The sequence below is a fragment of the Planococcus sp. TJ-201 genome (assembly GCF_058268495.1).
In genome coordinates this window covers 346,030-403,700 of sequence record NZ_JBZDOG010000004.1, presented here as the reverse complement: position 1 = coordinate 403,700, position 57,671 = coordinate 346,030, and the positions used below count along the sequence as shown (strand labels likewise).

The following is a 57,671-nucleotide window of genomic DNA, read 5'->3' as shown; positions in this document are numbered from 1 at the left end:
TGGGGAACTAACCAACGCCAACGTTTCACCGGTTTCCGGATCCACTGCAGCACTCGTCCCCGCTTCGCCTTCCATCGAATCGAAAGTTGATTTCTGCAACTCTGCGTCAATGGTCAGAACAATTGTTTCTCCATTTTCAGCAGCGGTTTCAGCAACCATTACCTCTTCTGCGTTGTCGCCTTGTTTTTGAATAAGAATTTTCATGCCTTTCTTGCCGTGAAGGCGATCTTCGAGTGTTTGCTCAAGACCTCTTCTGCCGATTGAATCGGTCGAAGTATAGCCCTGATCCTGGAGTTCTTCCAGTTTTTCAGCTGTGATTGGCCCGATATAGCCGCTCAAATGGCCCAATGCTTCTCCGTATGGATATTCGCGCATGGCAGTTTCCTGATAAGTGGCGCCTGGGATCGCCTCTACTTTTTCCAATAGCTCCGCATCATTTTTGGCAGCCTTGGAAATGGGTACAAACTGATCCTCCTGAACCCAGCTTTGCCCTAGTTTTTCATCGATAGCAGCCACTGAAAGTCCGAGAACTTCTGCCAGTTCCTCTTTAGCGGATGCTTCAGTGAAGTTTTCCGGTACCACACCGATATTATAGCCTGTCCCGTTAATGGCAATTGGCTGTTCGTTGCGGTCCAAAATTTCACCGCGCTCTGCATCAGTTGTGGTGACACGGACTTCGTCACCCGTTTCCAGCTGTTCGAAAATAAAAGAAGGGTCCCATTCCACAAACCAATCTTCCGTGTCTTCCTGCGTTTCAAACAGCAAAGTCATCGTCTTTTCAAACTCGACCGGTCCGGCCATCGTATCCATCTTTATCTGGACTGGAAAATCTGCCGGATTTTCGGTATCCCATTCAGTATCTTCCGCAGGCTCTGTATAAGTCACTTCGACATTTTCAATCGCCAAGTCCTCATACAGCTTTTGCTGCCGTTCAACAAAGTCTTCCGGAGCATACGCTTCTTTTGTACCTTGATTTAAATAAACACTGTACATCTCTGAAAACTCTCCAGTGTTCCATTGTTCTATGTACGCTTGCAGCCGCTCTTCAGGTGAAGCCTGTTGCTGGCATCCCGCCAACAACACCAGAAAAACTAATGCCAAGACGATTGTTATTTTTTTCGCCATCCCATAACCCCCAATTGTTTTCTTTATTTTACCAATAAATACCGTGAAGTTGAAAGGATAACAGTTTCTTTCTGGAATAGCAGTGAAAAAGACCATATTCCTTTTTATAAAAGTCACTAGGTTAGACAATGCCCCATTCAAAACATCCGCAATTTCCAGTTTTAATATGGTAAACTGATAAACAAACGACAGGAGGGTGAATATGGTTAAAATTACATTTTCAGAATCTATTGGTGCAGTACTAACACTTGAAAAAAGAACACAATTAAAAGAAATTCACGAAAATCTTTACAGCAAAAAAGGAAAAGGCTCTGAGTTTCTTGGATGGTTGGATTGGCCAAGTACACTTGATGAAGAGTTTATGAAAAAAGTTGAAAAAACGGCGGCACAAATCCGTAATACGGCGGATGTTTTGGTCGTTATCGGCATCGGTGGATCATATCTGGGTTCTAAGGCCGTACTATCAGCATTAGACCCATACTTCAGCAAAGAATCAGGCCTTGAAGTTGTTTTTGCAGGCCATCAAGTCAGCGGCGAATATTTGAAGCAGCTGCTTGCCCATCTTGACGGCAAGCGTGTCGTGGTCAATGTCATTTCCAAATCAGGAAAAACGACTGAGCCAGCCATTGCTTTCCGTTTCTTGAAAGATTATATGGAGAAACGCTATGGCCAGGAAGCAGCCGAGCGAATCATTGTCACGACAGACGCTGAAAAAGGTGCCTTGCTGACGCTTGCCGAAGCCAATGGCTACCAGCGCTTTGTCGTTCCTGAAGATGTAGGCGGCCGCTATTCCGTTTTTACTGCTGTTGGCCTCGTGCCAATTGCAGCGGCGGGCTACTCCATTCGCGACTTACTTGCAGGAGCCTTGAATGCAGAAGAACTATACAACAACACCGACGCGGATGAAAATCCAGCATTGCAATACGCTGCAGTCCGCCACCAGCTTTATGTAGAAGGCTATACAACTGAAGTGATGGCGACGTTTGAACCAAAACTTTCATTTGTTCAGGAATGGTGGAAGCAATTGTTTGGCGAAAGCGAAGGAAAAGAAGGCAAAGGCATCTTCCCAGCTTCTGTTTCCTTCACAACCGACCTTCATTCCATGGGGCAGTATATTCAAGACGGCAAACGGAACTTGTTTGAAACCTTCCTATTGGTCCAAGAAGCGAAAGAAGATTTATCAATTTTCGAAGCCGAAAACGATGGCGACGAATTGAATTACATGGCTGGCTTGTCGTTGCAGGAATTTAACCATGTTGCCTATAAAGGTACATCGAGCGCTCATTTAGATGGCGGCGTACCTCAGCTCAGCTTGACAATTCCAAAAATCGACGAATACAATATGGGCCACTTGCTGTATTTCTACATGCTCGCATGCGCCTACAGTGCTTACCTGCTCGACATCAATCCATTCGATCAGCCAGGTGTTGAAGATTACAAAAACAATATCTTTAAACTGTTAAATAAACCAGGATTCTAAGACATAGAAAAAGCTAGCCTTCCATAGGCTGGCTTTTTCTATGTGGAAGTTTTCTACTCACCCCACTTGTGTTAACTTAAATTAAAAATAAGTTGACTTAAATAGGACCTCTACGTATACTCAAATTATATTGAAAATCAGGAGGATCCCGTATGACAACAACTACTGCCAGATCGACCAATCATTCGCGCACGCTGCAATTGGTGCATATCGCCATGTTCTCTGCTTTAATGGCGATTGGCGCAAACATCTCTTCCTTTCTCATTATTGGCGGTGTGCCAATTACCTTGCAAACCTTTTTTGCAATTTTAGCAGGCATTCTGCTGGGCAGACGGATGGGTTCTGTCTCCATGATTGTGTATGCTTTTATTGGCCTTGCCGGCGTACCAGTTTTCGCGGGATTTTCTGGCGGCATGGATACCGTGATCAGCCCGACTTTCGGATTTATCCTTTCCTTTATCTTTATCGCCTACACTGCCGGATTGATTGTAGAAAAATGGCCAAGCAAAAAAGGCTTTGTCATAGCAGCGCTGGCTGGCACCGCTGTCAACTATTTTATTGGCACCAACTGGATGTATGCAGCTTATAAGCTATGGTTTGCGGCACCTGAAGGCTTTACTTACCAAATGGCTTGGGCCTGGATGGCTGTCCCTCTTCCAAAAGATTTGATCTTGGCAGTACTTGCCGGTTTGTTCGGCTATCGTTTACGCCCGATCATTCAAAAATATCTATAAAAAACCGGATGCCACTGAGGCATCCGGTTTTTTAGGTGTTATTTAGACGGAGCTGATTTCCACTGGTCTTCCAACCAGTTTTCGAAATCTTCGCCTTTATCGCCTTTGTACGTATCATAAATATCCACACGCATTTTTTGCAGCTTTTCTTTGAACTCTTCATAGCTGTGGTCTGCAGGCAAACTCTTTTTGATGCGGACAAGTACTTTGGACGTATCTTTGATCAAATCAAATTTCTTCCGTTCCGGCATATGGACGTTTTCACCGAAGCCTTTTAACTTTGCATAAGCCGCCTCCTGTACTTGATAAACAGGATCGTGATTCATACGGTGCGTCAAAATATCGATTGTTGGTTCGCTCTTCCACTTGCCAAGCTCTTCAACCGCAGCCAAACGCTCTTTCCAGTTTGCTGTCCGGTTCGCCGCTTTTTTCAATTCGTCGTAATTCGGTGGTAAATTGCTGATGTCTTTGTTCGGTTGTTTCAAAAAATTCATTCTCCTTTGTTCATCTCCCTTTGCGGGAAATGGTGTAATGCTCTCCGTTGACGGAACAAGTTGCTACCAGTATACCATCAACTGATGCAAAAGGAAAAAAGTCGATTATTCATACTAAAGCGCAAGGACCTGCGCTTTAATCGCACCGATCAAACGCTCTACTTCCTCTTCTGTGCTGTAAGGTGCAAGCCCTGCCCGCACCCAGCCGCCACTGTCGTTGACGCCAAGCACATCACCAAGCGTAGACGCATAGAAATGTCCTGCAGCAGCAAAGATGCTGTAGTCTTCTGCCAGTACTTTGCAGATTTCTGTCGGTTCAATGCCCTGAACTTGAAATGCGACTGTCGGCGTTTTTGGTACGTCTACCGCAGCCTGCGTAACCGTGACCCCTTCAATAGCTGCCAAGCCTTCGCGCAATCGATTGGCCAAGCTGTTTTCATGGACTTCAATCTGCTCCATGCCGGACAAAATACGTTCTCTGCGAGTTTCACCTTCGCCAAATCCAGCAAAAAACTCAATGGCAGGACGAATGCCTGCAATGCCTTCGTGGTTTTGTGTACCGGTTTCCAGTTTGTCAGGATAATAGGACGGCGACGTAGTCAGCTTGTAAGGCTCCAGATCCTTGAAGACTTTTTCTTTAATAGCCGCAATCCCGATATGCGGGCCAAAAAACTTATAGGCAGAACACAATAAAATATCAATTTGCAACTTGTCCCGGTCAATCGGTAAATGTGGAGCGGCATGGACAGCATCTGCTACCAGCAGCGCACCGACTTTTTTCGCACGCTCCGCAAAAGGCTTAAGGTCAACTATTGTACCGATTGCGTTGGAAGCCATTCCGACAGCGACAATCTTTGTTTTATCGTTGATCAGATTGTCCAGGTCTGTCAGATCCAGAGTTTTTGTTTCCACGTCGACTTTGACCCAACGCACCGTTAAGCCCCGGTCCTCTGCCATCATGATCCATGGATCGACATTGGCGCGGTGGTCCATTTCTGTGACCACAATTTCGTCACCTGTTTTAAAGTTTTTGCCGAGTGCATTGGCGATGGCAATCGTCAAGGTTGTCATGTTGGCACCAAATGCCACTTCTTTTGATTGGACATTTAAAAAGTCTGCCACTGCCAACCTGGCTTCTGAAATGATTTCTTCAGTTTCCCAACTTGACGGGAAAGACCCGTGCAGATTAGCGCCGCCTCTTGCCATATAGGTTGATATGGCTTCGATTGCCGAACGGACAACTTGTGAACCGCCGGGGCCATCAAAATAAGCAACCGGCTTGTCTTTATACGTTCTGGCCAAGGCCGGAAATTGCTCCCGTACTTGGGTGATAGGAAATGTTGTTTGGATGGATTTCATCGATTGCAGCTCCTTTTCGAATGAGGTACTGTTATCGTATTCAATTTTCCCTTGGAATCTCCTTTATTTTTTCAGCGATTTTTAGAATACGATTCATTGCGGCGATAATACGAGCGATTAAGCCTGACATACGATCCACACCAAATGAAATACGAGCCATTCCAGCCGAAACATGATTCTAACAACATTCACCACAAAAAAACGCCGCAAATCGCGGCGCTCTTCTTTATTCGTTTAAACAGCTTTTTGGCAAACCAGAATCTCGCGCAGGAACAACCCTTTTTTCGCGATGCAGCGATCAGTAACGACAAATCCAGCTTCTTCAACCATATGGTCCATTTTCTCGATAGTGACGACCAGCAGTTTTTCCGTAAAGGGATGGGCATCTTTCAAAATCGCCAATTGGTCTGCAGGTGTTGCATGTGTATATAAATTGTACGGCATGTCGATAATGGCCACATCGTACGTTGCTTCGACTTCCGCTATCGGACCCAGCACGACTTCACCTGACAACCCAAAATGGGCAATATTTTCCCGGGACCCGTCGACAACCAGCGGGTTGATGTCGCGCCCGACAATGTCAATGCCCATCGACAGCGCCTCCACCAACACTGTACCGATGCCGCAGCATGGATCAATAGCTTTGACGCCTTCCGGTTGTGGCACCGCGATGTTCGCTACAGCACGTGCAACACGTGTGCTGAGTGCCGTTGAATACTCCCGCGGCTTTTTCATGTGCTTGAACCAGACCGGTTCGCTTTGCGTATAACGCCCAAAATACCAGCGGCCCTCCAAAGGAATCAACCCAAACGTCACATCTGGATGATGGACATCCGCCTCGCCGGTAATGGCTGATCCAATTTGCCGCTCGACGTCTCTTTTCCCTAAATAGTCGACCTGATTTTCGTCAGATAGGCCATTAATTTTTAAAAAAATCACTTTGAACGTTGCATCACCCATATCGACTCCGGCGGACTGCTCCAGGATGTCCTGCAACGTCTCGCCTTCAAAATACAATTCGATTCGTTCCTTGATAAACGGGCTCCGGCTCGGATCAATTTTTACGTTGCTCTTGACAATTTTCCCGCTCGTGTCCGCTCCAAAAAAAGACCGCATTTCCAATTGGCATAATGCTTCTTCATCATTCGTATAGGCGTATGTATAAATATAATCGCCTGTTGCAGTTAATCGATTCAATTCATCCCGTCCTTACCAGCCCTGTTGTTCAGGACAATATCCCTCAAGTATAGCAGAATGCATTAAAAGTTAGTCGACTTGAAGATCATAATTTGCTTCAATAACTTTAATAAGCTCTGTAATCAATGTATTGTACGGCGTCTCGATGCCATGTTGCCTGCCGAGTTTCGCCACAGCTCCATTAATGGCATCAATTTCGGTTTTTCGGTTGTGCAGGACGTCCATCAGCATTGATGACTTATTGGCCCCAATTTCCTCCATGCCCATCTGCAGACATTTTCGGATGATTTCCTCCGCATCAACAGATACGCCTTCTGCACTGGCTACTTGTACAGCCTCCAGAACAACACTCCGCAATAAAGATTTTCCTTCCTCCGTATTTAAAATATCGCCATTTTTCAATCTGGTCAGTGCAGTCAGCGAATTATAGGCAACGTTAACGAATAATTTATTCCAAATGACGGTTTGGACATTTTCTGCCAATTCGGTTTCCAGACCCGAGCGATTCAACAAGGCGATAAATTCCTGGAGCTTTTCTTGTGCCTCCAAGTCTTCAGATCGGCCAATGTAATTCCTGCCCCACCCGCGGTGAAGAATCTGACCGCTGCTTTCCACACTGGCACCGCTTCCCATCGTTCCCGCGACAACCGGATTATTGGGAAAGAGCTCAGCAATTGCTTCCAGATTTCCCAGACCATTCTGCATGGTGACAATCAAGGTTTTCGGTGAAAACGAATCTTTCATAGCTTCCAATACCAATCTGGTGGCATGTGCTTTCACCAGTATCAATACAAGATCATAGGCATCTTTTTTTGAAACTTCCTGCACTACTTTTAACGGTATCGTTGTTTCTTGATCATCGCTTTCAATGATCGTCAATCCGCTCTGATTGATCTTGTCGACATGCAGATTTTTTCGATTATATAGAATAACTTCAGCTTGCTGAGCTTTTAAACGGCCGCCGAACAAACTCCCCATTGCGCCTGCGCCTATAATCAATATATTCATCCAATCCCTCTTTTCAAGTAGCTATCTCAACTGATGATTAGCCTGAATATACCACAAAAAAACCAGCTTCCTCTACAGGACAGCTGGTTTTTCAAAGCTTATTTTTTTGCAGGTTTTCCCGTTTTGCGAATATCTGCGACTACCAGAGCACCTACTAATAAGAGGCCCAGGTAACCGACAACCGGATAGAACCAATTGACGAGAGCCGTAAATCCGAGAAAGCTCAAAAGAAATGCTGCAGCACCAGAAATGATGACAAAAATCCGGAAACGGCCTGTTCCTATTTGCATGAACCGAGCCGAAAACGACAGCAGCAAGCTAACTGCGGTGTTGTAAATCATCGCAAAAATAACAATCGCCATGATGATGCCCAGCACTGGAGAAATGTTGTCTGCAAGAGCAAGCATCGGCAAATCAGAAGACCCGATAACATCCACTTTAGAGAATATCGCCAAATAACTTAATAAAATCAAAACACCGAAACCGAGTCCGCCAATCAGGCCGCCGCGGGCTGCGATTTTCTCATCTTTCTCTGCGCCACCCATCACAAGTGACATCGAAGCGCCAAGTGCGATAGCGAGTGAGACATAATTAACAGCAGATAATAGCCAATTCGGTGTCGAAGACAATTGTTCTCTAGCAACCGGCTCCAGTTCTGCAAAACTTGAATCCATTGTCAACAGGCTGTATACAGTAATTCCAACGACCAATAAAACCAAAAACGGAGTTATACTGCTGATGATGGTAATAACTTTTTTAACATTCAACATAATGGTGAAAATAACGAGGATGATCATGATGCTTCGCCCAAATGCTGGCGCCAAGTCGAATTGCTGAGAGAAAATCGATCCTGCTCCGGCGACCATAACGACCAAAATACCGAACAAAGTTAAGATGAGGGTATAATCGATTATTTTGCCTAGCACCCTTCCGCTTATCGCATACACGGCATCTTCATGCGAAGTTGTTTGCATCCGGCTGCCCAGACGCGTCAATACCATCCCTAAATAACCGAACAACGCGGTTGCAACAAGAACTGCTCCAAATCCCCAGTAGCCAAAGCTTGTAAAATACTGCAGTATTTCTTGTCCAGAAGCAAAACCGGCTCCCACTACAATTCCAATAAATGCACTTGCAATTTTTAAACTTTTTTTCATCATCTCTTCCTTCCGTTTTTTTTGCAGCTTTTTCATCGCCTGCTGAAAAGGGAATTTTCCATTCCCCTATTTTGAACCACCTCTTCTATTACCCGTTGTTGATGCGCATAAACTTAAATGGCTGAAAAACTTTCATCTTTCTTGCTTTTACTCGCTTTTTGGATTATCCTACCTTATTAGCAAACACTTTTAGAGAGGTCGGGATCGTATGGAGCAATTCGATCAATCCCTCGAAGCATTTATGGATAGCGTCGGTTGGTTGGCACCATTTCTGTTTATTTTATTGCATTTAGTGCGGCCGCTTTTGTTTCTGCCGGTTATTGCCGTTTGTGTTGCCGGTGGTTTTCTTTTCGGTTTTTTTGAAGGCGCTCTTTTGTCGTTTATCGGTCTTACTTTAATGAGTTGGGTATCTTATCTGCTGGTCAACAAATTCCCTAAGTTCCAGGCGAAAATGGCACGGTTGAAAGATAAGATTTTTCCCGACCGCACTTTGTCGGTTTCACAGGTGATGATTTTGCGTATCATGCCTTTTGTCCACTTCCATTTACTGTCTTTATACTTAATGGAAATGACCAAAACATTAAAAGAGTACATGGTTATTTCTGCACTGGGATTAATCGCTCCAGCAATTCTTTACACTGCGTTTGGCCGTGCCATCACAGAATTCCCTTGGTACATCACTGTCAGCATGTTTATATTGCTTGCCGTTATCTTCAGCTTCATCGGAAAATGGCAGAATGGCAGACCACAATCCAGTTAAGTTTTATCAGTCAACCGCAGTAAAATAAAAAGCCCAACGTTCTGGTGGTGCACCCCAAAAGTTAGATTTGAACTCTAACTTTTGGGGTGCACCACCTCTATTGGGCTTTTTATTTATCCCCAAAACCTATATTCTCTTTCATTTAGGGTATTACAAAAAGGAGATCATCAAGTAAAAGATTGAAAAGGAGAATATCTATGCCCGTTTTCAAAACCAAAGACATTGAATTATTTTATGAAGATATTGGGGAAGGACGTCCACTTCTTCTGCTCCATGGATTGACCAGCAATTCGGCTATGTTTTATCGTGAAATTGAATTTTTCAAAAAAGAGCGCCGTGTGATTGCACTTGATTCACGCGGCCACGGCAATTCCAGCCGCCTCGATCAGTACACATTGCAGAATCATATAGACGACGCCATCGCCCTTCTTTCCCACTTGGAATTGGATATTGTTGATGTGCTTGGCGTATCCATGGGCAGCTATATCGCACAAGGTGTTGCCATTCAAAAGGCTGACAAAGTCAAAAAACTGATACTGGTTGCTACAAAATCATACGGAGAACAATCCTCCATGGTAGAGCTGTTTGAGCGGTATGCTGATAAGTTTGATGGCTTGAGCCTAATCGACAAATTCAGTGCCTCCTCCAGCTATATTTACCATAACCAAAAACGGATTGACGAATGGCTCAGCAAGACAGCTCAAAACAGTCAGCAATTGAACATGAAAGAACAAGGCGTCGCGGCAGAGGCTTTGGAAAAATTCGATTTCCGCCAGCAGCTTGCTAAGATTACCGCAGAAACATTGGTAATCAGCGGTACATTTGATGGCTTAAATCCTCCAGAAAAAGGGCGGGAAACGGCTGTTTTTATTCCAGACGCTACCTTTATGGAATTTAAACTTTCTGGTCATGCACCCAACGTGGAACAGCCCTTCCTCTTTCTCGGAATCACTGAAAATTTTCTGGAATAGACTTTTTCGAATAAACTGCACCTATTTGAATAACTGAATCGACTACGACAAAGCCCCGCTCAGCGTAAAAACTGGGCGGGGCTTTATCGTAGTTGCACCTTATTGTGCTGTATAACCGCCATCCAATACAATGGCTTGTCCTGTAACGCCTGATGCTTTGTCACTCGCTAAAAACATTGTGTAATCCGAAATCTCTTTTACAGCCAGCAGCCGCTTTTGAGGAATCAATGGATAGAGCACTTCTTCAAACACTTTCTCGATCGGCACATTGCGCGTCTTAGCCAAATCGCTCATCTGGTTTTGAACCAGGGGCGTATCCACGTAGCCTGGGCACATGGCATTGACGGTGATGCCGTGCTCTGCACCTTCCAGTGCCGCAACTTTAGTCAATCCGATAACGCCGTGTTTTGCGCTATTGTAAGCGGCTTTTCCAGCAAATCCGACAAGTCCATTAATGGACGCCATATTGATAATGCGCCCTGCTCCTTGTTTCTTCATGATCGGAAATGCATGCTTGGTCGCAATAAACGGTGCAATCAGCATAATCCGAATCAGCAGCTCATATTTTTCGGTTGGAAATTCCTCAAGCGGCGCGATATATTGCAAACCGGCATTATTAATCAGCACATCGAGCGATCCATAATGCGCAACAGTCTGCTCGATGGCGTTTTTGATTTCTTCCTCACTCGTGACATCACATCTAATGCCGATGCAATCCAAACCCTTTGACTTTAATGCTTGTGCAGCAGCTTTTACTGCTTCTTCATCAACGTCTGTTAAGACAATTTTCGCGCCGGCTTCTGCAAAATCGGCACTGATTTCGTAGCCAATTCCACTGGCCGCACCTGTAATCAACACCACTTTATTGTTTACCATAGTCAATTACCTCCACTGCTTTTTGTTAAATGCCAAGTCCCAATGTAAACAAAACAATGGCAATTGCCAGTCCGATCAACGGAACAATAACCGTAACAGCCCCAACTGCGCCATAAGCCGCTTTATGCGTTTCTCCACAGATACCCTGAATGGTCGTTACCACGTAGCCATTGTGCGGCAATGAATCAAGGGCTCCGGAAGAGATCGCGATTGTCCGGTGGAGCGCTTCTGTATTGACGCCCATATCAATATAATGCGGTGCAATCAACGGCAACGCGATAACCTGTCCGCCGGAAGCCGAACCGGTTAGTCCCGCAATGACACTAACAGCGATGGCGCCGCCAATCAACGGGCTTCCCGGAATGCTGGTCATCGCATCTACGGCTGTTTGGAATGCCGGCACTGCTTTTGCCACGCCGCCAAATCCGACGACTGCAGCCGTGTTGCCGATCGCAATCAATGCACCAATCGTTCCTTCAGACAAAGCCTTGCCAAGGTTCAAGAAATACTTGCGATTTAATAAATACGTTGTGATGACACCGCCCAACAAGGCGATAATTAACGCAGAGGTCATCAATGAATCATGGAAGATGAATGAAATTACCAGTACCACCAGCAACGGGATCAAGCCCATTAATGGGTTAGGCAGATCACGATCTTCAATAACCGGATCTGTCGAACGTGCTTCAAAGCGCTCTCCTTTGTTGACAGCTTTTTGAATCATCCGCTTTAGCCACCAATAGCCGAACACGGCCATGAAAACGGCTACTAAAATACTGACTTCCCATCCTGCATAAGGAGTCGTGTTCAAGTATTCAATCGGAATCCAGTTTTGAATTTCCGGTGAACCGGCTGATGTCATCGTGAACGTTACCGAGCCTAATGCTAAAGCAGCCGGAATAAACCGGCGTGGCAGATCTGCTTGTTTGAACAAACTGAGTGCCATTGGAAAAACGGAGAATGCGACAACGAACAAGCTGACGCCGCCATATGTCAATACCGCACAGGCAATGACAATTGCCAGCACGGCTTTAGATAAGCCGAACTTGCCAACCAGCCATCTCGATACGCTGTCAGCAGCTCCACTGTCTTCCATTACTTTACCAAATATTGCCCCAAGCAGGAACATCGGAAACCACGAGGTGATAAATCCAGAAAAACTGGTCATATAATTGGTTAATAAATTCGCTTCCCCTTCTCCGACTAATTGTGGGAACAATGGTAGTCCGCTAAAAATTGCCACAAATAATGCTGACAACGGACCCGCAATCAACAAGTTCATACCTCTCATCGTCAACACAATGAGCAGAACAAGTCCCCCAACCATTCCAAACATACTCAACATATAAAATCCCCCTTTTTGTAAACGCTTACTTAAACGATTAAGTTATCTAAATATTTAGATCCTCAACTACTTTCATTAGTGTACAACTAGACAAAGAATAGGTAAAATGAATAATAATTATAAGTTCTATAACAATTAGTTATAAGTTAGGAGGATCGTATGGACATTCGCCAGTTAACCTACTTTGTGGAAGTCGCCAAACACCAAAGTTTTACAAAAGCCGCTCTTGCTCTTCATGTAACACAACCCACTTTAAGCAAAATGGTCAAAAACCTGGAGGATGAAATGGATGTAGTACTGTTTGATCGTTCTGCCCGCCAAATCGGTTTGACCGATGCGGGAGAAGTGGTTTACACGCAAGCCCAAAAAATCATCCATAGCCTCGATGATTTATCGGCATCCCTGTATGACGTCATGAACTTGAAAAAAGGAAAAATTAAAATTGGTCTGCCGCCGGTCATCAGTACCTTGTTTTTTCCAACCATCATTGCTGAATTTCAACGCGCCTATCCAGATGTCACCATCATGTTGGCAGAGGATGGAGCCAAAACCGTTGAAAAAAAAGTCTACGAAGGCGAAGTGGATTTGGGGTTTGTCATGCTTCCCGTTGACAGTGAGAAATACGATGTCGTGCCATTTGTCGACCAAGAAATCAAGTTGCTGGTCCACGAATCCCATCCGCTTGCCCACCATGATTTGACTGATTTGATCTGCTTTAAAGATGATCCTTTCCTGATGCTCAGCAAGGAATTTACTTTGAATAGCCGAACAGTTGAATTCTGCATCAGTGAAGGGTTTACGCCAAAAATTGCCTACGAAAGTTCGCAATGGGATTTTATTGTCGGTATGGTGGAGAAGAATTTGGGTATCACACTGATGCCGAAACTAATTTGCGACCGCGTTAAGGACGGTCCCTTTAAAATGATTTCACTGACGAATACCTTCCCGTGGAGACTCGGCATCATCATGGCGAAAAACCGGTATGTTCCCTATGTTTCACGGGAATTTATTTCGCTGGTAGAAAAGCTGCCGAAAGTTTGACATAACAAAAGGAGCCTCCAAATGGAAGCTCCTTTTTGCTTGCTAAAGAAAAACGATAATGGCCAGCACAGCTGCCAACACCAATCGGTAAATGGCAAAAGGCATCAGTTTGATGCGGGAAATCAATTTCAAAAAGAAACGGATGGAAATTAACGCGAAAACAAAGGCCGAGACAAAGCCAACAATATAGAAAGACAGGTAATCCAACGACAGCGTATCCCAGTTTTTCAAGACCGATACCAGGCTTGCACCGAACATGATCGGAACCGCCATAATAAACGTAAAGTCTGCGGCAACCCGGTGATTTAAACCAAACAGAACCCCGCCTGATATGGTGGCGCCTGAACGAGAAAACCCTGGCCATAACGACAAACATTGCACAAGCCCGACTTTCAGCGCCTGGATATAGGTAATCTCATCCAACGAATTGACCGTTGGATTTTTTGGGCCGAACTTGTCTGCAGCAATCATTAAAATCGATCCGGCAACCAATGCGTAAATGACCGTTTCGACGCCAAACAAATGGTCATCGATCAAATCTTTGAACGCAAATCCAAATACTACTGCCGGCAACATGCCGATGATAACGTGCAAAAGGTTGAAGCTTGAATTTGCCTGCTGTCCTTCAATTTTGTACAAGCCAACCAAGCTAAACAACCGTTTCCAAAATACCACAACAACCGCTAAGATCGATCCCAGCTGAATGACAATTTTAAATGTATTCGCTGGATATTTCCCTAGAAACTCTTGAGATTTCAGCCACATATCATCGACGATGATCAAATGTCCAGTAGAAGAAACCGGTGCAAATTCAGTCATGCCTTCGACAAACCCCAAAATTAATGCCTTCAATAAATCAAACCAATCCATGTCTGCTAATCCCGCTTTCCTGAGTAAAATAAGTGCCTGCGCCTCTCTTGATGAAAGAAAATTTCTTTTGTTCGACTAAAATAGAACGCTGTAAAACTTGGAAAGGTTGCAGCGATTTTAACTAAGGAAAGTAATTTCCACCGTTATTTTCCTGCTTTTTTCTTTACGGCTAATTCAATTGCTTCTTGTCCTTGAACCACTTCCAATATTTGACCAGCCGTTTCAGGATGTTTGAGCAATTCAGCCAGCACAGCAGCCACATCTTCCCGTGAAATCGTGTCATACATTAAGGTATAGCCCAAGTTTACTTTACCAGTACCAGCTTGATCCGTTAAAGTTCCCGGTCGCAGGATTGTCCAGTCCAATGCAGTCTTTACCAAATCAACTTCAGACTGGCGCTTAATTTTCATGTAATGCTCAAAGCTTGCTACGGGTTCTTGATCACGGCCCGCATCTGGAAAAGCCGACACCAGCAATAAGCGGCGAACTTGCGCGAGTTCGGCAGCTTTTGTAATTTTTTTCAATCCTTCGCCATCAATGGCGGTGGTCAATTCCTCTCCTGCCCCGCCGGCACCTGCTGAAAATACGACAGCGTCGCAAGATTTCAAGAGCTGTGAAAATTCCTCGACAGATGTCTCAATCAAATCAGCCAAGACGGTTTGAATGCCTTGTGCTTCCAGCTGCTCAGCTTGTTCGGCTTTGCGGATAAAGCCCAAAGGCTCATCTCCTCTATCGGCTAAGATGCGCCCTAACTTGCTGCCTACTTTTCCGTTTGCCCCAATGATTGCCACTTTCATATGCTGCACGCTCCTTAATGTTCTTTATTTTTTGCAGTCTTTCTACCAAAGACCCAGTAGTTTCCACCACAATCCGCCTGCACCCATCCAAACCACGATATGGATCAGTGAAATGATAAAGCCCAATTGCCACCATTTCTGCTGGCTGACATAGCCGCTTCCAAAAAAGACGGGAGCTGGACCAGCACCGTAATGGGTCAAACAGCCGAACAAATTGCTGAAAAAAGCCAAAATGAGTGCCGACAATAACGGCGGTGCTCCCGCTGCTACGATAACCGACAAGAAAGCGGCGTACATGGCGCTGACATGCGCTGTATTGCTGGCGAAAAAATAATGCGAATAAAAATAAACAATCGCTAAAATGATCAAGGTCGGCATCCATGACAATTGATTTACCGAGTCTTGCATCAATCCACTAAACCATGGAATCATGCCGAGGACATTCAAGTAGGTTGCCATCATCACGAGCACAGCAAACCATACCAGCGTATCCCATGCCCCTTCTTCTTTCTTAATATCCGACCAAGTTAACACTTGCGTCAGCAATAAAACACTTAATCCTACAAAGGCACTGGCAGTCGCACTAATGCCAAAGTTATCACCGAAAATCCAAAGAACAAGCAACAGGACAAATACACCGATCATGTACTTTTCTTCTCTTTTCAGAGGGCCCATTTCTTTAAGTTTTTCTGTTGCAATCACTGTAGCTTCTGGCGTTTCTTTCAACTCTGGCGGATAAAGCTTGTAAATCACCAGAGGAATCAGAATAAGGCTGATCAAACCAGGAACAATTGCCGCCAATGCCCATCCGCCCCAAGTGATTGTTACTCCTGTAATATCCTGTGCGATTTGGACAGCTAAAGGATTGGCCGCCATCGCAGTTACAAACATGGCAGACGTAATCATGTCCCCTTGGAAAGATACTTTTGTCAGGAACGCGCCGACTCTCCGCTCTGTTCCATCTTCCACTCTGGAATCATAGGTTTCCGACAGTGACCGGATGATGGGAAAAATGATTCCTCCTGCTCGTGCAGTGTTTGATGGCATCGCAGGAGCAAGCACAAGGTCACTGAATAACATCGAATAAGACAGCCCCAATGTTTTCTTTCCGAACATCCGAACAAAAACATAGGCAATCCGCGTCCCCAAACCTGTTTTGATAAATCCACGCGAAATAAAGAATGCAATAACGATTAACCAAATGGTCGTGTTCTGAAAACCGCTCAAGGATTCTTCAAGCGTCAAGGTATTGGTCAATACAATGACCGTTAATGCAAAAATAGCCGTACTTCCCATTGGAACTGGTTTGATGACCAAACTGACGATCGTTGCTACAAAAATACTGAACAATTGCCAAGCCTCGGCTTCTAATCCTGAAGGCGTAGGTATAAACCACAAAATGAGACCGATGGCCAGAACGATAAACAGTTCACGCCATTTCACTTCACCTTGTTTACTTGCAGCTGACATATTACCACTCCTCTATTTTTAGAAAACTCACCAAAATTTTCTGTTTGTGTATGTTTGTAAATGATCCACTCAATCTAAAAAAAGAATAAGTGGCATAGTAGACAATACCACGACCGCAGAAAAAACTGCAATTTTTCATTCTTGATTTTCTGCAGATTTTTTCTTTGTTCAATTCTTTGCCATTTCCCTTCATAAATTTCTTGAAATTGACTGGCATAAGCACAAAAAAATTCCATTGCACGGATTCATGCAACGGAATTTTTTATTGAAAATATTAGTAAGCAGTCCATCCAGCATCAGCCGTTATAACTGTGCCGTTGACAAAACTCGAATCGTCAGATGCTAGGAATAATGCCACTTTAGCGATTTCTTCTGATTTACCATTGCGAGGATTCAAGGCCAATCCCGCTTGCGTACGCCCCATTCCCATTTCGCTGATGGATGTCATGGACGAACTGATATTGGTTTCTACGCCACCTGGTGCGATGGCGTTACAGCGGATACCTTCTTTTGCATACATGAAACCGGTATTTTTGGTGAAGCCGACAACTGCATGTTTTGAAGCGGTGTACGTAGCTCCTGCGCGTGCTCCGTACAATCCGCCTGCTGAAGCGATGTTGATGATGATGCCTTTATTTTTCTCCAGGAAAATCGGCAATGCTTTACGGGTTGAACGCATCACGCTCATTGTGTTGATTGAAAAAATGCGCTCCCAATTGGCGTCTTCGATTTCTACGGCCGGTTCAAAATTGTCCATAATCCCTGCATTGTTGACCAGAATGTCCAATGTGCCATATTCACTTACAGCCAAGTTGATCATCGCTTCAATTTCTTCAACGTTGCCAACATTTGTTTTGACTGCTTGTGCGACGCCGCCGTTGCTTGTAATACCCGCTGCTACATGTGCCGCACCTTCTTCATTAATATCCGAAACGATTACTTTTGCGCCTTCTTTTGCGTAAAGTTCTGCAATCGCTTTCCCCATGCCTGATGCTGCACCTGTTACAATCGCTACTTTTCCTTCAAGTTTCATACTTTAAGTCTCCTTTTCTATCGGTTATTTTGGATTACAAGAGAACGCTTCCATCTATACACTCTCAGTATATTGGCCTATACTTTAGTTATCAATCAACAAATGTAGTGTGAAATGTTGAAAAACGAACAGAGAGATTTGATTTTGTGCAGCTCCACAAAACAAATGAAGAAAGCGAGGTCCTGCTGGTGAAAAAAGACCGACGAATCAATAAATCGAAAAACGCATTAAAAGATGCCTTGATCCTTTTAATGGAGGAGAAAGAATTTAAAAGCATTACCATCACAGAAATTGTTCAATTGGCGAACTTAAATCGCGGAACGTTCTACAAGCATTACCCGACCCAGGAAGAACTGCTTCATGAGTTAATCGAAGATGTTTTGTCAGACCTTGTTCGCTCTTACCGAGATCCGTATATGACAATTCCCAATTTTGATGTAGGCAAAATATCGGCTTCTTCTATAAAAATATTTGATCATGTTGAACGCTATTCACGTTTCTATACCATTATTACTAATTCCAACGTGCTTCCGGGTTTTCAAAATCGCATCTGCCAAGTATTAAAAGACTTGATTCAAAGCGATTTGGTGGAATTGATGCCAAACCCTTCCATTGATCACAGCCTGCTCAGCAGCTATAACGCCTATGCACTGTTTGGCTTGGTTATTGAGTGGGTCAATGATGGCTTTGCCCTTACGCCGCATCAAATGGCAGATCAGCTGATTCGTATCATTTCTTACCAAAATCCTAAAAATATAATGGAAACAGTCAATCTTCCCAACTCTGCGGGATAATCAAAAAGGCACTTCGATGTTCCTCTTGTGGGAACATCGAAGTGCCTTTTCATTTATTCTTCTACCAGACTCGCATAAACTATCAATCGCTCTTCTCTTGTACCCCGATCAAAATCATAAGTTCCTGAACAGGTAATCAAAACCAGCTCAGGTGACGAGGTATATCCAAAAACCTTTGAAACATCTGCTAAATCAAGTGGAACTGATTCCATCGTATGGACTTTAAATGTTAAAGTTCTCTCTTCAGCCTGTACGATTACTTCATCACCCAATTGGAGTTTGGAGAGATCCCAGAAAATTGCTGGACCTTCCACACCATCAACGTGTCCGGCAATAACGGCACGGCCATTTTCGCCTGGCTCGTATCCCGGAGAAAACCAGCTGACGTCTTCAATATTATCCGGTACCGCCATCTCACCATTCTCTGTAGTTCCCAGATGCTGGACTTGTGCTTCCAGATCGATTGAAGGAATGTTTAGAGATGTTGGCTGTATGCCGGTTCGTTTTAATCCGTTAATTGGATTTTCGGCTGGAGTTGGTTGCTGAATGTTGACAGTAGCCGGTTCATCCAGTGTAAATCCCACATTTTCCGAACGGACACTGACCTCATCTACCGGCTGCTGGCAACCCACAAGCATGGCAACTACCAGAATTAGCAAGAGTTTGTTATTGAAAACGTTTTTTCCATACAAGGGTACTCGCTCCAATTAAGACCAGGGCGCCACCTAATAGTAACCACATAGCCTGTGATTGGTCAGGAGTTCCAAGACCTGTAGTCGGCATGCCATCTGGAGATCCTGCTGCTTCGTAATCGACAAGCGCAATCACTTCCAGTGAGTCCACTGTGTTTACTGCGAAGATACTATAAACCGTATCAGCAGCTAACTCCGTACCTTCTAATGGCAACACTTGTGTTCCATCCGGCAAACGAATTTCCAAGTCGTACGTATCCGGAGCTAATTCTGCATAATCCGTAATTCCAGGGAATTCTGCTCCACTGAACAAGGCATCTCCGCCAATTACGCCAACATCAACGGCTGGTGCATCCGGAGACAAATGTCCAACTCGAACTTTCGTTTGTCCTTCTGTTACTTCCATTGAATCTTCTGCAACGACAAATTCAATCGATTCCAGCAAGTTTGCTGCAGCAACTGTATAGGCTTTGCCAGCTTCGACTGTTAAGTCTGCCTGCAAAACGCCTTCACCCGCAGCGTATTCTGTTCCGTTTGCAAAAACTTCTACATCATGTGTTCCAGCTGGTACTTCCAAATAACCGGAATCTGCTTTAAAAGGTACATTTTCAAGTGTTAAATCTCCATTGACATAAACATCTACAGCAGGTGCATCCGGCGAAGCATGGACCACTCTAAGTTTCGCGGTGTGGCTATCAGCCATAACTCCAGAAGCGAGCAACGAGAACACAAGAGCCATTGCAACAGAGAATGAAACTAAAATTTTCTTCATTTTTTCCTCTCCTTCATGTGTGTAGTTTTTGCACAAGTATTGTACAACTTATTTATAACCTAGAACTTCCAATTCTGCAAGCAATAAAAAGAGTATTCTGATTTTTGAACACAAAGAACTAAATTGCTTATATGCGACAGGAGCAGACTGCTTAAATAGCAGCTTTGCATGCCACAACTTAGCCGGATCAGCCTCCTTTCTCTTCGGCCACGTAAATATCTATCCCTTAACTCCTTAAGCAATGATTTCCGCTTTAGCCGTTATGACAATGTCGTTTAAGGCCTGTGTAGCGAGTTTATCAGCTTCTGCGTTGGCTTTCCGCGGGATTAAATTGTAGTCAGCCTGAATACCCAACTGTGCTAATTTCTGCTCTATCCGGCTGATCCAGGGTTCCAGCAGCTCTTCTGCTGCCGGCCATTCATTGTCCAATCCTTCAATAACCATTCGGGAATCTCCCAAAAATCGGATTGGAAGATGATGAACTTCCAAGTATTCAAGTTCCTGCAGGGAAAAATACAGCGCAGCATATTCCGATTCGTTATTGGAAGCTAAATTATTATAAATGGCATTCGCTCTCAGCCGATAGGATTTTCCGCTTTGTTCATAATATACAACGCAGCCAACTCCAGCTTTTCTCGTCTGCCGGTCGTAGCCTCCATCAAAATAGACCGTCACATTATGTGGTTCGGTTTCAATTCCTTTTAAGTAGGCTTTCATTTCCTTCACGGTCCAGCTGCTGTCAAATTTGTCTACAAAGCCAATATGCTTGGAACGGCCGGTCCGCTCCAAGTCTTCAGCAAACGCAATCGCTGCAGCTGCCGGCATTTCTTCTGAAAAGAAAGTAGTTTCCAGGCCTTTCGGCGTTTTATAGTTCCATTCTATTCTGACGTTCAAGCCCAGTCCCTCCGTTCTATGTGCAATACCCAATTTGTCCGCTCTTTTTATAAGCACTATTCCCGATGAAAAACTCATTAAACGATATTTCCAAATAAAAGGCCGGCTCATAAATGAGTCGGCCTTTTGTAGTTACAATGCTTTTTCTTCCAAACGTTTCAAGTCTTCTTTATGGCCCATCACAATCAATACATCATTTTGCTCGACAACATCATCTACCGCCGGTGCAATATTGACATCTTCTAGTCTTTTTATGGCCAGAACGATGCAGTTAAATTCCACGCGGATGTTCAAGTCGACCAATGTTCTATTCGCCATTTTTCCAGATGCGACCAGTTCGATAATGCTGTAGTCTTTGGAAAGGTCGATATAGTCGACGATTTTATCTGAGTCGACATGATGGGCAACACGGATGCCCATTTCTTTTTCCGGCTGAATCACCCGGTCCGCACCGACTTTGTCCAATATCTTTTCATGTTGCAGGTCACGTGCCTTGACCCATACTTTTGGCAAGCCAAGCTCTTTCAGCATAAGTGTGCACAGCACACTGGCTTGAAGGTTGTCTCCAATTGCTACAATCGCATGTTCAAAATTCCGTACACCTAAGGATTTCAGCTGATTTTCATCAGTTGCATCTGCGATAACGGTGTAGGCCGCGTACTTTCTTAAAGCATCGACTTTTTCCGGATTTGTGTCGATGGCCATGATCTCATGCCCCAAGCTATACAGTTCTTTACAGACACTGCTGCCAAAACGGCCCAAGCCAATGACCACAATTTGTTTTTTCACATGCGTCCCTCTTCTCTGTATAATTCCACTTCTTTTACTTTATTCTCAAAAGAGCTCAATTGCAATCAAAGCTGGTGGACTTTTCAGCCGTTAACTGATACAAAGAAACAATAAAGTCTTACTATTCGAACAAAAGGAGGATATCTATGAAAACTTTAAAATATACCTTAGTTGACGTATTTACCACTCAAGCTTTTGGCGGCAATCCGCTGGCTGTTTTTCACGACGGAACGGGATTGGATTCCAAAACTATGCAACAGATTGCCAATGAACTGAACTTATCGGAAACTGCATTTATTTGTCCTCCCAAAAAGCAACAAAATCAAGTTAGCCTTAGAATCTTTACGCCTCAGGTAGAATTGCCAATTGCCGGCCATCCTACAATCGGGACGGCTTTTGTTATGGCTTACCTCAAAATGCTTCCTTCACAAGACGGGCTCAACGAATGGACCATTGAAGAAGGGTTGGGAGATATCGCTGTAACGGTCCATAAGGAGGGCGAAAAAATCATGAAGATAGAAATGATCCAACCCTTGCCTGTTTTTGGAGAATCACTGACAAGACAAGCTCTTGTTGCGGATTTATTGTCGTTGCCCAAAAGTGAACTGGATACCCGCTTTCCCATCCAAACCATTTCTTCCGGTCTGCCGTTTCTGTTTGTCCCTCTACGTTCTCTTGCAGCTATGAGAGAAATCAATTTCCGAACCGATGTCTGGGAGCGCCATTTCAGCGGCGATCCCGACCGTCAGCATATTTTTGCCTTTACGACAGAAACAGAACACGATGGATCTACTGTCCATTGCCGTATGTTTGCTCCTGCTATGGGCATTGCGGAAGATCCAGCAACTGGTGCAGCTGGCGGCCCACTTGGTGCATTTCTTGTTGAACATGGCGTAGTCGAAAGCAACCAGGAAGAGAGATACTCTATTCGAAGCGAACAAGGAATTGAAATGGGAAGGTCCAGTTTTATCGACATCACCATCACTAAGAAAAAACAAAAATATGAGGAAGTTAAAATTGGCGGCACAGCAATTGTTATTGGCCAAGGCGAACTCTATATCCCATAAATCACGGGAATGGCAATTGGTCTGCCAAACAACTATTAAATCATGAAAACAACCGCAGGCTCCTCACAGCCTGCGGTTGTTTTCATAAGTTTTCTAACGGCTAGTTTCCAGCTTTCACACCGACTTTCTGTCCGGTTCTTAATGACTCGTAGCACGCGTCAATGACTCGCATATTCTTTATTGTAGAGTCAGGTGTAATGATTGGTGCTGAATCTGTTAAAACCGCATTAGAGAAGTTCTCAATTTCCAGCCGGTAAATATCTCCTTGCACCTTTTCTTCGCGTACAGTTCCATCTTTTTGAACAAGGATGATTCCTGTATTGCCATTAATGTCCGGACGAAAAGCAAATGGCACTTTAATGGTTCCTTCAGTGCCAATCAGTTCGTATTCATTTCTGCTGACCATATTAAAGCTGCAATCGAATAAAGCTTGGACTCCGTTGCTCATCTTCATGTGGACAATTCCAGTCAAATCAATCCCTTGGACTGGATCGATTTCTCCTTGGGCTATGACCTCTACAGGCTCAGCATCTACTAAATGACGGATTACTTGAATCGAATAGCACCCGACATCATAGATGCTTCCTCCGCCCATGGCCGCCTCCATTCGTATGTCCGTTGACCGATTCTGCAGGTAAAATGAATGGCTGGATTTCACTAGCTTGATGTCACCAATTTCACCTGAAGCAACGATTTCCTTTACTCGTGCATGCTGAGGATGTAATTGATACATAAATGCTTCCATGAACTTAACACCGTGTTCCAAACAAGCCGCGATCATTTCTTCTGTTTCGGCTTCACTTAATGCAAAAGGTTTCTCGCAAAGAACATGCTTGCCTTTTTGTGCCGAGCGAATGACCCATTCTTTATGCAAATGGTTTGGCAGCGGGATGTAGACAGCATCAATGTCTGGATCTTCCAGCAGTTCTTCATAACTTTCATAGGCTTTCGGAATGTTTAATTCCTGAGCCACTGCATGAACTTTACTGGTTCGGCTTGCTATTGCAACAATTTCAGCATTATCTGCGCGCCCTATGGCAGGAATCACTTGTGTTCTGCCAATGTGTGCTGTACTCAAAACTCCCCAACGAATTTTCTGCATCCTGTTCTCCCCTTTTTAAACGTTTCGATTATTAAACAAACCGCCAAGAATGCATTGCTGCTTCTTAACGGTAAGTCTGTTTTTAATAAGCCCCTCTTATTTCAGGGTGTACCTGTTCTTTATAAAATTGCGCCAATCGATCCAGCTCTTCAGAAGAAAAATCCTTTGCATCCAACGCTTTTAAGTTGTCTTCTGCCTGCGAAACATTTCTGAATCCAGGAATAACCGATGTGATGGCTTCCTGCTGCAAGATCCATTTTAATGCGGCTTGCGTGCGATTGCCTCTTTCCTCTGAAATCCAAGCAAGCTGATCACTTAATTCTACGCCTTTCGCAAACTCCAGCCCCGCAAATGTTTCTCCAACATTAAAAGCTTCCCCGTCACGGTTAAAGTTCCGGTGATCGTCTGATTCGAATTGTGAATCCACTTTGAATTTACCAGTCAATAAGCCACTTGCCAACGGGACACGGGCCAATATTCCAACATTCTTCTCTAAAGCTTTCGGGAATAGTTCTTCCAGCGGCTTTTGGCGAAATAGGTTAAAGATCACCTGCAAACTGCTGACATTTGGATTATCCAGGCATAACAGCCCTTCTTCCACTGTTTCCACACTGACACCATAAGAGCGAATTTTCCCTTGTTCCTTCAGCTTGTCCAACACCTCGAAAACACTGCCGTCTTGCAAAATTTCCATTGGTGGACAATGAATTTGAAACAAGTCAATTTGCTCCCGTCCCAAACGTTTCAAACTCGCCTCGGCATAGTTGGAAACCTGTTCCATTGAGTAGGTTTGCGGGTCATGAATATCTCCTGCACGGCAAAATTTAGTGGCAATATGGATTTCGTCCTGCTTTCCTTTTGTAGCCTTGCCTAATAGTTCTTCACTGTGGCCATCGCCATAGACATCTGCCGTATCAAAAAAGTTCACACCTTTTTCCATGGCGTACTCCAATGCTTTCAATGATTGTTCGTCATTGGTGTTGCCCCATGAACCGCCGATTGCCCATGTTCCAAAGCTCAATTCACTTATTTTCATGCCGGTATTGCCAAGTTGACGATAGTTCATTTGTCTTCACCTCTTCTTTAAGATTGGTTTTTCTTTACAGAAAAAACCTCAACTATGGAGTTGAGGTTTTATTTTGTCGACTACTTGCGGAATTCCAAAAGTTTCTTATTCAAATCTTTGGTTTGCCCGTAAACCTCTTGATAAATTGGAAACAGCTTGCTGTAAGTCTGTACATTTTCTTCTATTGGCAAATAAGTTTCTTGTTCCTGCAGAAATGCGTCTGCGCATTCTTGGAGAGTTTGAAACCACGAACAACCGAAAGCCGCCAGCATAGCCGCACCCATTCCAGGACCCTGTTCACTGGTAAGGCGAACAATTTTGGCATCGAAAATATCTGCCTGCATTTGAAGCCAGTCTTCATTTTGGGCTCCGCCTCCGATGGACACAATCGTATCAATCGTTTTGCCGCTTTCTCTAAAAATCGAAATCGATTCGTTTAAAGAAAACGTGATTCCTTCCAAAACTGCACGTGCAAAATCTTTCCGGCGATGCGAGGCATCCATGCCGATAAAACTGCCACGAATCGCAGCATCTGCATGTGGTGTTCTTTCCCCAACTACGTAAGGCGTAAACACCAATCCGTTCGATCCAGCAGGCACATTGTGAATATCGCCCAACAGTTCATCAAATGATGCTTCTGGAGCAAATGCATCTTTAAACCAGGACAAGCTATAGCCAGCAGCTAATGTGACACCCATTGTGTAAAAAGCACCGGGCGCTGCGTGGTTGAAATAGTGGACCTTGCCGTCAAAATCCTTATCTCCTCTAGCTTCGTAAGACAATACAACACCTGATGTTCCAATGCTGCACAATGTTTTGCCTTCTTCCAAAATTCCAGCACCGATAGCTCCACAGGCGTTGTCTGCACCGCCCGCAAACACACGAGTCGATTGAGCCAGCCCAGATGCTTTAGCGAATTCATTTATTACAGTTCCTACTTCATCGTGCGAATTCACTAATGGTGGACATATAGTAACATCAAGCTCTAACAAATCGCAGATTTCCCGACTCCACTGTTTATGATTGACATCCAACAACAAGGTTCCTGCCGCATCTGAATATTCCATTTCAAGCTTGCCTGTTATTTTATAGCGCAAATAATCTTTCGGCAGCACAAAGGATTTTACTTTTTTGAAAAGCTCTGGCTCGTTTTTTTGGACCCATAGAATTTTCGGCAATGTAAATCCTTCTAATGCAGGGTTTTTTGTAATTTCCAGCAAGCGTCGTTCCCCGACCACGTCGTAAATCTGTTGGCATTGCACCGTTGTCCGCGTGTCGTTCCATAGAATAGCCGGACGCAATACGTTATTCTCCCCATCCAACAAAACCAGTCCGTGCATTTGTCCGGAAAAGCTGATGCCTTCAATATCTTCTGCATTTCCATCAAAAGTGCTTAACAATTCTTTTAATCCTGCAGCTGTTTGGTCTACCCAATGCTGTGGATCTTGCTCGCTGTACCCATTTTTTTCGTGAATCAATGGATAAGATTTTGAAATTGTTTTCGCAACATTGCCGAGCTGGTCTACTAATAAAATTTTAACCGCACTTGTTCCTAAATCGACACCAATTACATAGTTCATATGGTCAGCTCTCCCAGCCTGAAAAATTTCTTATTTTGCGAAAGCTTGCAGCAAATATTGGTTGATTGTCGCTTTTATTTGCTCAAGGCGTCCTGAAGTTTGCTTGATATCGGTAATACCGAATGCGTAGTCTTCAAGCTTATGGAAATCTGTATTGCCATTAACGATATCCAGTCCAATTCCGTTTGTGTACGTTTCGTAGCGGTTGCTCACAACATTTTCAAGAACTTTATCGTCAATCAGTTGCTGAGCCACTTTCAATCCGACAGCGAAAGCGTCCATCCCTGCAATATGTGCGTGGAACAAATCAGCCTGTTCAAATGACCCTCTTCTAACTTTAGCGTCAAAGTTCAAGCCGCCGCGACCAAGCCCGCCGTTTTGAAGAATTTCGTACATCGCCAACGTAGTTGACCACAAATCAGTCGGAAATTCATCTGTATCCCATCCCAATAGCGGATCTCCCTGATTAGCATCGACAGAGCCGAGCATGTTGTTGATGCGTGCATAATGCAGCTCGTGTTCAAATGTATGGCCAGCCAATGTGGCATGGTTTGCTTCGATATTAAATTTGAATTTATCATCCAGCTTGTAGCTTTGCAAAAATGCATGTGCAGTTGCTACGTCGTAATCGTATTGATGAGTGGAAGGCTCTTTTGGTTTTGGTTCAATCAAGAATTGGCCGTCAAAACCGATTTCCTTTGCATAGTCAGCAGCCATGTGATAAAAGCGGCCTAAATTATCCAGTTCCAGCTTCATGTCTGTGTTCAATAACGTTTCGTAGCCTTCGCGGCCGCCCCAGAACACATAGTTTTCTGCGCCGAGTTCTTTGCCGATTTCGAGCCCTTTTTTCACTTTTGCGGCAGAGTAAGCGAATACATCTGCATGGCTCGAAGTAGCTGCGCCATGGACAAAACGTGGATGCGTAAAGTTATTGGCTGTATTCCACAGCAATTTTGCTTTGCTGTCTTTCATGTATTCTTTGATCATTCCAACGATTTCATCCAAGTTCTTGTTGGACTCGCGCAGGTTGCTGCCTTCTGGTGCAATGTCAACATCGTGGAAACAGAAAAATGGCACATCCAATTTTTCATAAAACTCAAAAGATGCTTCAACCCGCGCTTTTGCTAAATCCATTCCTTTTAAATGATCCCATGTACGGTCCATCGTCCCTGCACCAAACGGATCTGAACCATCCATTGTAAATGTATGCCAATAAGAAACAGCGTAACGCAATGTTTCCTCCATCGTTTTGCCGCCTATTTTCTCTTCAGGGTTGTAGAATTTAAATGCAAATGGATTTTTTGAAGCTGCTCCTTCAAATTTTATCTTTTCAATGCCAGTGAAATGTGTCATGTTCCATACCTCCAATGTAGTTTTAAATCTAATCATATGTACCAATATTTAGACTAATTGATGAAAAGGCTTTCATTAAGGATTATAGCAAGTTATAATTAGTTTGTCTATTGGTTAAACAAAGTAATTGTAAGTAGTTTCGTGATTTTTTTTGATCCGTGAGGTATGATTTTACAGATTATGAAATATGGGATAGAGGCGATTTATTAATGCACACAGCAAGCAGCTATATTTACCTGGCATTGGAATGGATTACACGGTTGGCCTATTTGAATTTACTGTGGGTGCTCTTTACACTTCTGGGAGGAATCCTGTTTGGTTTTTACCCTGCCACCACCTCCATGTTTGCCATGTGCCGCGAATGGCTAAAAGGCAATACGGATCTTCCTCTGTTTAAAACATTTTGGAACTTCTACAAAAAGGATTTTGTAAAAAGCAATATTTTGGGCATCTTCATTTCGGTGCTCCTGCTGCTTATTGTTTTGGATATCCTGTATATCCAGTCAAGCCCGGATGAGCAACTGAATTGGACGCATATTCCCTTGTTTGCGTTTATGCTGATATCTACCCTATTTTTATTTTATGTATTTCCGGTTTTTGTGCATTACGATATCAAAGTACCGCACGTTATCAAAAATGCATTTTTGCTGATGCTGGTCAATCCAGCAGCTACTGCTGTCATCATTCTTTGTCTGGTTCCGCTGTTTTATATTATGACCTTGCTGCCAGCGCTAGCCTTTTTATTTGGCAGCAGTTTATATGCTTTTCTGACCATGTGGATGGCAATGAGTGCGTTCAGCAAAACACAAAAAAAAGCTTCACACCAAGAGGAGTCTCTCTCCTAAGGTGTGAAGCTTTTTTTATCCTTTTACAGCACTTGATGAAATTCCTTCAACTACCTTATTGCTAAAGAAAATAAAGGCAATAATAATCGGCAGGACGCTAATGACCAAAGTAGCACCAATTGCTCCCCAATCCGTCATGTACTGACCGATAAAGTTTTGTATCCCAACTGTCAGTGTTTTATATTGTTCTGAGCTGATGAAAGTATTGACAAAAACAAATTCATTCCAGTTGTAGATCATGTTAATAACAATAGTAGTTGCCAAAATAGGCGTAGTCATCGGCAAGATGATTTGGAAAAACATGCGATGGATAGAACAGCCGTCAATGACTGCAGCTTCTTCAATTTCATGCGGCAGCGTGTAGTAAAAGCCAAGCAAGATCATTAGCGTAATAGGCAGGTTATAGGCGGTATATGTGATGACGATCGATATCGGATTGTCGATCAAATTGACGCTCAAGAACATGCTGTACAGTGGAATCAATGCCGAGTGAATCGGAATCATCAAGCCGACCATAAACAAGCCCAGCACTAAACCACTTAGTTTCCATTTTAGTCTTGTGATGGCAAAAGCCGCCATACTCGCAAACAGAACCGTCAAAATAATGGCCAGTACCGTGATCCAGACACTATTGAAGAAATAGGTTCCAATCCCACCGTCCCAGACTTTTTGGTAGTTCTCCCATCGGAGTTCGGATGGCAGAGCAAACGGAGATCCCGAAAAGATTTCATTATTGTCTTTCAAAGAAAATAGGAAAAGCCAAATCAGCGGCAGGATTTGGAACAACCCAACAATTATCAACGCCAGGTAAAGAAAAAAGTAACCAATGCGGCCCATTTTCGCGCCTCCTTTAATATTCGAGTTTATCTTTCGATTCCGTCAATTTGCGTACGATAAACGTAACAATCAACGTGATGATCAGCAGCAAGAAGCCGATTGCACTGCCGTATCCAAAGTTGTAGTTGGAAAATGCCAGTTTGTACATATAAGATGCCATAACTTCACTGGCACCGTTTGGTCCGCCGGCCGTCATTACATAAATCAAATCGAAATACTTGAGAGAACCGACAATCGCCAGAACAATTGTAACGCTCACTACTTCTTTGATCAGCGGCAATTTAATCCGCGTTGCAATCTGAAAAGGTGTAGCGCCGTCAATTCTGGCCGCCTCTATCAGCGATTCCGGAATATTTTTTAAAGCTGCATAGTAGATCAATATGTAGAAACCGGCATATTGCCATAAAATCGGAACAAATATCGCAAACAGGACAATAGAGGGATTTGCCAACCACAGCGGTGGATTTTCTACACCGATACTCATCAAGAAGACATTCAAGATGCCGTTTGATGGGTTGTAAATTTTTACCCATAATTGTGCAATTGCCACCGAAGACAGCAACATTGGAATCAAATAGATTTTACGCAGCAAATCTGCCCCTTTAATTTTAGAAGCCAGTATAAACGAGACAGTCAAATAAATGATCAAACTCAAGGTAGAAAAGATTGCTAATAGGAACGAATGGAACGCACTGTTCCAGAACAGCTCATCCTGTATTCCAGTGATGTAGTTTTCTAAACCGATAAAGGTTTTTTCTCCTATGCCATCCCAATCCATCAAGCCATAATACCCTGACAGGAATAGGGGAATGAAAACGAGGATTAAGAGCAGGAGAAGAGCAGGTGCAATATAAAACGCGATATAGAACTTATTCGACATTACCTTGTTCATACCAATTCAACCCCATATCTTAGAAAATACAAGGGGACAATCCGTTGCTTAGGATATGCCCCCTCTTTTTAATTAGATTTTACTTTTGCTGTTTAACTTATTCTGCTGAAAGAGCTTCTTCATGATTTTCAGCAAACTCTTCTGGAGTTATTTCATTTCCAAAAAGGGCCTGGATGGAATCCAAATGCACTTGAGCCACATCCGGGCTCATCTGAACATCTGCAAATAATGTGATATTTGTTGCACCATTTAATTCATTTAAGATGTCAACATACATATCTGGTAGATCCAAAGTTTCAGCATCCACTTTAGTAGCAGGAATTACACCCGCTTTGGTTACTGCTTCTTCTCCCCAAGCTTTAACAAAATAAGCAGCAAAATCTTTTGCTTCTTCTTTTACTTCTGATTCTTCAGCAACGAATAGTCCTACTCCAGGACCACCAACAAAGCTGCTCGGATCTCCTTGCCCATCGACAGTTGGGAAGTTAAGGTAGCCGATAGAATCTCTGAATTCCTGTGGTACACTTTCGTTCGTTGTAAAGTTAGGAAGGTCCCAAGTTGCGATCAAGTACATTGGAGATTGTCCGCTCATGAACATGGATTTGGCTTCTTCGTCAGCAAGTCCGTTAAATCCATTGACAAAAGCACCTGAATCTACAAGTTCTTGTGTTTTTGCAGCTGCTTCGATTAATGCTGGATCTTCAAAAGAACCGGAACGATCGATTGCTGTGTTCAAAACTTCTGCTCCACCAATTCGGTCAGCCAAGTACATGTACCACATAGAGCCTGTCCATGAATCCCGGTTGCCCAGTGCAATTGGTTGAATTCCAGCTTCATTGAATTCTGCTACAGCTGTTTCAAGTTCTTCGTATGTTTCAGGAGGTTTAATGCCCTGCTCTTCGAACATTGCTTTGTTATAGTATAAAGAAACAATATTCAATTCGAGTGGAAGACCGTAAGTAGCTCCATCCAATGCATAAGCTTCTGTTGTTCCAGGAACAAATGCGTCGCTCAACTCTTCTTCAAGGACATCATCAAGCGGTGCAAACATGTTGCCGCCCACATAAGGTTCTAAAAATCCTGCTGCCCAAGTCAAGCCGACATCCGGAAGATCGCCAGAAGTAGAAAGAACTCTCAACTTATCTTTGTATTGCTCGTTGCTCAATACTTCGAGGTCGACTGACACCCCTTCATTTTCTGCTTCGTATTCAGCAATAATTTCATTTACTACATCATAATGTTTTTTCGAACTGCCTTCCGGCCATAAATGCATGAATTTTATTTCTTTGTCAGCTGCCCCTGATGCGTCACTTGTTTCACCAGAATCCGAACAACCTGTTAATACCATAGACAAAGCAAAAGCGGATGATAAAAGTGTAAGCGTTTTCTTAGTCCCCATTTTTTCTCCCCCTCGTTCAATTTAGTATTACAACAATTTTCAGATTGTTGTATGCGGTTTCATTGTAGCAAATTTATTTTTGTTAGTCTAGTGGCTAAACAAAGTTTTATTTTCGTGATAAACTGCTATTAAATCAAGCTTTATTGCTCAAAGTGACAAAATGGCGGTACAATATAAAGATATCTTATCTGAAATTTTATAACTTTATTGGTTGGCCAAAGGGATTTTTACCCCACTGTCTTTCAGTCGAACGGAGTCTGTAAGTAAAAATATTGATGCTTGGCCATGTCGAATCTTTTTGACAGATTCTTATTGTGAAGTTAATTTAAGTTTAGAAGATCGAAGGAGTGGGCTGTTGTGCACATTAGAGAAAATAAGACGTGGAATCATCATGTAGTAAAAGAAGGAAACAAATCGCTGGTCTTGAACAAAATCATTAACCACTCCCCTATATCCAGGGCAGCTGTTGCTCAACAAGTTGGGTTAAACAAAGGTACTGTGTCCTCCCTAGTAAATGACTTGCTTGACGATCATTTGATTTATGAATTTGGACCTGGCAAATCCAGCGGCGGGAGACGCCCTGTCATGCTGCTTTTCAATGAGAAGGCCGGGTATTCCGTAGGGATAGATATTGGTGTCAATTATTTGTTGGGCGTGCTGACTGATTTAAACGGCAATATTTGCAATGAAAAAGAAGTCACCTTTAAAAACTTGTCTTATGAAGAAATTGAAATGCAGCTTTTCCATACCATCGACTATTTAATAGCGTCCGCACCCGAGAGTCCACATGGTATCGTGGGAATTGGGGTTGGCGTTCCGGGGATCGTGGATAACAATGGGGAGATATTGCTTGCCCCCAACCTCAAATGGAAAAATTTGAACTTAAAGCTAGTGCTTGAAACTAAATACAATTTGCCAGTCATCATTGAAAACGAGGCAAATGCAGGAGCTTATGGAGAAAAGAAATTCGGTGCTGGAAAAGATTCTGAGCACATTATCTATGTCAGCGCAGGAATTGGGATAGGCGTCGGCTTAATTTTAAATGGTTCGTTGTACAAAGGCTCGAATGGCTTTTCAGGAGAGCTCGGGCATATGACCATCCAAGTAAACGGTCCGACATGCCGCTGTGGCAATAAAGGCTGTTGGGAATTATTTGCGTCAGAACAAGCTTTGCTGACAGCAGCCGAGAAAATGAATCTTTCTTCGTTAACTGGAAAAGAGCTGGAATTGAGTGATCTTTTAGAGCTTGCCGAACAAGGAAATCCAAAAGTAATATCGCTGTTCGAACAGGCTGGCGACTATCTTGGGGTAGGCATCAATAACATTATTAACAGCTTTAACCCACAGCAAGTCATTATTGGCAACCGAATGGCTTCCTCCTATAAATGGCTGAACAAAACATTGACGGATCGTGTCTCAAACCAGGCACTATGGTTTCAGCAAAATGACTTGACTATCTGCTTCTCCGAATTGAGCACATTTTCAAGTGCTCTAGGTGCATCCGCCTTTTCAATTGAACATTTCCTTAGTGTCTGCATGCAACAAAAAATGAGCACAGATGTGTAAGAAAAAACTGGCAAAGAGTGGCTTGCTGATTTCCATCAACGGAAATCAGTTTTTTTATTGAGATAAATCTTAACTAATTAAAAAACTTAGTTTACTCAATAGACTAAGTGTTGTATGATCGGTTATAAGTTACCGACATTTTTTTGTAAGCACTTACACATTTTGAATGGAGGAAGAAGAAAAATGACCATAATCCAAAATCCGATTTTAACTGGTTTTAACCCTGATCCATCGATTTGCCGTGTTGGGGAAGATTATTATATTGCAGTTTCCACATTTGAGTGGTTTCCTGGTGTAGGCATTTATCATTCCAAAGACTTGAAAAACTGGCGCTTAATTTCTAGGCCCTTAAATCGCTTAAGCCAACTGAACATGTCTGGAAATCCGAACTCTGGCGGTGTTTGGGCACCTGCCCTTTCCTACAGCGACGGCCAATTTTGGTTGATCTTTACGGATGTAAAAGTAACAGAAGGCCAATGGAAGGACTGCCATAACTATTTAGTGACGTGTGAAACCATCGACGGTGAATGGTCGGAACCTTCTTACTTGAACAGTTCGGGATTTGACCCTTCCCTCTTCCATGATGAATCCGGCAAAAAATACTTTGTCAATATGTACTGGGACCACCGTGTTGGGAATCATCCTTTTTACGGCATCGTCCTGCAGGAATTCGATCCGGCCACGCGCAAGCTCGTTGGCGAATCTAAAATCATCTTCAAAGGCACCGATATCAAATTGACAGAAGCGCCGCACCTTTACAAAATCGGCGAGTATTATTATTTGCTGACAGCAGAAGGCGGAACAAAATACGATCATCAGGCAACGATCGCTCGCTCTCGCCAAATAGACGGACCTTACGAAGTCCACCCTGAAAATCCATTGATTACTTCATGGCCATATCCGAGAATACCGCTTCAAAAAGCTGGACATGCTTCGATTGTTCAAACCCACACAGACGAATGGTTCCTGGTGCATTTGACGGGACGGCCGCTGCCACAGGAAGATCAGGCTTTATTGGATCCGCGGGGCTTTTGTCCACTGGGCCGTGAAACCGCTATCCAGCGCTTGGAATGGCGAGATGAATGGCCATATGTTGTCGGCGGCAATCAGCCGGCTTCACAAATTGAAGGGCCTGCTGTTGAGGAAGTTGTCTGGCCAGCAGATTTCCCCGAAAAGGATGACTTTGATTCATCCGAGTTGAACGGTCATTTTCAAACGCTGCGCATTCCACTTGGCGAAGAAATTGTTTCGTTAAATGACAATCCGGGGCACCTCCGCCTCTACGGCCGTGAATCACTGACTTCTAAATTCACTCAAGCATTTGTGGCAAGGCGCTGGCAGCATTTCAACTTTACTGCTGAAACAAAAGTCGCTTTCCAGCCGACCACGTTCCAGCAAGGTGCTGGTCTTGTAAACTATTACAACACAGAAAACTGGACAGCTCTTCAAATTTCCTGGCACGAAGAAAAAGGCCGCATTCTTGAACTGACTGTATGTGACAATTTCTCCTTCTCCCAACCGCTTCAAGGAGAAGAAATCAGCATTCCGGAAGACCTTGAGTATGTTCATCTGCGTGTAGAAGTCCAAACAAAGACCTATACGTATTCGTATTCCTTTGATGGTGAAAACTGGATTACGCTTCCGATTACGTTCAATTCTGCTACACTGTCAGACGACTATATTCAAGGCGGCGGGTTTTTCACCGGTGCATTTGTCGGACTGCAATGCCAGGATTTATCCGGCCAACAACAGCCAGCTGACTTCGATTATTTTATTTATAAAGAATCAAAAGAATAAGCATATTGAAAAGGCAGCTACGGACCTCATGTCCGTAGCTGCCTTTTGTCTATCCTGCGTTTTCCGCAGAAATTTTTTTCCGCTGTTCACTGCGGACAGCGGTCCATTTAACAAAGGGAACAATCAACACAGATAAAAACAAAATCCGGAACAGCTGAAACGCCGTTACAACGGTTACGTCTGCATGAACCGATGCAGCAATAATGCCCATCTGGTCAAGTCCTCCTGGTACAACACTTAGAAAGCTGGTGGAAAAGCTCAGGCCGTAGAGATTTTGCAGAATAAAGCTCAGGCTGTAAGCAAAGGCGATGAGTACAGCACTCGAAAAAAACGAATAAAAAATCATACGCTTCGTCAATTTCAAATCCTCTTTCTTCAATAGTAGTCCGATGTATATGCCAATGAATAATTGTGCGATGTGCAGGAAAGAACCTGGCATGACCGGCACTGCTATACCAGCCATATTAAATGCCATGATCAGAAAGACCGGCCCGAGCAAAAAAGCTGTCGGTACTTTCACTTTCTGTGCAAACATACCCGCACCGTAGCCCATTGCCAGCAAACCCGCCAACTGCAGCGAATAATCTCCCTGTCCCAGCTCTTGCACATGCGAAGATCCTCCGTTAGCGACAATAAACGGAACGATTGCGACAATGAGCAGGACACGAAGAACGTGGTAGAATGTCACCGCCGTCAAATCAATGGTTTTCTGCTCTTCGGCAAATGTAATAATTTGCGACAAGCCGCCCGGCACACAGCAAGTCATCGCGGTTGCTTGGTCTACTTTTGTCCGCGAAGCCATCAATGAACTGATAAACAGGAAAAGGACAAAAAATGCGATGTTGATTAGCACCATCGCCAGGAAATACTGTTTCATTCCTTGCAGGGCTTCAAATGTAAAAGCATAGCCGATTACATACCCTGCCACAACCAAGCCGCCATTACGAAAGCGCGAATGCCATTTCAGTGATACCGGGGTGAATAATTGCATGAGCAAGACTGCAAATAAAGGGCCGAGCAGCCAAGGCATAGGTGCTCCCACTGCCACAAAAAGCCCTGCCCCAGCCAAACCGATGACAAAGGTTTTAGCCATTGGAGAAATCTTCATATGGGTCATCTTCTTTCTGATTCAGTTGCAACTGATTTGACCATTATATCTCTTTCTGTTCCCGAAATAAAATTTTCTCACATTCTAAAGCAGCAGAATCATCCAGCTTTCTTCATTTTTTGCTAGAGCAAATTCTCTATCTGCTGTAGAATGAGTCCAAGCTTATTTCTCAATTCAGTTAACTGGCCGTGAACAATACTGCTGCATGCCTCGATTCGCACAACTCAAACCACTAAAAAGGAGCATGAACAATCGTGAATAAAATTCAATTGAAAACCCGGATAGACGCTGCCAACAAAAAAAGAAAAGCCGACTTGGTCATTCGCCATGCGGCCATTGTCAATGTCTTTACCAAAAGCCTGACCACGGGCGATGTGGCGATCAGCGACGGCGTCATTGTCGGCATTGGAGAGTATGAAGGCATTGAAGAAATCGATGCTACTGGAAAGTTTATTGCTCCCGGTTTGATTGATGCACATGTTCATATTGAATCTTCCATGGTAACACCACAGCAATTTTCACAGGTCGTCTTGCCCCATGGCGTTACAACAGTCATTACGGATCCTCATGAAATTGCCAACGTCAGCGGTACTGCCGGTCTGGATTACATGATGAAGGATGCCGAATCGACTCTGCTGGATATAAAATTTATGCTTCCTTCCTGTGTGCCTTCTACAGGTTTTGAAAATGCAGGCGCCCGGCTGTCGGCCGAAGACCTTGCGCCGTTTTTCCAGCGGGAAGGAGTTCTTGGATTGGCAGAAGTGATGGACTTCCCTGCCGTTCTGCGCGGCGATGATGCCATGCTTGATAAACTCCTGCTAAGCCATCAAATTGATGGGCATGCTGCCGGACTATCAGAGAATGATATTAACGTTTATGGATCTGCCGGTATTTTGACAGACCATGAATGTGTCTCAAAAGAAGAGATGATTACGCGCTTAGAACGTGGCATGTATGTCATGCTCCGTGAAGGATCCGTTGCTAAAAACCTTCATGCTTTGCTTGAAGGTGTAACCGAACAAAACGCTCACCGCTGCTTGTTTTGTACAGATGATAAGCACTTGGATGATTTAATTGAAGAAGGCAGTGTCGATTACAATGTTCGGACTGCTATCAAACAGGGCATCCATCCTATTACTGCTATCTCAATGGGCAGCCTCAATGCGGCGCAATGCTTCGGACTTCGTCAAAAAGGCGCTATCGCTCCGGGCTATGATGCGGATTTTCTGTTGCTCGACAGCTTGGAAGAGTTCACGATTGGAGAAGTTTATAAAGGTGGCCAATTAGCGGCAAAAAGCGGCCGCTATGCAGGTCCGGTTCAGAAACAAACAGATGCCACTACGGTTCAAGATACTGTACGTGTTGCGGAATTTTCTGGTACCGGCTTTCAAATTCCGATGGGCAACAGCACGAAAGCGCATGTCATCGGCATCAATCCAAACAACCTCATCACAGAACATTTGATTATCGAAACACCGACTACGAATGGTTACTTTGTTTCAAATCCAGCAAAAGACCTATTGAAAATGGCTGTGATCGAGCGCCATCGCGCCACTGGCAATATTGGCCTCGGCATTGTCCAAGGGCTTGGCCTGAAAAATGGCGCCATCGCCACAACGGTAGCGCATGATTCGCACAATATCATTGCCGTCGGCACAAGCGACAGTGACATTAAAGCCGCGGTCGAAGCTGTACAGAACTTAAAAGGCGGGCTAGTCGTGGTGCAAGATGGCCACGTGCTGGCGAGCCTCCCCCTTGCCGTTGCAGGATTAATGACAGAAGAACCTTTTGATGCCGTTTATCAGCAGCTTAAAGCGCTTGATGAGAGCCTGTTGCAGATTGGCGCACCGACTCATTTCAATGCCTTTTTAACTTTGTCATTCCTATCATTGCCGGTCATCCCTCATTTAAAACTGACCGATTGCGGTTTGTTCGATGTCGCAAGCTTTCAGCATATCGAAGTCGCAGTCGCTGCTGACTAAATATTAAAAACCGCATCGCCTTTACACAGGCGATGCGGTTTTTAATTCAGCTCTCTTTCACAAGGATACAGGATGGATCACTGGCCCATTCGTTTAGTGAACCGTCATAGACGGCCACATTTTTTTGGCCCAGTTTGTTGAGAATGAGCGAAGTCCAAGTGGCTGCGATTCCCCCACCGCAATAAGTAATGACTTTCTTGTCCGGATCCAATGCGCCAATTGCTTCAAATGGTTTCCGCAGTTCAGCATCTGTATACACTTTTTTCGTTTGTATGTCGGCATGATTTCCAAAAAAGATATTGACGCTGCTTGGAATATGGCCTTTTCTCGGATAAGTATCCGTTTCGCCTCTGTAATCCTCGGGCGACAGGCTGTTAATCAAAACGATTGTATCGTCATCAATCGCATTCTGTACATCCTCTTTTGTGGCAAGAAGCTCTGGGCGGCGTTCACCAGTAAATGCTGCTGGGGAGTAATTACTTGGAATAGTCGATAGCGCACGGCCTTCCGCTTTCCATTTTGGCAACCCGCCATCCAATATTGCGATGTTCTCAAACCCTTCATACTGCATCTGCCAGGCCAGCCGCGAAGCCCAATAAGCCGCAACCACAGGATTTTCAACAAGCGCTCCTTGATCATAAATGACGGTATACGTCTCATCTCCTACACCGAGCTGCATCATTTTTTCGATAAACTGCTTCCGGGATGGCGTCATAAATGGAAATGGTGACTCTGGGTCGGACAAGTCATGCAGCAAATCAGCATAAACCGCGCCTTGAATATGCCCTTTCTCATAAGATGTTTTTCCAGAAAGGACAGAAGGCGGCCCACCATTTGTGGGGATATCCATAAACGTTGTCGCATCCACAATGCGCAATTGGGAGTCTTCCAAACGCTGCTCAAGCCAATCAGTACTGACAATTAACGGTATGTGTTCCATGGTGCACTCTCCTCACTTATCAGCTAAGCAATCCAATATGATTAACAAAACTGCGTTATACTAGTACAATAAGGTCTATGTTTTGCTTCGTCAATTAGAAGACTCCGGTATGCATGCGCAAAGAAATTCAGCGATAACAAAAACTGGCCAACTGAAAATTTTACTATATAAGAAAGGTTGTTTTTCATGAAACCCTATAACAATATCATCGAATTGATTGGCGATACGCCAGTCGTTAAACTAAATCGAATCGTTCCACAAGGAGCGGCAGATGTTTACGTCAAACTGGAAATGTTCAATCCCACCAAAAGTGTTAAAGACCGCGCTGCCTTTAATATGATCGAAACTGCAGAAAAAGACGGCTTACTAAAAAAAGGCGCTACGATCATCGAGCCGACCAGCGGCAATACCGGTATCGGCCTGGCTATGGTTGCTGCTGCCAAAGGCTATCGCTCTATTCTCGTATTGCCGGAAAATGCCACGAAAGAACGCATCAACCTGTTGAAGGCTTTCGGTTCTGAAGTCGTATTGACGCCAAGCGATGCCAAAATGCCTGGCGCAATCGGCAAAGCATTGGAACTGCAAAAAGAAATTCCGAACAGTTTTATTCCACAGCAATTTGAAAACAAAGCAAACCCGGATATCCACCGCACCACCACAGCAATGGAAATTCTCGAACAGATGGACGGCACACTGGATGCGTTTGTGGCATCAGCCGGAACAGGCGGCACCATCACCGGAACTGGTGAAACCTTAAAAGCACATCTTCCGGAACTTTATGTTGTCGTTGTGGAACCAAAGGGGTCTCCCGTGCTGTCTGGCGGAAAGCCAGGCAAGCATAAACTGGTGGGCACGAGCCCCGGTTTTATTCCTGCAATCTTAAACACAGAAGTATACGATGAAATTATGGCGATCAACGACGAGGATGCGATCGATGTCTTTAAACGAGTGGCACGTGAAGAAGGCATCTTTGTCGGTCCATCTGCCGGCGCTACTATCTATGCAGCAATCGAACTTGCCAAACGTTTAGGCGCTGGGAAAAAAGTGCTGTGCATCGCACCGGATACTGGTGAACGCTATTTGAGCATGAATTTGTTCGACGAATAAAAATTTTACTTCATTCATAAAACAGGCCGGATAGAATTTCATTTGGTTCAACAATGCCAGCATTCTTCTTGGGAGCTTGGAAGAAATTCCTGAAAGAACAATCGAATTTTGCTTTATTGACTGATACCCAATTTCTAAAATAGTGGATTGACTGGCAGCAGAAATTTTCTGTTGCCTTTTTTGTTCCTTTTTATAAAACAAGATGCAAAACAAACCAACATGTTGTTCCTGAGCGCTTCATTTAGTTTTTTTGCCGGACTTTGCTACACTAATGTAGGAAACTGATTTACGATAAAAGGAGCTGTCCATATGCAGAAAGTAACAGGGAAAAATGCGTTGATTACAGGAGCTGGCAAAGGAATTGGCCGGGCTACCGCCATCGCCTTTGCAGCAGAAGGAATAAATGTGGGGCTTGTTGGTCGCACAGCTGAAAACCTTGAGAACGTCGCAAAAGAGTTGGCACAATACGGAGTAAAAACTGTATATGCAGTAGCTGATGTTGCAGATCCGGAAGCGGTCAATGCAGCAGTTGAACATGTATTGGCTGAATTGGGATCGATTGATATTTTGATCAACAATGCGGGAATCGGCAAGTTCGGCAAGTTTCTTGAACTGTCGCCTGAAGAATTCAAAGGAATTATTGATACCAATCTAATGGGTGTGTATTACGTGACGCGCGCTGTCTTACCGCAAATGATCGAACGCCAATCAGGAGACATCATCAACATTTCCTCTACTGCCGGCCAAAAAGGAGCACCTGTAACAAGTGCTTACAGTGCATCAAAATTTGGCGTTATGGGATTGACGGAATCGTTGATGCTGGAAGTCAGAAAACACAATATCCGCGTCAGTGCCTTAACACCAAGCACTGTTGCCACTGACCTGGCTGTGGAAGCAAACTTGACTGACGGCAACCCCGACAAAGTTATGCAGCCGGAAGACCTTGCTGAAATGATGGTTGCCCAACTCAAGTTGCATCCACGTGTTTTATTGAAATCAGCAGGACTTTGGTCAACAAATCCATAAAGGTTTATTTTTACAAAAGCGCCGTCCACAAATGTGAACGGCGCTTTTTTGTGCAAGTTGTTTATCCACTTGTTTTTTCCTTTCTTGTATACCAAAATACAACCGGAATCAAAGCCAGTGCCAGAAACCCACCAACTAAAGACATGGCAGCATAGCTTGTCTGCGCCATGATCATCCCTGAAATACCACCGCCTGCTGCACCAGCCAACGCAACGAGCACATCAACGGTCCCCTGTGTTTTTGCGCGTGTGGAAGGATGCGTCGAATCCACAATGAGCGTGGTTCCGCTAATTAATCCAAAGTTCCAACCAAGCCCCAGTAGGGCCAATGCCACAATCAGAACTGGTAGAGAATCGCTCGGCGCCAAAGCAGCAACAACACCTGCAGCCATAAATGTTACACCAGCAGCTGCCGTCATCACGATTCGACCTAATTTATCGACCAGGACTCCCGTGACAATGGACGGCAAGTACATGGCGGCTATGTGAATTCCAATAACCAGCCCGACCGCTTCCAAGTCATGACCGTAATGCCCCATATGAATCGGCGTCATGGTCATAATGGCAAACATGATCAATTGCGTCAGCACCATGACCGCGGCGCCCAGTAAAACGCCTTTTTTATTGCTCTGTCCATCTATAGAAGCTATATTTGCTGAGCTTTCTTCAAGCGCTTGTTGATGCTTTGTTATTGCTTTGGAAACCAGCAGCGGATCTGGACGAAGGAACATTAGCAGCACAACACCTGCCAACAGATACGCAGCCGCCGCTAACAAAAATGGTCCAGCTAAAGCAGGAATGCCTACAGATTCAGCAAACCTCCCCATCACTCCGACCAGATTGGGACCTGCAAAGGCTCCAAATGTTGTCGATACCAAAGCAATGCTGATGGCGGTTCCGCGCTGAGTGGCGTTGGCCAAATCCGTTCCTGCATAGCGGGCCTGCAAATTTGTTGCCGTACCTGCCCCGTACACCAACAAGGAGCCAAACAACAAAACTGCATTATTTGATAAAGCCGCTATGACAACGCCGATTGCACCAAGTCCGCCTGCCAGAAATCCTGAAGCCAATCCGGTTCGCCGGCTGAAGCGCTGGGACAAACGGCCAATAATCAGTGCCGCTGCTGCTGATCCAAGCGTGAACAAGGCAACAGGTGCACCTGCAAAGCGATCCGTGCCAAGCATATCTTGTGCAAGAAGAGCCCCTACGGTCACTCCTGCTGCCAATCCGGCTCCGCCAAATATCTGCGACAGCACGACAATCCACAAAGTGCGCCGGTACAAAGCCTTGACCTTTTCCGGTGAGTCGATAAAGCGCTGCAGCATTTGCTGCTTTTTGTTTTGTTCCATGCGTTCTCCTTCTTTCCCAGCCAGCTTCACACTTAATACATCAAGAACCTTTTTTCAGTATAACGCGTTTCAGCATGCAGGCCATGCACTTTTGGAAAAAGGGATTTCATAATAAATAATAGTTATCTAAACAGTTTTTCTAAACAACCAAATTTCCTTTATACTGTAAGCAACGATGCGTGAAATGGAGTGACAATAACAATGGTTGGAATGCTGAAGAAAAGAAAATCGCTATTTGCGCTCTGGCTGGCAGCGACAGTTATTTTTTTAACTGCTGGTGGGTGGCTGCTAAAAACCGAATTGCCGGAAGCAAAAAGGCTTGAAACCCAAATTCAAACCGTTGTCATTGAACAGCTTGGCAGGGAAAACAATACCCATAATGAACACATTGCCGATATTTCAGTTTCTCGCGGACTCCAGGGTTGGAATGTGGCGATTGTCTTGAATATTGATGAAGAAATCCAGACAAACCCAGCAAAAATAAAATTATGGGAAGATGCCTTAATCATCTTAGAGCCTTTATCCGAAATCAATCAGTTGAACAATATCTCCCTATCCTGGATTTTTTCTGCCGAAAATATTTCTGCAATGTCCTTCAGATTAGATAAAGAAACACGTGACCAATTGATTTGGGCCAATGTTGATCCTTCCATCCTTCCAGATATCGCTTTTGACTACCAGGAACATTCTTTATTGAACAACTGATTTTGCTCATTTTAAAAAGGAGGATCGGTTTTTCCGAATCCTCCTTTTGGCCTTTATCTCACTCCAAGCTATGATTTTTCAAATAAGCCCGAACTACCTTTTCTGTTTTCCCCTTCACATAATCATAGGCTTGCGCTATCGAATCTTCTTTTGATATCCCATCGTCTGTTAGCCCATGAATCTCAGTAAAATATGGCTCCAGCTCCTGTTTATCTGAACTCTCGACGGTTCCCGAAATTAAGATGACCGGTTTGCTGTGCCGATAAGCGGCTTCTGCAATGCCGAATGGGGCTTTTCCTGACAAGGTCTGGATGTCGGTTTTGCCTTCACCCGTCAGCACCAAATCAGCATAAAAAAGCTGTTCTTCAAACTTCATGGTTTCCAGTACAAGGTCGATTCCGCGCTTCATTTCGCTTAAAAAGAATGCCTGGAACGCTCCACCTGCTCCACCGGCAGCGCCCGCCCCCTTTTTATGGTGCAAAGCCGTTCCAGTAAAGCGCTCAACAATATCAGCAAAATTCGTTAGCATGGCATCGAGGGTTTCCACCATTTCAGGAGTCGCCCCTTTTTGCGGTCCAAAAACGGCGGAGGCGCCTTCAGGTCCAACCAATGGATTTTCAACATCACAGGCAATTAGAAATCGGCTTTCCATAATGCGTTTATCAAACCCAAAGGGATCAACCTTCGATAATCCACTCAATGCTGCCGTACCCGGTCCTAATTCTACTCCGTTACTATCCAGAAATTTCATACCCAGCGCCTGAAGCATTCCAATGCCAGCATCGTTGGTGGCACTTCCGCCAAGACCAATAATAAACTTTCGGTAGCCTGCATCCAGTGCGGCCATGATCAATTCACCAGTTCCAAAAGTGGAAGCCAGCAAAGGATTGCGTTCTGACTCTGTCAAAAGAGTCAGTCCCGAAGCTTCTGCTAATTCCACAATGCAGGTCTCCTGGTCGCCAAGCACACCGTAGTGGGCTGTAATTTTCCTGCCCAGAGGATCTTCAACAATCGCTTCTATCATTTTTCCATCCGTTGCTGAAACCAGTGCAGCCATCGTCCCTTCCCCACCGTCGGCAATGGGCATCTTAATCGCTGTAATTTGGGGAGATGCACCTTGAACTCCTTCAGCCATTGCTTCGGCTGCTTTTATGGCTGTCATGCTTCCTTTAAATGAGTCAGGCGCTATCAGGATCTTCACTCGTTTCCCCTCCCATTCGAACACTCTTCTTGCTAGATTATAGGGACTATTCCCTTTTTCCATAAAAATACACTTTACACTAATAAACAGCTTCCGCATTAAAAGCGGAAGCTGTTTATTTTTTGCAAGTATTTATCTCGTTATCCAATTGCCAAAAATCCGGCTAACAAGTCGTCCATCTCATAAGAATCAACGGTCCGAAAATCAATGCATACCCGCTCTTCCTGGATACGGGAGACAATTGCCGGCTTCATCTGCCTGAGCCGTTTTGACAACTGGTCTGCACTTAAACGTTCATGTGAAATCGCAGCAATAAAAGTCGGAATTTCCACTCCAGGCATGGTCCCGCCGCCGATTTGAGAGGTGCTTGCCTGAATTTCGCTCTGGTACTTGGCGGAGTTCGCCTGCAAAAGACCGATAAACGACTCTGCCTGGGTTTTAATAGCTGCTGCCGGTCGGATTATATCGCGCACAGTAGGGAGCTCCGCAATTTTTTCGGGGCCGGATAAATAAGTTTTCAAAGTTTCTTCAAGCGCAGCCAAGGTCATTTTATCGACTCTCAAAACACGTGCCAACTGATGCTTCTTCAAACGGTCAATCAGATCTTTTTTCCCAGCGATCAAACCGGCTTGTGGTCCGCCCAATAGTTTATCGCCGCTGAAGGAAACGAGATCAACCCCGCTTCTGACCACTTCGCGGACAAGCGGCTCATCACCGATTCCATATTTTTTAAAATCAAACAGTGCGCCGCTTCCCAAATCTTCATAAAAAAGGACTTCGCTATGTTTTTCCGTCAGCCTTGCCAAATCTTCGGTTTCAACCGTTTCCGTAAAGCCGATCATTTTGAAATTGCTGGTATGCACTTTCATGATCATTGCCGTTTCTTCATTCACAGCCTGTTCGTAATCAAAGAGATGCGTTTTGTTGGTGGTTCCCACTTCGACGAGATGTGCCCCGCTTTCTTCCATAATAGAAGAAACACGAAAAGAACCGCCGATCTCAACCAATTGGCCGCGGGAAACGATCACTTCCCGCCGTTTGGCCAGCGCACTTAAAACAAGAAACACCGCTGCCGCATTATTGTTTACCACCATCGCTGCTTCTGCACCTGTCGCCTCTACCAGCAATGCTTCAATAATGTCGTGGCGTGATCCGCGTTTTCCTTCCAGCAGCCGATATTCCAAATTGGAGTAATTCGCTGCCGTTCTTACAGCATGCGCGATAGCCGCATCACTCAAACGAGAACGTCCTAAATTCGTATGCAGCACCGTTCCAGTTCCGTTAATTACCCGCGCCAATCGATCTTCCTGCCACCGCTTGATTTGTGCTTCAGCCGATTGGAACAGCAATCCTGCAAAATCAGGTACAGCCTCTTCAATCAGCAACTCCTCTGCCAGTAAACGCTGGCGCAAATCTCCAAGTTCACGCTGCAGAAATTCGGTCAGCTGTTCACCATTCAAGTTGGACGCTGCTTTCAAGCTTTCAAAACGCGGGTCTTTCTGCAGCTCATGAACTGCCGGCAATTGCCGCAAATACTGTTTCATGTTTTGTCCTCCATCCAAAAGCGCTGGTCTTCTGTCCGTTTTGTGTAGTTCAATTCATCCAACAAATCCAGAAACGGAATCATGTATTTCCGCGACAAATTGAGGATTTCCTTCGCCTGCTTTAAATCAAAAGATGATCCTGTCTGCTGCTGCAACCGGGTTAAAGCTTGATCAAAAGCTGTGCGGTGAATCATTGTATCTTCCCTTAACCGATACACCTGCCCGCTTTCAATCAAATAGGCAGTGAGTTCAGCGATTTCCTGTTTTGGCAACGGACTGCCTATAAAGTAATCCTCCCACTTCGCTGCTTGAAAGCCCTCCTTTTCCAGCTTAGCAACAATCTGTTCCATTCTTGCACGCCACTCGTTCGGCATGTGAGCGCTAAAAACAGACAGTGAGACGAACTGACCAGACCGCTGAATTTCGTTCTGCTCCATTAATAAGGTTAAGCTGTATTCCAAGAGAGCTTTGGGATAGTTGGCACTTACTGATTGAATCAGCTCTGCCTTGCCCATACCCGTCCTCATTGGAAATTCGTTGTGGAACTGCTGCAGCCTTGCCAGCAATGCGTCTTTTATTTTGATGAAGGTTTTGGACAAGCTGTAGCCGTACCGCGGAATTTCCAGCCAAACCTTGGATGCCAAACCTTTGGCCAATGTTTCTTTCAATGTAAGTTCATCCAGCGAAGTTTGCTGCATCAATCCTTGCTGGTCAAGCAAGGCGTATTTGCCGAGTGCATCTATGACCAAATCCTGAGGTGACCCCAACTGATGATGGCGAAGCAACTCAATGGTTTCATTGCCAAACTTGTACTTGCCCCCATTTGGTTGAATGACCCAACCGCCGCCAATGGTCTCCACCGGACTCGGACGCCGCAAAATAAAACGGTCTCCCCGGCGTACAACAATCTTTTGATCCAGACGAATTTGGCAAAGGACTTCATCACCGGTTTGCTCCAGTTCTTTCCTGTCGAAAAAGACCACCTTCCCCATTACTTCAGAAGTACCGACATGGAGCATGACCGCTGTCCGCTGCTTGAGCGGAGCGAACTTGCGCCCAATTACTTGCAGCACCACATCAATGGTATCGGTCACCAAAAAATGGTCTGAATCTACCAGTACATCCCCCCGTTTTACAGCGGTTCGTTCGATTCCGCCAAGATTGATGGCTGTCCGCTGTCCGGCACGAGCCTGCTCATGTTCTTCGTGATGCACTTGAATTTGTTTTGCTTTCACCGGAATCCCTTCCGGCAAAATCGTCAATTGCGCCGATTTTCGAACCTGGCCCTCGTAGATGGTGCCTCTAACAACTGTACCTTGTCCCTGAACGGTAAAGACCTGATCAATCGGCAAGCGGAACGAACCATAGGCATCCCGAAAGTCTATGGCCTGCAATTCCATTCCGATAAGCTTCTTCAGTTCGTCAACTCCTGCTCCTGAAAGACTGTCTAATGCGACATAAGGAGCCTCGTGAAAAATACTATCGGCCAATCGCTCTTTGATATCATCCATCACCAATTCCAGCATGACTTCATCAACCCGGTCTATTTTTGAAACAGCAACAATGCACCGCTTCACACCTAAAAACTGCAAAATTTCCAAATGTTCCTCCGTCTGCGGCATGATGCCTTCGTCCGCTGCAACGACTAGAACGACCAAATCGATTCCCGCAACGCCTGCAATCATCTGGCGAATAAACCGCTCATGCCCCGGCACATCCACAACCGAAACAAAAACTCCGGGTTCCAAGCTCAAAGGTGCATAGCCCAATTCAATGGATATGCCCCGCTCCTTTTCTTCTTTTAATCGGTCTGTCTCCACATTGGTCAATGCTTTTGTCAAACTGGTTTTGCCATGATCAATATGCCCGGCCATGCCGATGGTAAAATACCGTTCTTCCATTTTCTTCACACGCCTTCTCTAATTGCTTATCTTCTTACTTTAGTCTTCAAGGAATGCTCTTTCAAGCATGAGCTCTGCTCTTCATCCCCTTTAGGCAATCCCCATTCTTGCACAGATCTTTTTTTCGGTATAAACTTGTACAGGTCGGCCAGCAACATCATGGGGTTGGATGGGTGACTGGTGTCCTCCTGGGTCTTCAAAACCCTGAGGGGCCTGCGTGCCAGGCTCGGTGGGTTCGATTCCCACACAATCCCGCCAATACATACAGAAAAGCGGAAGCGCCTATTTAGCTCCGACAGGCTTAAGACGAATCGGTTGTGTGGCGTTCTCTGCCACACTGCCGGTTTGACTTAAGACCTCGAGGAGCTAGGCGCTGAAGCTGGACAATAGAAATGCTGAGGCACCCAAAGAGGATGCTAACCTAAATACGCGACTTCCTGTCGCAACGGTTAGCTGACCCGCATCCTGCGGGCCCTCGACGGGCATAAGACGCACTGGCGAAGCGGCGTATTTTCAGCCGTACAGCCAGGGTGGCTTATGACCCTAGAATCTGGGTGCCGAAGCTGGACAATAAGAAAAGCGGAAGCGCCTGTGTAGCACTGACAGGCTAAGACGAATCGGTTGTGTGGCGTTTTTTGCCACACTGCCGGTTTGACTTAAGACCCCGAGAAGCTAGGTGCTGCAGCCAAACAAAAAGATTGCCCTCGACGGCAATCTTTTTTTCAATCCAAATAAAGGCAAGTTAAGTGACAAACTTACTTAGCTTTAGGATAATTCAGTGTAGCGGGAGTGCTTAAACGTTCAAAATGTTGTATTAAAGGATGAAGAAGATGAAAATTGTTTTAGCTTCACCAAATTACCCGCAGCTTCGCGGAAATACCATAACGGTTCAACGCATTGCCGACAATCTCCAAGGTTTAGGGATAGAGACAAAGATCGTATCAGCAACTGACGATAATGCTATCCGTTCATTCCCAACTGCTGATATTGTTCATGGATTTCATGCTTATAACTTTTACAAGTTCCTGCAAAAACTGGACAAAAAACCTGCGCATTACATTGTCACCATTACGGGAACCGATTTGAATCAGGATCTTTTTAATCCAAAGAAACGCATGGACGTTTTGGCTTCTTTGCATGGAGCGGATGCTGTTCACGTATTCGATGAAAAAGCCAAAGCCCTGTTGATAAAAGAAATCCCAGACTTGGCTGACAAGATTTTTGTTATGGCACAAGGCAACCAGCCTTTATCGCCTGGAGTACCACGTTTCACAAAAGAAGCAGACAGTTTTTTGTTCTTCTTGCCGGCAGGCATCCGGAAAGTAAAGAATATTCCAGCGGCAATCGGGATGCTTCAGGAACTTCGACTGCAGCATCCTGAAATTCGGCTGTGGCTTGTGGGTCCCGTGCTTGAGGAACAAGAAGGCGCCATAGTGATGGAGCTTGTCAATCGCCACAAAGATTGGATTCGCTACTTGGGGCAAGTGCCGCATGCAGACATGGGTTCTGTTTATCGCCAGACCGACGTCGTCTTAAACACGTCCTTGTCTGAAGGCCAGCCAGCGACAATTTTAGAGGCAATGGGCTATGCAGTGCCGGTTCTCGCTTCGGATATCCCCGGCAACAGCAGCATCATATCCGACGGGGAAACCGGGTTACTATACAAGACCCGAAACGAATTCCTTGATTATGCCGAAAAGCTCGTGAATAATAACAAAATAAGGCAAAGCATCGGCCAGTCCGCTGAAGCTTATGTAACACAGCATCATTCCAGCGAGCGCGAAGCTGACACTTTGTTGAAGGTTTATCAACAGATTTTAAAATAAGCCGGCTTTTAAACGCATAATTAGAGTGGAACACAAAAAAGGAGAGATTAGCATGGTCGAAAAAGAAAACGTACGATTAACTTCTTTATCTGCAAAAGGCGGTTGAGGCTGCAAAATTGGTCCTGAGGACCTGGCGCAGGTTCTGCGTCACTTACCGAAAAATGTAGATGATCCAAACTTGCTTGTCGGGCTGGAAACAGCTGACGATGCAGGCGTTTATAAAATTAACGACGAAACCGCATTGGTTCAGACATTGGATTTCTTTACTCCGATTGTCGATGATGCTTATATGTTCGGACAGATCGGTGCAGCCAATGCTCTAAGCGATGTTTATGCCATGGGCGGCAAGCCATTGACTGTCATGAATATTGTTGCTTTTCCGATCAATACATTGGATAAAAGCATATTGGCCGATATTTTGGCCGGTGCTTCTGATAAGGTCAAAGAATCTGGTGCCGCATTAGTCGGAGGTCATTCGATTGACGACCAGGAACCTAAATTCGGACTTTCGGTTACAGGCACAATCCATCCTGACCGCATTCGATCCAATGCAGGCGCAAAACCCGGAGATCGCCTCCTTTTGACCAAGCCAATTGGCGTCGGCATTTTAACAACGGCTATCAAGCAAGGAATTCTTGGAAAAGAGGATTTAGATGAAGTCATGAACGTTATGGCTACATTGAACAAAACGGCAGCAGAAGTGATGGAAAACTACACGGTTAATGCTTGCACAGATGTTACCGGTTTCGGACTTCTTGGCCATACGATGGAAATCGCCAAAGGCGGCAATGTTGGTGTCACAGTGATTAACCAAGACGTCCCTGTCCTGTCTCGTGCAAAAGAGCTCGCAGAACAAAACGTCATCCCAGGCGGTACACGCAAAAACCACCAATGGCTTGCAGACGACATTGATTATGCTGATAGCATCAGTGATATCGATCAATTGATCCTGTGTGATGCAGTCACTTCCGGCGGACTGCTCATTTCAGTTCCGGAAGCGGAGGCTGATGCATTGCAGCGTGAATTGCTCGAAAACAATGTCCAGTCCGCGATTATCGGAAATGTGACAAATGAAAATGCCGGACGGATTCAAGTAGTATAAGATTTAAAAGATGAAAAATGAAAAGCTTACATCTGGCAATAGCTAAGCTTTGGACAAGGACTCTGCTGGGGGTCCTTGTTTTATTACTGTCAGCCGCATAAAAAAACAAAGAGGTGCTCGTATTGAAAAAATGGACTTTAACCGTTTCTGTACTTTCGCTGGCATTGTTCCTGTCAGCTTGTGGAGACGACTCAACTGAAAATGAAAATTCAACAGCCGCCGAAAATGAAGAAGCTTTCACAATAGGCGTTATTCCTGCCCAAACAGAAGGCGAAATGCAAACGGCAATGGATAAACTGCAAACCCTTCTAAGCGATGAATTGGATCGCGAAGTTGAAATCGAAGTGTATCCTGATTACAACGGTGTTGTCGAATCCATGAATTACGACCAGATTGACATGGCTTACCTTGGGCCGTTGACGTATGTAATCGCAGAAGCTAATAGCAATGCACAAGCAATCATCACTCAGCTGGTTGATGGCGAGCCATTTTACAATGCTTATGTCATCACCCATACGGACAATCCGGTTACTTCTTTAGACGAACTATTGGAAAATCCGGGTGAAGTTCAATTTGCTTTTGGTGATCCAAATTCTACTTCCGGTGCACTAATTCCTTCTATTGAGTTGCAGGATCGCGGAGTCTATGAGTCTGAACAGGAAAATCAGTTTGAAACGGTCCGCTTTACTGGATCGCACGATGCAACGGCACTCGCTGTTCAAAACAAACAAGTGGATGCTGGTGCGATTGACAGCGCCATTTATAATCAGTTGTTGGAATCAGGCAAAATTGATGGCGAACAGTTAAAAGTCGTTTGGGAATCTGAGCCTTTGTTCCAATATCCATGGGCTGTGCTTGAAAGTACAGATGATGAAACCGTCGCAAAACTGCAGGAAACATTTTTAGCAATAGAAGATCCTGAAATCCTTGATGCATTTGGCGCAACTGGCTTTACTGAAGCAGAAAACGCAGATTACGAGAGCATCAAACAAGCCGCTATAAAGCAAGGAATCATTGAAGAATAGAGTTGATCAGCTTGTGGTTTAAAAAAAGCAATCTCATTACCCTCACAATTATCTTGGTGCTGATTTATTTCAGCATGCGCATTACGGAATTCGACTTGTCCAAGTTCAGGGACTTCAGCAACATGATCGACTTCCTGTCTCAATGGTGGCCGATGGACTTTTCCCAACTTCCTGGCATGGTAGAGGATACGTTCGAAACTTTGGCAATGGCTTTTCTCGGCAGTGTATTTGGCTTGTTGATTGCTTTGCCAATCAGCTTTATTGCAGCGCGCAATACAGCACCATCCAAATCGCTCTTCCATTTTATGCGGGTAGCACTCAGTTTTGTCCGCTCGATTCCTGAGATTGTCATCGGCTTGATCTTATTGACGACGTTGGGCCTTGGACCTTTTCCAGCCGTTATTGCCATCATGATCCATAACGTTGGCGTTTTCGGAAAATTGGTATCCGAATTGATCGAAGCTGCTGACCCCGGTCCTCAGGAAGCTATGCGTGCAGTCGGTGCAAAGAAATGGCTGGCTAACTTGTTCAGCATTCTGCCGCAAATCTGGCCGAACGTCCTGTCACAATTTTTCTACCGCTTTGAAGTGGCTATCCGCACGTCGCTCATTTTGGGCTTTATTGGCGGCGGCGGTATCGGCCAGCGCCTGTTTAACGACTTTAAAACGTTTCAATACTCAGCCGTTTCGCTGGATGTCTTAATTATTATGATCATGGTTATCGCCATCGACTTTTTGGCCAGCACCATTCGAAATCGCGTCATTTAAAGGAGTGGCTATATGATTCAAGTGAAAAATTTATCTGTACATTATCCGGATACAAAAGTAAAAGCATTGACTGATATCAGCCTGTCTCTTGAAAAAGGCGATTTTATCTGTGTACTGGGGAAAAGCGGCGCAGGAAAATCGACGTTTATCCGCTGTCTGAACGGGTTGCAGCTACCCACCAGTGGCCATATTTTTTTTGACGGCCAAGACATTTCTGCACACAGCGAAGAAAAGCTGCGCAAAGTGCGTCGGGAAGCCGGCATGATTTTTCAGCATTTCAGCCTGGTGCCCCGTTTGAGCGTCATGCAAAATGTGCTGACAGGCATGTTTGGTTACCGTTCTTCTTTTAAAAACCTGATCGGCTGGTTTACTGCCGATGAATTGGCTTTGGCTAAACGTGTCATTAATGATGTCGGTTTGTCAGAAATGACCTACCGGAAAGTGGAGCAGCTAAGCGGCGGACAGAAGCAGCGTGTCGGCATTGCCCGTGCACTTGCACAGCAGCCAAAAGTGTTGCTTGGAGATGAGCCTGTTGCGAGTCTCGATCCCGGTACTTCCAACCATATTTTCACCTTGCTGACAGAAATGCACGAACGCTTGGACTTGCTGACCATTATCAATGTACACGATATTGAGTTGGCCAAACGCTACGCTACCCGTATTCTGGCCTTGAAAGATGGAAAACTTATTTTTGACGGTCCACCGGAAAAGTTTACGGATGCCGAATACCGCGAAACGTATACATCCGATCCGCAAACTGCATTTTTTGACGCTGGCATTTAACAGCGAAAGGAGATGGATCTGCATGATTAAAAGTCCGTGAGCAGTAGAACAATCCAGGGTCGTGTACGACTCTACTCACCCACAAATTGTTACTGTGAATCAAACACAAAGTGAAAAAACCGTCGTCCTCAGTTTTGACGACGGCCCAAGCAAAGTACTTCCGGAGATTTTGGACATTTTGAAACAACAACATGTTCAGGCCATGTTCTTTTGGCAATCCCGCTTGCTGTACCCAGCGCGGCCATGGCAGCGAGTGCTGGATGAGGGGCATGTTATCGGCACCCATTCAAGAAAGCACCGCAATTTGGTCCAGCTTTCCTATGAAGAACAATACCAGGATATACAAAACAGCCTGGCTCATATCGAAAAAATAATAGGCAACCCCATAGTTTTTTTTCGTCCACCTTATGGACGTTTCAACAGCGATACCTTACAAGTCGCCGATGCGCTCGGGCTAACAACCGTCATGTGGCGCATTGCCTCAATGGACTGGGAACTGAAAAGGGATCCCAGTCAAATTGTTCGGTATGTGACAGAAAACCTTGAGGATGGTGCCATCATTCTGCTCCATGAATTGGAGCAAACTGTGGCCATCTTGCCTCAGCTGATCACCGCCATCAAGGAACAAGGGTACAGCTTCTCTTTATTGCCTAATCGACGCACATAAAAAATCAGCACCGGTAAATCGGTGCTGATTTTTTATGTGTTATTTAATTTATTCATCGCTTTCGTCACCGTCTGGCGGCGGCCATGCACCGATCAACCGGCGCGCATACACAACTTGCCCTGCGTGATAACTGTTGTGGTTGATGAGCACCATCAAGAGATCTGCCGCCGTTCGTTTTCGTCCGCCAAGCCCTTCTTCCAAAGAGTCTTTTGATGCTTGCTGCGTGGCTCGACCCAAACCTTTTAAAAATTGCGTGACCATCTCCGTGTATTCTTCTTCAGTTGAAGGAAACGAAGAGCCTGGCCAAGACTCTGACAAATCTTTCGGGCTAACCGGATTTTCTTCACGCAATTCAGCCAACACGAACTCTTGCCAATAATTCATATGATACAACAACTCCCATACCGAATGATGGCTGCCTTCTGGCCTTTCTCCAGCCATTTCCCAGCTCAAGCCATTAAACAGCATGTCTGTCTGGTAATGCGCATACTTTCCTTGAAGTCCGTTCTGTAAAAAACGTTGAATCATTACAGATTCCTCCTCCACTTGTTTTTTTGTTTATTCAACAAAAATCGCTAAAACCCTTTACTCCATGGTCTCATGCAAGGTGACGCTTTCAATATAATGAATATAGCGCCTCAACTCCCTTGCCTGCTCTCTTACAATATCTCCAGCCACATACATTTTATAAATTTCAGATCGTCCCATGTCCATAACAATGACACGCAGCTCTTCTTTTTGCAGTTCGTATTTCTCATTGTAAAGGAATTCCGGTTTTTTCAGACGGCTGACCATCTGTTTGTAATCCGAAATAACTGCTTCTATGATTTCTTTGGGTTCGTATTTCTCTGCATACCCTTCCAGCCCTTCTAAAGCGGCCTGCAAAGCTTGCAGTTGAATTTGACGTCCTTCTTGAAACTCGACAAGGCGTGTTTCTTCTTCTTTGAGGTTTTCTCCCCTAAAACGCCTCCAAGCCCGAATCAGCTTTCCTTGTAAATAAAGCATGGTCGAACGTGCATTGTGAGCAATGACTTCTTCCCTCCGGTCCAAAGATTTTTCAAAGGCTTCATAAACTTCACGGTTCATTTCTTTGTTTCGGCGAAGTTTCTGAATGTATTTCCGTTCAAACCGGAGCGCTTTCAAACGAACTTCACGCATTTTCCGCTGATATTTTTTATTTGCCTGTGCTGCTGCATCTTCCTCAGGTTGAATTTGCTGGAAGCGCAATTTGTATTCTTCCATTAATTCATAAGCTGCTGCTTCGTTTTCTTCGGTAATTTCAGATTTGATTCTTTTGATTGAGGACAGCAAAATTCGTCTTCGTGCCTCTTCTAAATCCATCTTCACTTCGTCTTCGCCGTCTGCCAGCTGCCCTCTGCTAAGCATGGGAAGGAAAATTGTCGCGACAATCAAGGTGAAGAGAATGGTTCCTGCCGCTAAAAATAGAATAAGTGAACGGTTCGGAAAATCCTCTCCGTTCTCCAGAAGAAATGGCAGCGACAAGACCCCGACCATTGTTACTGTTCCACGTACCCCTGTTAAGCTCACATAAAGCGTTAGCTTCAAACTTGGCTTAGCGGACTCCTCCATTTTGCCGAAGCGGTATTCGTATATGGAGAACAAATACGCCCAAACAAAACGGATGCCAAGAATCATCAAACCTATTGCCACAACATAAGAAATAATCAGCCACAGGCTGCTATTCGGATTTTCCAGCACACCGCTCATCGAGGTAGGAATATTCAAACCAAGCAACAGGAACACGATTCCATTCAAGATGAAAAGAATGATTGTCCAGATGTTTTCGGTGACGACTTGCTCTTCTGCGATAAAAGTTTCTGTCTGTTCACGCACTAACGAATGCACAATCCCTGCCACTACTACGGCAATAACGCCAGACGCGTGAAGAATGTCTTCTGTCACGATGAAAATCAAAAATGGCGTCATAATCTGCAATAAGGTATGAAAAGTTACATCGTTGATTCCCTGCTTTCTCAGCACCAGGCGAATGCCAATGATCATTAATCCCAGCGTCAGCCCCAACAATCCGCCAGCCACAAACTTATAGGAAAAATCGAATACGGCTTCTGACAGCGAGAAATAACCAGTCACCACAGCAGCCACTGCATAATTAAATGCCACCAGGCCTGATGCATCATTAATTAACGACTCGCCTCTTACCAGGCTTAACACTTTCTGTGGAATCCGGATACGCTGTGCAATGCCGTTAACTGCAACTGGATCTGTAGGCGACAGGATGGCGGCTAAAGCAAATGCAGCTGCCAGCGGAATTTCATCTATTAGCCAATGAATAAAATATCCACCCACAACCGTCGTTAAAAGCACTAAGACAATGGCATTGCCCAAAATGGGGCCTTTCATTCGCCACAATTCTTCCCGTGGAAAATGGCTTCCGTCGTTAAAAAGCAACGGAGCGATAAACAGCAACAAAAACCATTCAGTTTCAATATCAAAAGAAATGTCTTGGTAAACCAAAACCAAAATTATCCCGAGAGCGACTTGGATCAAGGCTGTTGGAATAAAAGGGATATAATGGCTTACAACATTCGAAATCAGCAAACAAAGCAATAAAAGAAAAATAGTCAGCAACAAGTCCATAGTTGTTCTCCATTCTGCGTGAAGCATGAGTCCTCTAGATGCGAGTCAGTTATGTATACCCGCATTCAACTTCAGGAGACACTTTTTATTACTTATTTCATTAAACATTATAAATTCGGGTATACTTCTTCTAACTTAAGGTTTGGGAGGTAACACAATGTTGTATATTAGCTTGGCTTTTATCATAGGATTTATGATTATCCATATCTTCACAAAAAATATAAAATTTTTAGATCGGAAGCCAAAAGACCGACTGATGTCGTTTGTTTCAGGGGGATCAATTGCTTACGTTTTCCTTCATCTGGTTCCTGAATTGACTCATTACCAAGAAGTTGCAGAAGAAGCACAACTGCCCGCCTGGTTAGAGAGCCTTGACTTTGTTACTTATTTGGTGACACTTGCAGGCATCGCTTTTTTCTATGGCATCAGCCAATTAAACGAAAAATCCCAAGAAAAAAATGAACAGGAGAATGAGATCACTCGACCAACAAAACCCGTATTTGCTCTTGAAATTGCGTCTTTTTCTTTATATAACATCTTGATTGGGTATTTGCTGATCGATTTGAGTGGTGATAATTTTGCAGACTACCTTATCTACTTTATCGTCTTTTCTTTCCACTTTATCGCCAACAACAGAATGCTGCATTTGACCCATGAAGAGCTTTATACCAATATCGGTCGATGGATTCTGGCAGCCGCAGTATTTATCGGATGGCTTGCATACAATGTAACTGAAACCTCTGAATTGACGATTGCTTTCTTCTCCGCTTTTCTGACAGGCGGCATCATTCTTAATATCTTAAATGATGAGTTGCCAGTTGAAAAAAACAGCAGTTTCCCTTCTTTTGTCGCGGGAAT

At 44.5% G+C, this 57,671-nt stretch carries 52 protein-coding genes and 1 tRNA gene (2 of these 53 only partly in view); 22 read left to right on the top strand and 31 right to left on the bottom strand.

Annotated features, from left to right (window positions below; translation table 11 throughout):
• Nucleotides 1-1,125, bottom strand: the 5' portion of a protein-coding gene (locus AC4EG4_RS12550; protein WP_490988028.1) for a penicillin-binding transpeptidase domain-containing protein. 897 nt of this gene lie to the left of the window's left edge; 1,125 of the gene's 2,022 nt are visible here — the first part of the coding sequence; its start codon is at nucleotides 1,123-1,125; its stop codon lies off the left edge, out of view.
• Between the two features lie 202 nt (nucleotides 1,126-1,327).
• On the opposite strand from AC4EG4_RS12550, the gene AC4EG4_RS12545 reads away from it, so the two are divergent.
• Both AC4EG4_RS12545 and AC4EG4_RS12540 read left to right on the top strand, forming a co-directional pair.
• On the top strand, nucleotides 1,328-2,605 hold the full coding sequence (locus AC4EG4_RS12545) for a glucose-6-phosphate isomerase (RefSeq protein ID WP_490988027.1): 1,278 nt from the start codon (nucleotides 1,328-1,330) through the stop codon (nucleotides 2,603-2,605).
• Nucleotides 2,606-2,757: 152 nt separating this feature from the next.
• Nucleotides 2,758-3,339, top strand: a complete 582-nt coding sequence (locus AC4EG4_RS12540) for a biotin transporter BioY (RefSeq protein WP_490988026.1) — start codon at nucleotides 2,758-2,760, stop codon at nucleotides 3,337-3,339.
• A 38-nt stretch (nucleotides 3,340-3,377) separates the two neighbouring features.
• Here the strand turns inward: AC4EG4_RS12540 and AC4EG4_RS12535 are convergent, their stop codons facing one another.
• From AC4EG4_RS12535 to AC4EG4_RS12515, 5 genes are all read right to left on the bottom strand, one after another.
• Entirely contained in the window at nucleotides 3,378-3,833 is a 456-nt protein-coding gene (locus AC4EG4_RS12535) for a HEAT repeat domain-containing protein (protein WP_490988025.1), read from the bottom strand.
• Nucleotides 3,834-3,947: 114 nt separating this feature from the next.
• Nucleotides 3,948-5,192: a cysteine desulfurase-like protein gene (locus AC4EG4_RS12530; RefSeq protein ID WP_490988024.1), complete on the bottom strand. Its 1,245-nt coding sequence runs from the start codon at nucleotides 5,190-5,192 to the stop codon at nucleotides 3,948-3,950.
• A gap of 234 nt (nucleotides 5,193-5,426) precedes the next feature.
• Complete coding sequence (locus tag AC4EG4_RS12525; protein ID WP_490988023.1) at nucleotides 5,427-6,389, bottom strand: TRM11 family SAM-dependent methyltransferase; 963 nt, start codon at nucleotides 6,387-6,389, stop codon at nucleotides 5,427-5,429.
• A gap of 69 nt (nucleotides 6,390-6,458) precedes the next feature.
• The gene (locus AC4EG4_RS12520) at nucleotides 6,459-7,397 is read right to left on the bottom strand and encodes a ketopantoate reductase family protein (protein ID WP_490988022.1); all 939 of its coding nucleotides are present in this window, start codon (nucleotides 7,395-7,397) and stop codon (nucleotides 6,459-6,461) included.
• 98 nt (nucleotides 7,398-7,495) lie between these two features.
• The gene (locus tag AC4EG4_RS12515; protein WP_490978981.1) at nucleotides 7,496-8,554 is read right to left on the bottom strand and encodes a YkvI family membrane protein; all 1,059 of its coding nucleotides are present in this window, start codon (nucleotides 8,552-8,554) and stop codon (nucleotides 7,496-7,498) included.
• Nucleotides 8,555-8,762: 208 nt separating this feature from the next.
• Here AC4EG4_RS12515 and AC4EG4_RS12510 point away from each other — a divergent pair, with 208 nt between their 5' ends.
• Together AC4EG4_RS12510 and AC4EG4_RS12505 are read left to right on the top strand one after the other, a co-directional pair.
• Nucleotides 8,763-9,314 carry a TVP38/TMEM64 family protein gene (locus AC4EG4_RS12510; protein ID WP_490978982.1) on the top strand — a complete coding sequence of 184 codons (552 nt, stop codon included), beginning with the start codon at nucleotides 8,763-8,765 and terminating at the stop codon, nucleotides 9,312-9,314.
• 197 nt (nucleotides 9,315-9,511) lie between these two features.
• Complete coding sequence (locus AC4EG4_RS12505) at nucleotides 9,512-10,285, top strand: alpha/beta fold hydrolase (protein ID WP_490988021.1); 774 nt, start codon at nucleotides 9,512-9,514, stop codon at nucleotides 10,283-10,285.
• Nucleotides 10,286-10,384: 99 nt separating this feature from the next.
• Here the strand turns inward: AC4EG4_RS12505 and AC4EG4_RS12500 are convergent, their stop codons facing one another.
• A complete protein-coding gene (locus AC4EG4_RS12500) occupies nucleotides 10,385-11,161 on the bottom strand; it encodes a 3-hydroxybutyrate dehydrogenase (protein WP_490978984.1) in 777 nt (258 codons plus the stop codon).
• 25 nt (nucleotides 11,162-11,186) lie between these two features.
• Nucleotides 11,187-12,506 (bottom strand): GntP family permease, encoded by a 1,320-nt coding sequence (locus tag AC4EG4_RS12495; protein WP_490978985.1) that lies wholly within the window; start codon nucleotides 12,504-12,506, stop codon nucleotides 11,187-11,189.
• Between the two features lie 159 nt (nucleotides 12,507-12,665).
• On the opposite strand from AC4EG4_RS12495, the gene AC4EG4_RS12490 reads away from it, so the two are divergent.
• Entirely contained in the window at nucleotides 12,666-13,547 is an 882-nt protein-coding gene (locus AC4EG4_RS12490) for a LysR family transcriptional regulator (protein WP_490978986.1), read from the top strand.
• A gap of 42 nt (nucleotides 13,548-13,589) precedes the next feature.
• Here the strand turns inward: AC4EG4_RS12490 and AC4EG4_RS12485 are convergent, their stop codons facing one another.
• The 4 genes from AC4EG4_RS12485 to AC4EG4_RS12470 form a co-directional block, all read right to left on the bottom strand.
• The gene (locus tag AC4EG4_RS12485) at nucleotides 13,590-14,417 is read right to left on the bottom strand and encodes an undecaprenyl-diphosphate phosphatase (RefSeq protein ID WP_490978987.1); all 828 of its coding nucleotides are present in this window, start codon (nucleotides 14,415-14,417) and stop codon (nucleotides 13,590-13,592) included.
• 143 nt (nucleotides 14,418-14,560) lie between these two features.
• Entirely contained in the window at nucleotides 14,561-15,214 is a 654-nt protein-coding gene (locus AC4EG4_RS12480) for an SDR family oxidoreductase (RefSeq protein ID WP_490988020.1), read from the bottom strand.
• Between the two features lie 42 nt (nucleotides 15,215-15,256).
• Complete coding sequence (locus AC4EG4_RS12475) at nucleotides 15,257-16,684, bottom strand: anion permease (protein ID WP_490988019.1); 1,428 nt, start codon at nucleotides 16,682-16,684, stop codon at nucleotides 15,257-15,259.
• A gap of 274 nt (nucleotides 16,685-16,958) precedes the next feature.
• On the bottom strand, nucleotides 16,959-17,717 hold the full coding sequence (locus AC4EG4_RS12470) for an SDR family oxidoreductase (RefSeq protein ID WP_490988018.1): 759 nt from the start codon (nucleotides 17,715-17,717) through the stop codon (nucleotides 16,959-16,961).
• A 146-nt stretch (nucleotides 17,718-17,863) separates the two neighbouring features.
• Between AC4EG4_RS12470 and AC4EG4_RS12465 the strand changes: the two genes are divergently transcribed.
• Nucleotides 17,864-18,511, top strand: coding sequence for a TetR/AcrR family transcriptional regulator (locus AC4EG4_RS12465; protein WP_490988017.1), 648 nt, complete (start codon nucleotides 17,864-17,866; stop codon nucleotides 18,509-18,511).
• 53 nt (nucleotides 18,512-18,564) lie between these two features.
• Here AC4EG4_RS12465 and AC4EG4_RS12460 read toward each other — a convergent pair whose 3' ends face one another.
• The 4 genes from AC4EG4_RS12460 to AC4EG4_RS12445 form a co-directional block, all read right to left on the bottom strand.
• Nucleotides 18,565-19,203: a class F sortase gene (locus tag AC4EG4_RS12460; protein ID WP_490988016.1), complete on the bottom strand. Its 639-nt coding sequence runs from the start codon at nucleotides 19,201-19,203 to the stop codon at nucleotides 18,565-18,567.
• The gene (locus AC4EG4_RS12455; protein ID WP_490978993.1) at nucleotides 19,178-19,975 is read right to left on the bottom strand and encodes a DUF4397 domain-containing protein; all 798 of its coding nucleotides are present in this window, start codon (nucleotides 19,973-19,975) and stop codon (nucleotides 19,178-19,180) included. The genes AC4EG4_RS12460 and AC4EG4_RS12455 overlap by 26 nt, the downstream gene beginning before the upstream one ends.
• Nucleotides 19,976-20,209: 234 nt before the next feature.
• Nucleotides 20,210-20,869, bottom strand: coding sequence for a reverse transcriptase-like protein (locus tag AC4EG4_RS12450; protein WP_490978994.1), 660 nt, complete (start codon nucleotides 20,867-20,869; stop codon nucleotides 20,210-20,212).
• Nucleotides 20,870-21,001: 132 nt separating this feature from the next.
• Nucleotides 21,002-21,658, bottom strand: a complete 657-nt coding sequence (locus AC4EG4_RS12445) for a potassium channel family protein (protein WP_490988015.1) — start codon at nucleotides 21,656-21,658, stop codon at nucleotides 21,002-21,004.
• A 146-nt stretch (nucleotides 21,659-21,804) separates the two neighbouring features.
• On the opposite strand from AC4EG4_RS12445, the gene AC4EG4_RS12440 reads away from it, so the two are divergent.
• The gene (locus AC4EG4_RS12440) at nucleotides 21,805-22,725 is read left to right on the top strand and encodes a PhzF family phenazine biosynthesis protein (RefSeq protein ID WP_490988014.1); all 921 of its coding nucleotides are present in this window, start codon (nucleotides 21,805-21,807) and stop codon (nucleotides 22,723-22,725) included.
• A 100-nt stretch (nucleotides 22,726-22,825) separates the two neighbouring features.
• Here the strand turns inward: AC4EG4_RS12440 and AC4EG4_RS12435 are convergent, their stop codons facing one another.
• The 4 genes from AC4EG4_RS12435 to xylA form a co-directional block, all read right to left on the bottom strand.
• A complete protein-coding gene (locus AC4EG4_RS12435) occupies nucleotides 22,826-23,827 on the bottom strand; it encodes a Gfo/Idh/MocA family protein (RefSeq protein ID WP_490988013.1) in 1,002 nt (333 codons plus the stop codon).
• Nucleotides 23,828-23,909: 82 nt separating this feature from the next.
• On the bottom strand, nucleotides 23,910-24,893 hold the full coding sequence (locus tag AC4EG4_RS12430; protein WP_490988012.1) for an aldo/keto reductase: 984 nt from the start codon (nucleotides 24,891-24,893) through the stop codon (nucleotides 23,910-23,912).
• Between the two features lie 80 nt (nucleotides 24,894-24,973).
• Complete coding sequence (xylB, locus tag AC4EG4_RS12425) at nucleotides 24,974-26,473, bottom strand: xylulokinase (protein WP_490988011.1); 1,500 nt, start codon at nucleotides 26,471-26,473, stop codon at nucleotides 24,974-24,976.
• 30 nt (nucleotides 26,474-26,503) lie between these two features.
• Entirely contained in the window at nucleotides 26,504-27,826 is a 1,323-nt protein-coding gene (gene xylA / locus AC4EG4_RS12420; RefSeq protein WP_490979000.1) for a xylose isomerase, read from the bottom strand.
• A gap of 209 nt (nucleotides 27,827-28,035) precedes the next feature.
• Between xylA and AC4EG4_RS12415 the strand changes: the two genes are divergently transcribed.
• Entirely contained in the window at nucleotides 28,036-28,671 is a 636-nt protein-coding gene (locus AC4EG4_RS12415) for a YesL family protein (protein ID WP_490988010.1), read from the top strand.
• 15 nt (nucleotides 28,672-28,686) lie between these two features.
• Here the strand turns inward: AC4EG4_RS12415 and AC4EG4_RS12410 are convergent, their stop codons facing one another.
• From AC4EG4_RS12410 to AC4EG4_RS12400, 3 genes are all read right to left on the bottom strand, one after another.
• Complete coding sequence (locus tag AC4EG4_RS12410; RefSeq protein WP_490979002.1) at nucleotides 28,687-29,508, bottom strand: carbohydrate ABC transporter permease; 822 nt, start codon at nucleotides 29,506-29,508, stop codon at nucleotides 28,687-28,689.
• A 13-nt stretch (nucleotides 29,509-29,521) separates the two neighbouring features.
• A complete protein-coding gene (locus AC4EG4_RS12405; RefSeq protein ID WP_490979003.1) occupies nucleotides 29,522-30,400 on the bottom strand; it encodes a carbohydrate ABC transporter permease in 879 nt (292 codons plus the stop codon).
• Between the two features lie 97 nt (nucleotides 30,401-30,497).
• Nucleotides 30,498-31,799, bottom strand: a complete 1,302-nt coding sequence (locus tag AC4EG4_RS12400; RefSeq protein ID WP_490979004.1) for an extracellular solute-binding protein — start codon at nucleotides 31,797-31,799, stop codon at nucleotides 30,498-30,500.
• Between the two features lie 363 nt (nucleotides 31,800-32,162).
• Between AC4EG4_RS12400 and AC4EG4_RS12395 the strand changes: the two genes are divergently transcribed.
• Both AC4EG4_RS12395 and AC4EG4_RS12390 read left to right on the top strand, forming a co-directional pair.
• Entirely contained in the window at nucleotides 32,163-33,365 is a 1,203-nt protein-coding gene (locus AC4EG4_RS12395) for an ROK family protein (protein WP_490979355.1), read from the top strand.
• 183 nt (nucleotides 33,366-33,548) lie between these two features.
• Nucleotides 33,549-35,162: a glycoside hydrolase family 43 protein gene (locus AC4EG4_RS12390; RefSeq protein WP_490979005.1), complete on the top strand. Its 1,614-nt coding sequence runs from the start codon at nucleotides 33,549-33,551 to the stop codon at nucleotides 35,160-35,162.
• A 49-nt stretch (nucleotides 35,163-35,211) separates the two neighbouring features.
• Here the strand turns inward: AC4EG4_RS12390 and AC4EG4_RS12385 are convergent, their stop codons facing one another.
• The gene (locus AC4EG4_RS12385; protein WP_490988009.1) at nucleotides 35,212-36,255 is read right to left on the bottom strand and encodes an AbrB family transcriptional regulator; all 1,044 of its coding nucleotides are present in this window, start codon (nucleotides 36,253-36,255) and stop codon (nucleotides 35,212-35,214) included.
• Nucleotides 36,256-36,524: 269 nt separating this feature from the next.
• On the opposite strand from AC4EG4_RS12385, the gene ade reads away from it, so the two are divergent.
• Nucleotides 36,525-38,252, top strand: coding sequence for an adenine deaminase (gene ade / locus AC4EG4_RS12380; protein WP_490988008.1), 1,728 nt, complete (start codon nucleotides 36,525-36,527; stop codon nucleotides 38,250-38,252).
• Between the two features lie 46 nt (nucleotides 38,253-38,298).
• Here ade and AC4EG4_RS12375 read toward each other — a convergent pair whose 3' ends face one another.
• Entirely contained in the window at nucleotides 38,299-39,192 is an 894-nt protein-coding gene (locus AC4EG4_RS12375; protein ID WP_490988007.1) for a sulfurtransferase, read from the bottom strand.
• Between the two features lie 186 nt (nucleotides 39,193-39,378).
• On the opposite strand from AC4EG4_RS12375, the gene cysK reads away from it, so the two are divergent.
• Complete coding sequence (gene cysK, locus AC4EG4_RS12370) at nucleotides 39,379-40,299, top strand: cysteine synthase A (protein ID WP_490988006.1); 921 nt, start codon at nucleotides 39,379-39,381, stop codon at nucleotides 40,297-40,299.
• A gap of 309 nt (nucleotides 40,300-40,608) precedes the next feature.
• Nucleotides 40,609-41,325: a 3-ketoacyl-ACP reductase gene (locus tag AC4EG4_RS12365; protein ID WP_490988005.1), complete on the top strand. Its 717-nt coding sequence runs from the start codon at nucleotides 40,609-40,611 to the stop codon at nucleotides 41,323-41,325.
• A 61-nt stretch (nucleotides 41,326-41,386) separates the two neighbouring features.
• On the opposite strand, the gene AC4EG4_RS12360 is transcribed toward AC4EG4_RS12365, so the two are convergent.
• Nucleotides 41,387-42,673, bottom strand: coding sequence for an MFS transporter (locus AC4EG4_RS12360; protein ID WP_490988004.1), 1,287 nt, complete (start codon nucleotides 42,671-42,673; stop codon nucleotides 41,387-41,389).
• 201 nt (nucleotides 42,674-42,874) lie between these two features.
• Here AC4EG4_RS12360 and AC4EG4_RS12355 point away from each other — a divergent pair, with 201 nt between their 5' ends.
• Complete coding sequence (locus tag AC4EG4_RS12355; protein ID WP_490988003.1) at nucleotides 42,875-43,378, top strand: hypothetical protein; 504 nt, start codon at nucleotides 42,875-42,877, stop codon at nucleotides 43,376-43,378.
• Nucleotides 43,379-43,436: 58 nt separating this feature from the next.
• Here AC4EG4_RS12355 and AC4EG4_RS12350 read toward each other — a convergent pair whose 3' ends face one another.
• The 3 genes from AC4EG4_RS12350 to selB form a co-directional block, all read right to left on the bottom strand.
• The gene (locus tag AC4EG4_RS12350; RefSeq protein WP_490988002.1) at nucleotides 43,437-44,579 is read right to left on the bottom strand and encodes a glycerate kinase; all 1,143 of its coding nucleotides are present in this window, start codon (nucleotides 44,577-44,579) and stop codon (nucleotides 43,437-43,439) included.
• Nucleotides 44,580-44,719: 140 nt separating this feature from the next.
• Entirely contained in the window at nucleotides 44,720-46,123 is a 1,404-nt protein-coding gene (selA, locus tag AC4EG4_RS12345) for an L-seryl-tRNA(Sec) selenium transferase (RefSeq protein WP_490988001.1), read from the bottom strand.
• Entirely contained in the window at nucleotides 46,120-48,024 is a 1,905-nt protein-coding gene (selB, locus tag AC4EG4_RS12340) for a selenocysteine-specific translation elongation factor (protein ID WP_490988044.1), read from the bottom strand. Before selB ends, selA begins: the two co-directional genes overlap by 4 nt.
• 161 nt (nucleotides 48,025-48,185) lie before the next feature.
• On the opposite strand from selB, the gene AC4EG4_RS12335 reads away from it, so the two are divergent.
• The 7 genes from AC4EG4_RS12335 (at nucleotide 48,186) to AC4EG4_RS12305 (ending at nucleotide 54,194) form a co-directional block, all read left to right on the top strand.
• A tRNA-Sec gene (locus AC4EG4_RS12335) sits at nucleotides 48,186-48,282 on the top strand.
• A 572-nt stretch (nucleotides 48,283-48,854) separates the two neighbouring features.
• Nucleotides 48,855-49,850 carry a glycosyltransferase gene (locus tag AC4EG4_RS12330; RefSeq protein ID WP_490979015.1) on the top strand — a complete coding sequence of 332 codons (996 nt, stop codon included), beginning with the start codon at nucleotides 48,855-48,857 and terminating at the stop codon, nucleotides 49,848-49,850.
• A 52-nt stretch (nucleotides 49,851-49,902) separates the two neighbouring features.
• Nucleotides 49,903-50,952 (top strand): selenide, water dikinase SelD, encoded by a 1,050-nt coding sequence (gene selD, locus AC4EG4_RS12325; protein ID WP_490988000.1) that lies wholly within the window; start codon nucleotides 49,903-49,905, stop codon nucleotides 50,950-50,952.
• Nucleotides 50,953-51,074: 122 nt separating this feature from the next.
• A complete protein-coding gene (phnD, locus tag AC4EG4_RS12320; RefSeq protein WP_490979017.1) occupies nucleotides 51,075-51,977 on the top strand; it encodes a phosphate/phosphite/phosphonate ABC transporter substrate-binding protein in 903 nt (300 codons plus the stop codon).
• Between the two features lie 11 nt (nucleotides 51,978-51,988).
• Nucleotides 51,989-52,744 carry a phosphonate ABC transporter, permease protein PhnE gene (phnE, locus tag AC4EG4_RS12315; RefSeq protein ID WP_490987999.1) on the top strand — a complete coding sequence of 252 codons (756 nt, stop codon included), beginning with the start codon at nucleotides 51,989-51,991 and terminating at the stop codon, nucleotides 52,742-52,744.
• A 12-nt stretch (nucleotides 52,745-52,756) separates the two neighbouring features.
• Nucleotides 52,757-53,527, top strand: coding sequence for a phosphonate ABC transporter ATP-binding protein (gene phnC, locus AC4EG4_RS12310; RefSeq protein WP_490979019.1), 771 nt, complete (start codon nucleotides 52,757-52,759; stop codon nucleotides 53,525-53,527).
• Between the two features lie 61 nt (nucleotides 53,528-53,588).
• Nucleotides 53,589-54,194 carry a polysaccharide deacetylase family protein gene (locus tag AC4EG4_RS12305; protein WP_490987998.1) on the top strand — a complete coding sequence of 202 codons (606 nt, stop codon included), beginning with the start codon at nucleotides 53,589-53,591 and terminating at the stop codon, nucleotides 54,192-54,194.
• A 48-nt stretch (nucleotides 54,195-54,242) separates the two neighbouring features.
• Here the strand turns inward: AC4EG4_RS12305 and AC4EG4_RS12300 are convergent, their stop codons facing one another.
• Together AC4EG4_RS12300 and AC4EG4_RS12295 are read right to left on the bottom strand one after the other, a co-directional pair.
• Entirely contained in the window at nucleotides 54,243-54,722 is a 480-nt protein-coding gene (locus tag AC4EG4_RS12300) for a DinB family protein (protein WP_490979021.1), read from the bottom strand.
• Nucleotides 54,723-54,779: 57 nt separating this feature from the next.
• Complete coding sequence (locus AC4EG4_RS12295) at nucleotides 54,780-56,813, bottom strand: Na+/H+ antiporter (RefSeq protein WP_490987997.1); 2,034 nt, start codon at nucleotides 56,811-56,813, stop codon at nucleotides 54,780-54,782.
• Between the two features lie 157 nt (nucleotides 56,814-56,970).
• Between AC4EG4_RS12295 and AC4EG4_RS12290 the strand changes: the two genes are divergently transcribed.
• On the top strand, nucleotides 56,971-57,671 hold the 5' portion of the coding sequence (locus AC4EG4_RS12290; protein WP_490987996.1) for a hypothetical protein. 37 nt of this gene lie beyond the right edge of the window; the window shows 701 of its 738 coding nt (coding positions 1-701); the start codon lies at nucleotides 56,971-56,973; its stop codon lies beyond the right edge, outside the window.

Excerpts from the sequence above, each read along its gene's own strand:
- AC4EG4_RS12545 (WP_490988027.1), top strand. The coding sequence starts at position 1,328 with ATGGTTAAAATTACATTTTCAGAATCTATTGGTGCAGTACTAACACTT.
- AC4EG4_RS12540 (WP_490988026.1), top strand. The coding sequence starts at position 2,758 with ATGACAACAACTACTGCCAGATCGACCAATCATTCGCGCACGCTGCAA.
- AC4EG4_RS12535 (WP_490988025.1), bottom strand. The coding sequence starts at position 3,833 with ATGAATTTTTTGAAACAACCGAACAAAGACATCAGCAATTTACCACCG.
- AC4EG4_RS12530 (WP_490988024.1), bottom strand. The coding sequence starts at position 5,192 with ATGAAATCCATCCAAACAACATTTCCTATCACCCAAGTACGGGAGCAA.
- AC4EG4_RS12520 (WP_490988022.1), bottom strand. The coding sequence starts at position 7,397 with ATGAATATATTGATTATAGGCGCAGGCGCAATGGGGAGTTTGTTCGGC.
- AC4EG4_RS12515 (WP_490978981.1), bottom strand. The coding sequence starts at position 8,554 with ATGAAAAAAAGTTTAAAAATTGCAAGTGCATTTATTGGAATTGTAGTG.
- AC4EG4_RS12510 (WP_490978982.1), top strand. The coding sequence starts at position 8,763 with ATGGAGCAATTCGATCAATCCCTCGAAGCATTTATGGATAGCGTCGGT.
- AC4EG4_RS12505 (WP_490988021.1), top strand. The coding sequence starts at position 9,512 with ATGCCCGTTTTCAAAACCAAAGACATTGAATTATTTTATGAAGATATT.
- AC4EG4_RS12500 (WP_490978984.1), bottom strand. The coding sequence starts at position 11,161 with ATGGTAAACAATAAAGTGGTGTTGATTACAGGTGCGGCCAGTGGAATT.
- AC4EG4_RS12495 (WP_490978985.1), bottom strand. The coding sequence starts at position 12,506 with ATGTTGAGTATGTTTGGAATGGTTGGGGGACTTGTTCTGCTCATTGTG.
- AC4EG4_RS12490 (WP_490978986.1), top strand. The coding sequence starts at position 12,666 with ATGGACATTCGCCAGTTAACCTACTTTGTGGAAGTCGCCAAACACCAA.
- AC4EG4_RS12485 (WP_490978987.1), bottom strand. The coding sequence starts at position 14,417 with ATGGATTGGTTTGATTTATTGAAGGCATTAATTTTGGGGTTTGTCGAA.
- AC4EG4_RS12480 (WP_490988020.1), bottom strand. The coding sequence starts at position 15,214 with ATGAAAGTGGCAATCATTGGGGCAAACGGAAAAGTAGGCAGCAAGTTA.
- AC4EG4_RS12475 (WP_490988019.1), bottom strand. The coding sequence starts at position 16,684 with ATGTCAGCTGCAAGTAAACAAGGTGAAGTGAAATGGCGTGAACTGTTT.
- AC4EG4_RS12470 (WP_490988018.1), bottom strand. The coding sequence starts at position 17,717 with ATGAAACTTGAAGGAAAAGTAGCGATTGTAACAGGTGCAGCATCAGGC.
- AC4EG4_RS12455 (WP_490978993.1), bottom strand. The coding sequence starts at position 19,975 with ATGAAGAAAATTTTAGTTTCATTCTCTGTTGCAATGGCTCTTGTGTTC.
- AC4EG4_RS12440 (WP_490988014.1), top strand. The coding sequence starts at position 21,805 with ATGAAAACTTTAAAATATACCTTAGTTGACGTATTTACCACTCAAGCT.
- AC4EG4_RS12435 (WP_490988013.1), bottom strand. The coding sequence starts at position 23,827 with ATGCAGAAAATTCGTTGGGGAGTTTTGAGTACAGCACACATTGGCAGA.
- AC4EG4_RS12430 (WP_490988012.1), bottom strand. The coding sequence starts at position 24,893 with ATGAACTATCGTCAACTTGGCAATACCGGCATGAAAATAAGTGAATTG.
- xylB (WP_490988011.1), bottom strand. The coding sequence starts at position 26,473 with ATGAACTATGTAATTGGTGTCGATTTAGGAACAAGTGCGGTTAAAATT.
- xylA (WP_490979000.1), bottom strand. The coding sequence starts at position 27,826 with ATGACACATTTCACTGGCATTGAAAAGATAAAATTTGAAGGAGCAGCT.
- AC4EG4_RS12415 (WP_490988010.1), top strand. The coding sequence starts at position 28,036 with ATGCACACAGCAAGCAGCTATATTTACCTGGCATTGGAATGGATTACA.
- AC4EG4_RS12410 (WP_490979002.1), bottom strand. The coding sequence starts at position 29,508 with ATGGGCCGCATTGGTTACTTTTTTCTTTACCTGGCGTTGATAATTGTT.
- AC4EG4_RS12405 (WP_490979003.1), bottom strand. The coding sequence starts at position 30,400 with ATGAACAAGGTAATGTCGAATAAGTTCTATATCGCGTTTTATATTGCA.
- AC4EG4_RS12400 (WP_490979004.1), bottom strand. The coding sequence starts at position 31,799 with ATGGGGACTAAGAAAACGCTTACACTTTTATCATCCGCTTTTGCTTTG.
- AC4EG4_RS12390 (WP_490979005.1), top strand. The coding sequence starts at position 33,549 with ATGACCATAATCCAAAATCCGATTTTAACTGGTTTTAACCCTGATCCA.
- AC4EG4_RS12385 (WP_490988009.1), bottom strand. The coding sequence starts at position 36,255 with ATGGCTAAAACCTTTGTCATCGGTTTGGCTGGGGCAGGGCTTTTTGTG.
- AC4EG4_RS12375 (WP_490988007.1), bottom strand. The coding sequence starts at position 39,192 with ATGGAACACATACCGTTAATTGTCAGTACTGATTGGCTTGAGCAGCGT.
- cysK (WP_490988006.1), top strand. The coding sequence starts at position 39,379 with ATGAAACCCTATAACAATATCATCGAATTGATTGGCGATACGCCAGTC.
- AC4EG4_RS12365 (WP_490988005.1), top strand. The coding sequence starts at position 40,609 with ATGCAGAAAGTAACAGGGAAAAATGCGTTGATTACAGGAGCTGGCAAA.
- AC4EG4_RS12360 (WP_490988004.1), bottom strand. The coding sequence starts at position 42,673 with ATGGAACAAAACAAAAAGCAGCAAATGCTGCAGCGCTTTATCGACTCA.
- AC4EG4_RS12355 (WP_490988003.1), top strand. The coding sequence starts at position 42,875 with ATGGTTGGAATGCTGAAGAAAAGAAAATCGCTATTTGCGCTCTGGCTG.
- selA (WP_490988001.1), bottom strand. The coding sequence starts at position 46,123 with ATGAAACAGTATTTGCGGCAATTGCCGGCAGTTCATGAGCTGCAGAAA.
- selB (WP_490988044.1), bottom strand. The coding sequence starts at position 48,024 with ATGGAAGAACGGTATTTTACCATCGGCATGGCCGGGCATATTGATCAT.
- AC4EG4_RS12330 (WP_490979015.1), top strand. The coding sequence starts at position 48,855 with ATGAAAATTGTTTTAGCTTCACCAAATTACCCGCAGCTTCGCGGAAAT.
- phnC (WP_490979019.1), top strand. The coding sequence starts at position 52,757 with ATGATTCAAGTGAAAAATTTATCTGTACATTATCCGGATACAAAAGTA.
- AC4EG4_RS12300 (WP_490979021.1), bottom strand. The coding sequence starts at position 54,722 with ATGATTCAACGTTTTTTACAGAACGGACTTCAAGGAAAGTATGCGCAT.
- AC4EG4_RS12295 (WP_490987997.1), bottom strand. The coding sequence starts at position 56,813 with ATGGACTTGTTGCTGACTATTTTTCTTTTATTGCTTTGTTTGCTGATT.